Below are 52,055 nucleotides of genomic sequence, written 5' to 3'. Positions count from 1 at the left end.
TTTTGCTTGCCTATAATTTAGTACGTTTAGAAATGATTCATATTGCCGAAGATGCGAATGTAAGTCCAACTCGGGTTAGCTTCACAGCAGCAATAAATTTGATAGATGCCCAGTTGCGCTGGCTAGCGCTCAGCCCCGATGGCACTTTACCTGTTAGGCTCAAACAAATGCGAGAGAGCATCAGCCATTTCATTTTGCCAGATAAAAGAAAGGACCGAACGTTTCCACGTTCAGTCCTCTTTGTTCGGGCCAAATATCCATTTAAATATAAGTGTTAATACTTATCCGAACGGCATTATGACACACATCGTCAGGCTTTAGTTATGAGCGAATATGGCAGCACTATGCCGCCTCACGCTCGTCTTCAGTGGACCACAGCCCCATAAGACCGAACTTAGTCAGAGCCACCATAAAGACACCGATTGTCATTACCATAGTGCCCATAGCAATGTGCTCTGGTATCGCTGGTAAAATAAAGAAAATCATCTTTGGTATAAAGACACACATAACCAACACTAAAAAGTCCATCATTAAATGAAAGGGTGTCGATACCTTAATTCCTTTATTAATCAAAGATAATAAATTTACGCTCATTGTTTGTGACTCCAATACTTCTCATATCGTCAGAGAAGCATATCCTGTGCCACTGAGATAGCGGTCCGATTAATTTTGATATTAGTCATAAAGTTATGAAAGGAGCTAACGGCATAATGATTGGTTTGCCAAAAAATCGACGCTGATAACAGTCATTAAATTGCCGCTTTTTCTAATCTGTCGATTTGTCCATCTTTAAGGTTAAATGACATAGAGCAGTACTCCCTCAAGCATTCATTTTAACTACAGCCTTTCAACCTCAACGTTTACATAAGGCAATGCATCAAAAGTATTGTTTACTTCCCAGTCCGACAAGTTATCAAGAGATCGCCTTACACGATTTGAACTTTCGAGATCTTCTGTCTCGCCGTAATAGACATCAGCTCCGTAAACGCTCTGCAAAGAAAGATCACCACCCACTTCTGTCACTATCGGCCGTTCAATAGCATCAATAACCGCTTGTGAATAAGGCAAACCAAATGAATTAATAACCCACGGCCAATCCCATGTATGGTCTTGAAGTGGTAGGTTTCGATTTTCAAACTGTTCACCGAGGTTATTACCACCTGAAGTTTTCCTTCCTATCTCCCACTGGTAGTATTTGTGGGGCCGATTGATTGGGTGCTCAATATCAGCATTGCCTGAGTAAGAAAGGAATCCATACAAACCAAGATCATAGCTGACCCTTGCTTGCCCCTTATATGGGTATACTTTTGACGTTTTGTATATGGTCATCAGTACTTCTTGTCTGCGCTTGGGTGGGACATTAACCACTATGGTGTCAGTGACCAGTTCACTTGCAGCGCCTGAGTTTTCCTCTCCCCAACTTTGCCCTGCAGAAAAAGACACCTCAACTTCACTCTCTCCAATAAATGGCAATGTAAAGTCACTTTTAACCGATACCGCTTGCTCAAAGTTGATCGAACTTTTGAACTTCCAGCTGGTTTGTTTTTTATAGGAAAACGTCACTCGATATTGTTGATTTATATCCGATTCATTAGTGACTGTGGCCCGCCTCACCCCCAATATTTCTTGGGCTTCGTCTGTGCTATCTCTTTGAGCTACAGTACTAGGTAAAAGCTGATAACTGAGATTAGTGATGTCGATGATTAATCTATCATCACAGCGATAGCCGTAACACGGCATTCCAAACCCAATCGCATCAGATTTAATTTGGTACACTCCTCTATCATAAACAGAAGTGACCATATCCTCTCCACTTTGCCTTCCATCGACTCCACCACTCCAGGCATAACCAAGTAGGTTAGCAAGCTCGGCTAATGGCTCGTAAAATTCTTTTGAATTCACCATAAGCCATTCTAGTTTCTGTCTGTTCGGTGCTTTTAGTGTCAAGGGTAAAGATACGTCAGCTTGGTAGGTATTTTTCTTATCCGATTCGATACACCAGCTTGTATAAGCCAGCCGGTTAGCAATTTTGATATTTCCTTTATGACCAGGCCCCATGATGATCAAGCCATTTTCAATATTTGTCAGCTGCCACTCCCCCATTTTTGCAGCCAACCTTTGTTGATACATCATCGCCGTGCTTAAACTTATTGGTTCATAGCCGCTCTGGCATGGTTTCCTTTGCAGCTTAATATCTTCTAGTTCTATATACCGACTAGGTGTGTTAGCCAAAGCATTATGATGGGTAAAGAAAGTTAACCCTATCACACACAAGAACACTCTCAATGAATAGTCACTCATAAATTATATTCCATTGAAGCCGTTACGAGACCATGCCAGATGCGGCGTTACTTAATCTAAGCTCGTAACACTATAGAGGTGAACAAAAGCAGGTACCAAATCCATCACAAAAGGAGAATTCACCATCAGGGCAAAGACCAGCAGCAGTCGAAGTGGCAGAAGAGAAAAGAATAGCAAGAGATAAAATTAGCTTTTTAGACATTGTATGACCTTATATATAAAGCGTCACGATAGGTTGGAGTTTTATAAATCATAACCCATCGTTAACACCTTGTTAACTAGATGTCAAAAATCTAAAGGATTATGCAACAAGCTGAAACCATGAAAAACATAAAGTTAGATTTACATCCCAAATACGATTATTCACTCAGGTTCATTTTGGGTGCTTATCACAATAACAAACACCCAACACATTATTATGAAACATCACTGATAGTGCGTTAAACGATAATTCACAGCTATATAGTTTGGCATCCAGTCTATAAGTATTACTTATTCCATTATTAATAATTTTATCTTTAATCAGATTTAAATCAGAGATATACATGGTGCAAGGCCCTATGGCAAAACAGTTCAAATAAGGCGACTCGACCTTAACACTGAAACTTAATGTGGAAGAGATGATGACTAAAAAGCTAACTACTGCTGCAGGCTGCCCTGTCAGCAATAACCAAAATGTAATGACAGCTGGGCCCCGGGGTCCACAACTACTTCAGGATGTATGGTTTCTTGAAAAATTGGCTCACTTTGATCGCGAAGTAATACCCGAAAGACGTATGCATGCCAAAGGCTCTGGCGCTTATGGTACTTTTACCGTTACTCATGATATTACAAAATACACCCGGGCAAAGATCTTCTCAGAAATCGGCAAAAAGACCGAGTTATTTGCTCGATTTACCACAGTTGCGGGTGAGCGAGGCGCTGCAGATGCAGAGCGCGACATTAGAGGCTTTGCACTCAAATTTTATACCGAGGAAGGAAACTGGGATTTAGTTGGTAATAACACACCCATATTTTTTCTGCGCGATCCACTAAAGTTCCCTGACCTAAACCATGCGGTGAAACGAGACCCTCGCACCAATATGCGAAGTGCCATCAACAACTGGGATTTTTGGACATCACTTCCTGAAGCATTTCACCAAGTCACTATTGTTATGAGTGATCGCGGTATTCCTGCATCTTACCGTCACATGCATGGTTTTGGCAGTCACACCTTTAGCTTCATCAATGCCGATAAAGAGCGCTATTGGGTTAAGTTTCATTTCAAAACTCAACAAGGTATTAAGAACCTGACTGACCAAGAGGCCGCTGAAATAATAGGCAGCGATCGGGAAAGCCACCATAGAGATCTCTATAAAGCTATTGAAAATAAGGACTTTCCTAAATGGAAGATGTATGTACAGATAATGCCGGAACTCGAGGCAGATAAGGTTAACTTTAATCCATTTGACTTAACTAAAATATGGTCACAAACGGATTACCCGCTGATACCTGTCGGTGAGTTTGAGCTAAACCGCAACCCAGAAAACTTCCATGCAGAAGTTGAGCAATCTGCCTTTAATCCGGCAGCCGTCGTCCCAGGTATTAGTTTCTCACCAGACAAGATGTTACAAGGACGCTTGTTTTCCTATGGCGATGCGCAGCGCTATCGTCTTGGCGTCAATCACCACCAAATCCCTGTCAATGCACCTAAATGTCCAGTTCACAGCTATCACCGTGATGGGGCAATGCGAGTGGATGGTAACTATGGGTCTACTATCGGTTATCAACCAAACTCAAAACAAGAGTGGGCTGAACAGCCTGATTTTTCAGAGCCACCACTGCGTATAAAAGGAGACGCAGATCATTATGATCATAGAGTCGATGAAGATTACTTTAGCCAAGCTGGTGATTTATTCCGCCTAATGAATAACGAACAACGCCAAGCTTTGTTTGATAATACGGCTCGCGCCATGCAAGGGGTGCCAAAGGACATTCAAGAACGCCACATCAATCACGCTTTCCAAGCTGACGAAGATTATGGGAAAGGACTCAGAGCCGCATTAGGCCTAGAGTAAAACTGTGCCAGATAAATAGTAAATTCCTATAAAACGTTCGCTTGCTGGTATAGGCAAGCGAACGTCGAACAAAGAGGTCTAATAAAGAACTACTTATTTTGCGCCTTTGCTTTTTCTTGTGCCTTTTGCATGATTAATTTCATTTGTTCTTGTTGCTTCTTACGGCGTTCAGCTAGAGTGTTTTTCTGCTCAGTAGTGAGCACCTGATACATATCATGCTCTGCTTTGATTTTCATCACCTGAATATCAAGTTGCTTTTCGTTGTAACCACGAAGGATTTGCTTTACTTGTTCTTCATCAAACTTCTCGTTTTGCACCAACTTGGTCCACTGCTCTACTTCCTTGGCCATTTTCTCCTGACTCGGGTTTAAAGCTTGAGTTTTAGTTTGCATATCAATCTGTATCTGTCTAATTTTGCTTTCTTGTTCTGGCGTAATACTCTCTAAACCAAAAGGCTTTGGTGGTGCAACTTTCGCTGTTTTCACAGTCTGATTCACTTGCTGGCTTAACTTAACAGTATCAGGTTGATTATTATCAGCAAAAGTGGGTAAGCTCGCAAAGGTCAAAACCGCAGCAATTAAATAACGTTTCATATGTCCTCACAAATAAATAAAAAAGATAAATAGATATGGCAAATAAAAATAAGCCTACCTAGTTAAAATAATACTATAAACTCTCTAGACAATGCATTCATAGTAAAAGTTCCTATCTATATTAAAAATTTACCTAGTTACTACACTTCTATACTCATCAAGTGCTTTTAAAAACATAAATTTGACAAAATATCCTTAGCAGTTCTGTATGTTTATTTTAGATAGATTACCGGATCAAGTGTTAAATTTACCTATGATTTAAACATTGAAATATATCATTTAGTTTTATTATGGTTTAAAACCATAAGTAAATAATCGTTAATCGGATTTTAAAAGTTTTTTTAAAAAAATGTAGATAAAATCAATCCGCATAAACATCACTTATAAATAATAGAGAGGCTATTATTATAATTTCAAATGAAAAGGTAATATTGATACCGGCATATAACCCAAGTGATGCCATTATACACCTGGTTTCGGAAATAAAAACACTATGTCGCTGTTCTATTGTGGTGGTAAATGACGGATCAAGTGATAAATGTAACTATATATTCAAACAGTTAAAAAGCCTTAGCCAGCTCGTTATCCTTAACCACAAGTCAAACTTGGGTAAAGGCCAAGCGCTAAAAACTGGTTTCTCCTACATTATTAATACAATGCCAGACGTCACTGGCATCATCACCGCAGATGCAGACGGACAACATTCATCACAAGACATCATACGAACTTTAAACGAGTCAAGATACCAATGTGGTCAAAGCACTAGTCTATTACTCGGTGCTCGTGCTTTTAATGGCAAAGTGCCATTTAGAAGTAGAATAGGTAATGCGATCACGGAAAAAATCTTCCAACTCGTGACCAAAATTCCTATTACCGACACTCAAACAGGACTTAGATACCTATCAACTGATCTTGCCAATAAGTGTTTGTCGATTGAATCTAATGGTTACGAGTTTGAGACAGAAATGCTGCTCTTGGCTACTCGTGAGAGATGCATGATAAAACAAATCGATATCGAGACTATATATATTGATGATAATAGCTCATCACACTTTAATCCATTCAGAGACTCAATAAAAATTTACTGGACCTTTTTGCGTTTTACTGGCATTTCAATATCAAGTGCATTGATAGACTACCTACTTTTTTACCTCATCTTATTGTCTACTGACTCAACGATGAAATCTTTTATTTTCGCAAGAATGTGTTCTGCTTTTTACAACTACACAATGTCAAAACGGATTGTTTTTAAATCAGATGGTGAAGGTTATCATTCAATAGTAAAGTACGTTTTTCTAGCGATTATACTCCTAATTTCATCCATGGTATTAACACAATCACTCATAGGGTGTGGCATTTCAACCATGTATGCGAAACTCATAGCAGAATGCTTACTGTTTATTTCCAGCTTCTTTATTCAGAGGTGTTTTGTGTTTAGTAAAGATTAACTACCCATATAATAATGCAAGTATCCATAAACTATCCTGCCTATTATGAGGCAGGATATAATTTATATAAACCGAAATTTAACTTATAAGAAATTAAAAGATACTGTCATTGACACTGTATCAATATCATTATTACCAACTGAGTAGTTCATATAGTTCGCACCCAGAGATACAGGACCAAATATGGCGTAGTCAGCACCGACTCCCCACATAAAGTCTAAATCGTCTTCATCTTTGTAGCTAACGGTACTTGAATCTTGCTCCCAATAGTGAGCTCCTGCTTTTGCATATACCTGTATAGGGCCAAAGTTAATACTCGGCTTGAGCGCAGCGTAAAATGATGACGCTTCAACCTTACCATTACCAAAATCAAACTCACCAAAATTGTTGTAACCCGCTTCAACACCGATAAAAGGTAAGATTCCAGTCCCTACATGAACTGAGTATGTGGTGGTATCTTCCGAGTTAAGGTCAGATTGACCAATAGATGCCCCTCCGTATAACCAAGAGTCGGCAGAAGCAGACGCCGATACACCGATTAACGCTAGCGCTATAATTGTCTTTTTCATTTAACACCTTTAGTGGACTTTCTTACATTGCTTAAGAATAAAAATGTCAAAATACTATATGTATAGCGCGTTGTACATATGTCAAATAAAAGTAATATATTAAAACATAAGGATTTTTAAGTAAAATGCATGAAGGATAAACCTATAAATATGGTTAATATTTTAACCTCCTTTACCATACTATGAGTACAAATATCCCTCAATCATAGCTCTCAGGTGCAATATCAGATATACCACCTATCTTGAAGTGCCTAAGTCAACAGCACTATCCCATGCATCAAAATAACGCTGGATGTTAGCCTTGTCCGCATATCAAAATAACCGTCTGGCCCTGCACTCTGGTTTTCTGTACGCATTAACTTTTCAGCCCGCCAAACAGCAACATATCCAATAAGTAAAATTGGTAAACTGACTAACTCATTGCTTTCTCCAACCAAGACAGACAACCAAGCTGCTAATACGATCACATTACTCAAAACTAATGCTTTATTGCTCCATGGATTTTCAAAGTTTTCAATGCCACTGCCCCATAAGATGCCCGACAAAAAACTTAAAATCACAACACTGTAGGTGATAAAAAGTGCTTCACCACTGAGCCCAAACAGTGTGCTACCTGTCAGAGATACAAACAACCCAGCCAAAAAAGGGATCAGACCCATATAGCCAAGCTTGGTCATGGTCTCTCTAGTGTGAGTACTTACTACATCATCAGACTTCATAATTGCTGCTCGATAGCATTTTTAAGAGTCGAGCTCACCGGCGATGTAGAACTAGGGAAGGTCGCCACCACGTTGCCCTGTTTATTAATAAGGAATTTATAGAAGTTCCATTTGGGCTTCACTCCAGCTTGAGATTGTATTTGTGTGAAGACCGGATTGGCACTACTGCCTGTTAAAGAAGAACGCGCCATCATCGGAAACGTGACACCGTAATCGAGATAACATACCTTAGCAGATTGTTCTTCGCTTCCCCTCTCTTGGCGAAAATCATTGCTTGGAAAACCAATGACTGTAAAGCCCTGATCTTTGTATGTCTGATATAACTCTTCAAGCTCTTCAAACTGAGAGGTATAACCACATTGACTTGCCGTATTGACCACCAACAGCGTTTTACCTTGAAACGCTTCGCACAACTCGATGTTTTCAGTCGAGTTCAGCAGGCGTTGTTTACTATTCAATATCTCTGGACATGTGGCGGCAGAGGAAGCAAAAGCCATCAAACTGCCAAGTAAACTAATACAACAAAGGATAGGATATTTCATAGGGTTAACTTATGTGATGATTTTAATACTACTACTATAGCGCCAAATAAAACGATCACTTCGACTCGCATCATTGCTCATTCTGATAGCGAGATCTGCAAATACAAATCGGTTGAAAACGAAACCTATCAATTACCGATTGGTCTTAATAACATGGTCTACTTAGCTATAATGTAAGATAATTCGATATCAACAGAGTCTGAAATGGTACAGAGGAAGCGTAAATATTCATCACTGTGTCTTGTACTTACCTTAACACTATCTCCAAGTGCTTCTTCTCTAATCGTCAAGGGGGTTCAAGATGAATGGCCACCTTATTTTCACAAAGATACGATGAACAAAGGCAAGCTACACCGGCAAGTTGATGAAATTTTTTGCGCAGCACAGATGGAACTCGCGGTGGAAATATTACCTTGGAATCGCGCCTACAAGATGGCAAAGTCAGGTGAGGTTGATGTGATACTAGGCGCTTGGAAAACATCGCAAAGAGAAAAAGATTTCTACTTTAGCGAGCCCTACTACACCAATCAGATAAAGCTCATCAGCTTGAAAAGCTCGCCAGTCCAATATCAAGATTTACAACAAGAGCGCACAATTAGCATAGCGGTTGTCTCCGGTTATGCATACGGGCGAAACATTAGCAACAAACATGTGAACTTTTTTCAGACCAAGTCTGCTAACGAGAATATTGAATTTTTGCTGAAAAATCGTGTTGACGCTGTGCTCATGGATGAAGAGGTTTTTAATTGGAACATAGAACAGCAATCGTTCGACGGAAACCTGTTTCACGTTTCAGAACAGGCGGTCGATGTTTTACCACTGTACCTTGCTTTGAGTAAAAACAATGCGCTCTCAAAATCAATCATGGCAAATTTTAATCATGCTCTAATATCCAACAAACCCTGCAAGACTGCCAAGCCATAAATTAAAAACTAATCGCTTCTGTTTTTTCAATATATTTTTATGTGATCCAATATATTAATATATGAAATGTTAATTTTAATCATTACACATTATAGATTATTTACTCACAAACAAGAGTTATAAATATTGTTTAAGTAATAAATATAAATAATTATTCTTCCTCCTATAAATAAGGTATCTATTATGAAAATTATTAACTTATCTTTATTACTTGCAGCATGTTCATTCTCTGCACAAGCAAGCTTTGCCCCAACTAATGTTTATCTTGATGGCAAAGCTTATCCCGTGGTTGAGCTGGAATCAGACGTCGTCACCAAAAGCTCTGTCGAAATAGATCTTAACAAAGAAGAACGCCAGAAGATGGATAGCAAAGGATTCGCAGAGCTTTCAAAATCTTTTAACTTCTTGTGTCGACTTACCCTGTCGAATAAATTTTACTTCACTGAGTTAAAGCCTGGCGATTCAACCATGCTGTACTCGTTTGATCAAACTTGCGCTTACAAACGTGCATCTGGCTCACTAACAAACTTATCCAACGCTTGGCTCAGCTTACAACTTGTTGATGGCAGTGGCTCTGTCGTAGGTGGACCAAGTCGCTCTGTCTATGCTAACCCCGGCAAAGGCACATATTATTGGGTAGTCATCAACCGCTCTACCGGCAGTCGTGGAGATGGTTTCATCAAAACTACGGAAATTCACTAATCCGAAAGTAGGTTAGGCATAAAGCCTCACCAATTTTATTTAAAGCCAAGGCAACCACATAAATTAAACCAAGCGATGACACTTTGTACCACCTTATACGAGTCATGCATGTGAATAAAAAATCCCCACTAAAACTAAGTGGGGAACGCTTTCACGTGGATGTCCTAAAGCTGGACCATATCAACAATTGGCTATATAAAGGTTTAAGGGTTCTAAAACCGGGTTGATATAAGGAAAAAAGAAAGACTTATATCTAATGCTTATCATGATTTTCCGAGTAGGGACAAATCAAGTTAAGCGCAGGTATACAATATACAATCTGGTATCATTTAACATACGGGGAAAACCCGTATGTTTTTCTACTCTGTACTTTGCAATAATCATTGGTTCCATCTTTATTCAGAGCAAAATCAATTAATTGATTTCAATGGATTATCTTTCCATGAATACTTTTATTCAAAAAAAACATCTACTAGCTGAAATAAGAAATGGCGATTTCACCCACCCAAAAGACAGAGAAGCGGTTCACTTTGCCACTAGCAAAATCGACTTTGCATCAAAGCAACGCGTATTAGACGTGGGGTCCGGCTTAGGCGGTACTGTAGACATGCTTAACCAAACGGTAACAACTATTGGGCTAGACAAAGATATCCAAGCGATACATTACGCCAGAAATCAATACAAGGATTGCAAATTTCTCCATGGCGATGTGTTAGATATCGATCAACTCACTGACGAAACCTTTGATCTTTTTACACTATTTTCCTCCTTCTATGCATTTGAAGACCAAAACAAAGCGTGTAATGCATTAATGGGAAGAGCAAGGGAAAAGGCAGATTTACTCGTTTTTGAGTACTGCTCAAAAACACCATTTAAAGGCAATCTTTTCGATGATGACCACTCCCCTTTCAACCCAATTGCCTTAGATAGACTCGATACTATTTTCTCGCCTTGGTCCATCGTTGAGATACACGACTTATCGGAGATGTTTTTTGAAAGCTACCAAAGTGTACTTAATACCATGCGAGAACATAAATCACCCCTTTGCCACCATCATGGCAAAGAGGCATTCGATAGAGTCTATGACTCTTTTACTAAACTTGCTGTTAATCTTGATACTGGAGTTCTAGGTGGTTGTCTAGTTCACGCTCAAACTTAACAATCACACATAAACTTAACATCAATACCACTCCAATCATCAATGCTGGGACCATAAGTACCCCAGTTTGATCGATTAACCAAGTCGCGATAAGTGGAGAAAAGCCGCCAAAGAACACCGCAGGCAATGTAAATGTTATGTTCATTCCAATTCCCCGAATACTCGACTTAAATAACCCGCCTAAAAATCCAAGCGCAATAGCATCGATAACCCCAATTAAAATCGAGAAAACCACACTAATGCATGCCAATGTCACATAGCTTTGATCATGGGTAAGCCAATAGAAGGCGCCAATCACCGCAAGAACTTCAATATAAAGAAAATGAAATAGCAGGTTCTTTCCTTCAAAACGAATTAAAGCCAAGCCTGTCAATATGACTGTGATCACCATGATAAAAAGACTCATGGTATTAAACGCGGACGCAGTAAGCTTTGGCACGCCAAGGAACAGATTTAAGTAGCTCGGGAACCAGATAAACATCAGATAAAAAGAGATTTGCAAAGAGGCAATGACTGAGAAGCCGACCAGAAAAGCGTGCCTATGTTGATAAATTTGCGCTAGATAGCCCGTCTCTTTTTGGTCCTCTGACGCTTTTTTTGCTGTGGAATCGAGTAAAAATAAATCCTTTCGTAACCAAAATAGGAAAAATATTAGCGGAATAGAAAGATAAAATGGATATTTCCATGCGCCCGCTATAATTTGTTCTTGGGTAAGAAACGTGTTCATTAGGGTAATGGTCAACGATGAGAGCAAAACACCAATCAAAGAACTGCAATTAACCAAGGCACAGGCAAAACGTTTAAATTTTGTCTCAGTATGGTTATAGGCAAAGGTCGCCGTTACAGGCAGCTCACCACCAGCAGCAAAGCCTTGCACTAAACGCGCGGCCACCAAAGCGATAGGCGCTGCAATACCAATACTGGCATAGCCAGGTATCAACACGATAATAATCGGCGGTATTGCCATCATCATCATAGAAATTCTAGCCGCTTTCGATATGGAATCACTGTCTGACAACCAGCCAAAGAACATACTACCAAATGGCCTTGCCAGATAGCTGAGTGCAAACACACCAAATGTTTCGATAGCCGCAGAAATAGGATTCGATGAAGAGAAAAAATACTGACCAATCGAAGCGTATAAATAGGCAAAAATAATGTATTCATACCATTCAAAAACATTGGATACAGTAGTAATTTGTATAACTTTACTTAATTTTAAGGTTTCGGCGTTCATTTCTTATTAATTCCAAAAGTACAGACCATAGGTATTCATTGGCAAGCTTGATTTGCTTAATTTTTCGAATGTTCTCTTCCACTGTTCTTGTCGAGATCCCCATCTGAGTTGATACAGATTTTTGATTACCCAAAGCAGCAGTGCGCAATATGGTTTCCATTTCTCGAAGCGACGGCGTCTTAATAAATAATGATTCAACGCAAAGATACTTGAGGAAATAGCGAACCGCGACAAGGTGGGAAGAATAAAAGTCGACATAAAGTCTGAGTAAAGACAGCCTATCTATCTCATCGGTTAAGTTTTCACTGAAGGTAAAAATAGACGTGACTTTGTCTGATAGTTGGCTAACCATCGGCTTTTTGATCATGTTCTGAACACGCAACGTGCCGTCTTGGCAAGGAATTGCTCTCATATTATCGCGGCCCGACATGCGCTTTTTCACCACAAACGAGTCTAAATCTGAAATGGCACGTTCAAATGAGTCATGCCAACGGTGAGTCACTTTCCCTTTGAGCTCTTTCGAGTTCAGACCCACTATTTCATTTTGGTGGCTTAAGCCAAATAAAGAGATACTTGATTGATTCGCATACAAATATCGCCCCCTACTGTCTTTTAACATAACAGGGTTAGACATCTGGTCCGCTAAATCTACCACATCGTCGATAACATAAGAGTTAAGCGCTAACTTATTGTCCAAATCGGGTAGCACAACTATATATCCTTGAGTGCACTGCACTCTATCACATATTTATCTGCCCATTAAAGTGAATCCCTTTACTAAGAAGAAAATCGAATAAGAGGTACACCCATTTAACTCAAATTTCACGGTGGCCCAGAGGCAAAAGGTTATTCTCTATTGACAAATGAATTGATAAAATGAGTCATAAAATCAAAAAATCATAGAGACATGAAGATGAATATAGTGGAAGTAAACGATAGTAATGCCCATGTTTATGCCAACCTTTACCAAGGTTATGGTGCAGAGTTTTCCCAAATCATCGATGATAAACCCAATGAGAATGGGTCGTTTGAGATTTACCCAGAGCTCAAAGGTAACATTACTGGTTACTTGCTCTACATAGATGGTGTTCCAGCAGCGCTTACCGCGATTGATGAAAAGTCATATAAAACCTATGAGATCTGTGATTTCTACGTACTACCTTGTTTTCGTAGAAATAAAGTCGGAAAGCAATTCATTTCCAATTTATTCGAGCTCCTCAGTGGCTCTTGGGAAATCAAACAAGTTGCGGGCGCTGACCATGCGGTTAGCTTTTGGCGTAACGTGGTGAGTGATTATACATCCAACAACTATGTCGAAGATATGTACCAAGACCACAAATGGGGATTAGTGACTAGGCAATGTTTCTCACACAGAAACATTCCTCAAAAGTAATTGTCATGCATTCGGCTATTAAATAAGGCCATTGTAGTGGCACAATAAATCTGCCGCTCGAAAAGGACTAAATCATACTTATTTGGTCCTTTTGGTGTATGTCCTGAGTTCTCTATTCAAAAAAAGAGCCGCATCGGCGGCTCTTAATCGCAATTAAAGCATGTTCCCAACCTGATGACCTGCCTCATCAAGAGCGCTATTCACAATTTTCGAAATCGCTGGATAGCCATTCTCTTCATCATCCCACTCAATACCTTCTGGAACTTCGATTTCAACAAGAATAGGGTTTCTCATTTGAATTTTATTATCACTTAGGCGAACGATAGTAACCTCTCCATTCACATAACCACGTGGGTCGCTAAGGGGAATAAAACCGTAGTAATCGCGAATAGTTCCTGCATTTCTTACCTGAATAACCAGTAAATGAGAAGCATCATGTTTTTCTCTTAATTTAGAAACGTCAAAGTTAAAGTAACCGTCTTTTTGCTCTGCTTCAGGCAATTCATTAGCATCACTAACATCGAAATACTTTTGAAGAACGATGACGTCTTTCGCACCTTTTGCTTTTAATATTTCAGCAATGCGAGGCTGATGCCCCTCAAGCGTTTCATAACTTAACGTTTCGATATGATTTTCAACAGAGTCTGTAATCGCCTCATTGATGGCAATGTCGAGTAATCCCTGTACTCCACTGCGTGAGGCACTCATTTGAGGCTGTTTAACAAATGCAACAACAACAGTTTCAACCGACTCTTTTTCCCAGTAATTATCGGGCATTTCTACAACTCTTGACGCACAACCACTTAACACTGCAAGGCTCAGCATAGCAGCAAATAACTTTATATTTTTCATTATATTTTCCGTAGAATTTCAAAGCGACCAGAGGCTAACAATATTAACCATATCAATCAATAGCTCATTTAAACATTCAAATATAAAATCAATTATTTTTCATACAATAAGTGTTGGCATTAATACTGGTGAATGTAAAAGATACAGAGATTCTAAAATTCGAGACAGCTTGTTTGATGTCTATATTTAGGCAAATAGCCATAGAACAGTATTATTAGAAAACCTATGGACTTATAATGATACTGGTTAACAAATAGCCATTCGTTACATAAGCCTATCGTAAAAATAACAGGATAAATTGTTAATGAAAAAAACACTAATTACCTGCGCTACCAGTCATATAGGGTTTGAACTGTCCAAAAGGCTTGCGCCTAAACATGAGTTAATTTTGACAGGTAGAAATGAGGGGAAGTTAAGTGACTTAGAGAAAGCGAGCGATAATATCCAATGCCATACAATGGATTTTTTTGACTCTGAAAGTATTTATAACGTCGCCAATAAACTCGAACAGCTAGATAATGTCGTGTTTATCATTCCAAGAATTCCTCCATCAAATAAAGTTTTCCCTAGTGATGAGGAGTGGCGCATGCTCTACGCGCACTACTTTATTAAGCCACTGAGTTTATTGAAGTACATCATAGAGAACCAAGTGTTATCAGCGCATGGAAAAATCGTTTTTCTCTCGGGCCTTAGCACTAAGTCAGCGTTATCCAATTACTCGGCAAGTAACTGCATAAGAAACGCATGGTTAGGCCAAGCAAAAACAATGGCACTATCTTTGGGCAATAAGAGTATTTCCGTCAATACACTTTCAATTGGAGGCGCGCTCACTGAAACCTATGTCAATAAGATGAAGTCAAAAGCTGAGTCAAACAACTTACCTTACGAGCAGCTCATGGAAAACGAAGTAGAGAACATTCCTCTTGGTAAATATGCCTCAGTTGAAGATATTGTTGACTCCTTAGAAGCCCTATTGGGCAATTTAACCAACCATATGACAGGGCAAAACATATTGCTTGATGGCGGTTTCTTTAAAGGTTACTAATCGTGGTTATATCATAGCTCCTTAACCTCTATGTATAAAAGGTCGCCTATGTGAAGCTAGCGCAATAAGTATAGTGCGCTAGCTAACACCTATGATTTCAGTTCAGATTAGATGACGCCCAACCAATTTTAGTAGTTTGAGTTAATCAGAACTTCTTCACCGTATTTACCTGCATGAGGTAGCGGAGTATAAGTAGTCTGCGCGCCTCTTAGGAAACGAATCGCTTTAACACCAGCCTCACGAGAACTGGTAATGTCTTCGTCTGAATCGCCATAGTATTGAGCAATTTTTGCCATTTTGAGTTGCTGAACTTTATCTAACGAGCCTGCGAAAATGACGGGTTTAATTTGCTTCTCGTACTCTTTAGGGAAAATATTGCGAAGAGTTTCAGTGACTGTCTCTTGCCCCTCTGGAGCGGTGCGACCAGTAATGAAGTAAACGGTATCACCATGTTTGAGGTGCATGGAGACTAATTCAATCGCTGATTTTTTGGGGATAGAAAAACGATCAAGCCCCGTTGAAGCTTCATTCCAAAAATCTTGGTTTTTTAGGTAATCAAAGGAATCCGGAGAGTACTTTTGTTTACCGTAGTAAAAAACCGGACTTGAGAACAGCATGGTGTCATCAATATCTAAACCCACATTAATAGGATGCTTCGGAAGCTCTGATGCAATTTTATCAACCGTGGTCCAAGTGATATCTGGGTACTGCGTTGATGCCTGAGCCGAAAGAGTGTGCATATCAAGGGTTGCAGGAATATTGGCAAGTACTGATACCGAAAAAAGTGAGCTAAGTGCAATGATGGTAGACGTCTTCATTTTTCATCCTAGTTAGAGTTCATACGCTTAAACCTTGCGATCTTACACCTTTTATAATGCTATTCATTCGAGCAAAATTAGTTTTTATTAATGATGTTTTTGGGTAAGTTTAATTACTAAGTGCTACTATGAAAAGTTTAAATTCAGCATTATCAATTAATCTTTTATAACTCTTATCTTTAACAAAAGAATTAGGCCTATTCCCATGATTATTGAAGTGAGCAGGAATGAGGCTTTATATGAGCCTGTTGAATTAGACAAATAGCCAGTAATGACAGGTCCTAGTATTTGAGAAATACCATATCCAAGTGTTATTTTTGCCATTGCTTTTGCTGGTTTTTCGGGGAACCTTCTACCAACCGTTGTTAGCGTAATACTGACTATTCCTACAAAAGTAAGACCAAATAGGATTGCTGATAATATATTTGTAACAAGAGAATTCGAAATTACAGGTAGTATGATTGAAACCAACTGCACAAGATATGCAAAAAATAATGATGTTATATTTCCAATTTTATTGGACAATGAATCCCACAAGAATGATGATGGGATTGCCGACAGACCAACCAGAATCCAAACCAATCCACCTCTTCCACTAAGAAGAGGCGATGATTCTAAGAATGAAACAATAAATGTGGATCCAATTACGAAGCCCAGTCCAGCGCAAGCATAAGACATCATCATTAATGTCATCCATTTGTTATTTGACAAGCTGGATTTTCTTATCGGGTACTCAATGTGGCTTTTTGACTCGGAGATCGTGGGTTTTGGAATGAATAACCATGATGGTAATAAGAATAAGAGTCCGAATAGCCCTATCTCAATCCACTGTCCACTCCAGTCGGACGTGTTACTGGCAAGAATCACAAGCGCTCCGGATATTACTATCCCTATACCCAACCCAGAAAAGTGAACCCCTAAACCATGATCTAGGTTATTGACCTTGAACCAGTTTAATATCAATGCAGAGGCCAATAACAATCCACCAACACTAGAAATACCAGATACGAACCTAAGTACGCCCCAACCGTATTCATTGCTCGTTACACCCATAAGTGTCGTGCTTAAAACAGCTAAAAATAAAAATAATTGATGCAGGTTATATTTATTTCTTAGATTATGCATAGATGAGATTAACAAGGTACCGACCATATATCCGGCATAATTTAACGTTGCTAGCCAGCCCCCTTGTATAGTTGTTAACCCGGAGTGTTTTAACATTATCGGTAACATTGGTGTGTATGAAAATCTAGCTAAGCCAACCGTTAGTATCAGAGAGCAGATTCCTCCAAACGTTACTTTAGCAATATCGAGAGAATTAGGTTGTGAAGTTTCTGCCGTCATTTTTTCCTCTTTGAAGTGATTTTTTCGTTTATTGTTAAACTTAAGCATATTATTTTTAAAAAAAATAAGAAGATGATATTATTAATATTTTAAATGAGAATCATATTCATTATAAAAATACAGTATAGGGTTCACAGAGATTAAATCTTTCGACAGTATGACTAATAGTTACTATTATTAGCCATATTTTGGCTTTGAATGTTGAGTTTAAATATGGACAAGAAAGTACCCTCTATTGGAAGCATTGACTGTGGGGTAATGTTAAGATCTGAAGACCTTCTACCTAGAGAGAGGTTTCCAGAACATAGCCACGCTTGGTACCAATTCGTTTATGCAACAAAAGGAGATCTAATCGTCACCATAGATTCATCGAAATACTTAATCACATCTTCTCACGGAATACTGATTCCACCGGGTATGAATCACTCAACATCAACCAAGTACGGTGCAACCTTTCGCAGCCTTTATGTAGATGAGATTGAATCTGTACAAAAGTCATATATTTATAAGATCAATGATATGATGAAAAGCCTGATATGTGAGCTGGATAGAGCTATTCTGGATGGCGAGCATACTGGTTATTTATCTAAGATAAAGTCATTGATATCAGACCAGTTTGAAAGACTATATTCTGAAACTGTCTATATCCCCTGGCCAAGGGATGAGAAAATACAAAAGATTTGTGATTATATCTATTCAAATATCGGTGATAATAGTTGTATTGATAAACTTCCAGAGATCTTCTTTTTGTCAAAAAGAACCATACTTAGAAAGTTTGAGTCAGAGTTAGGCATGAGTATTAGAGACTGGAGGCAAAAAGCAAAATTGTTTATTGCTCTTCAACTGCTAAATTCTGATCAAAGTATCACCTCCATTGCGCTTGATTTAGGTTACGCTAATGTGTCAGCCTTCACTTATATGTTTACAAATGAAATGGGTACAACACCGTCACTATGGAGAAAAACACATAAACACTAGTCTTTACAATTTGTCTTTTAGGTCAAGCGCACCTATCGAAACAAGGTACGCCATTTATTAAAAACCTACCTTCAATATCAATGATTCACGACTCCTCGGCACGATGACCAAAAACCTATGTGTATAAAGAACGCGAGAAGATCGCATTAGTACCCGGGTCCTATCACTCTGAATAAACCAACACACATAAGTACTAGACACGCAATGACAACTCGTATTTTCTGCGAGGGTTCCATCTTATAAACCGCTCCTTGACGCTTTAGATAAACCTCACCACTTAAGACTAAGATTAATGTTAACGGCATAAACAGAAGCATAGTCACACAAAGAAACCAACGACGGCGATACCAAGGTGTTTGATCATAAGTAATATCTAATTGTCCAAATGGGTCTTCAGGCGATGATGTTTCCCTTGTACTTTCTGTCATATTTTTTCCTTATATTTGATATGTTTTAACTGCATTCCACGTTGACTTAAAACGTATGCTTTGCATATAGCTCTGGTAACTCATGCTCTCTTGCAAGAATCGCGGCCAACCTGCTATCAAAGTCTTTCGGTTTTTTGTCTTGGTACAAATATGTTTTCGGCTGCGGGCGATAAAAACTCTCACCTGTGATGACCGCTTTTTTGCCTTTATCCATAAAAGCAAAAAGTTGAGCCATGAGAAAGGTATTGTCATCTTCACTGTTCATATGCGCCTTACCCGTTGGCTGCAAGCCAAACAGTGTTGGCCAATAACCGCTTTGATGCTTTTTGCTTTCGCCGTATAAAAACAGGGTCAACCCTATCTTATCTTCTCTAAGCCCAAGGTTTTCAAATCGGCACGCGGCTATTTTTCCAAAGCGCCATGTATAAACAATACCTCTCTTCCGATCAAAATAAATATCTGCAAGGCGAGGGAAACGAATCAATAGAAAAGTAAAAAGGATAGTAACGAAAGCAAGAACACCAAGGATTATTAGCTGTTGGATAAGATATTTTTTATCACTTTCGTCACCATATTTCATAATAGCCTGAACATAGGTCGCCCAAGTCACTTTCCCCTCTTCGCCAAGCATCGATACATGAAGGTTGTATTCATTTGAATCAACAGTACGCCCTCCCTCGTCAATAATTGCGATTCGATGCACGGCATAGTTTGTCTCGGTTTTACCTGGTTTTATATCATTAAAAATCCAGATAAAACACAACCACAGTCCAATTACCCATGGTAGAAAGTAGATTAATCGGATATTATGTGCCGCATTACGAATTGACAAAACATTATCATCAACTGACATTATCGGCTCACCAGGGTCTGCGTATGCATCAAGCTCGATCGTGTCTTTAAACTTTTGCCGCCAGTTAGTTAACCGCTGAGCATGACGCCTTTTCCACCATGGCGTTGTTTGATCGGTTCTTTGCATTTTTAGTCCTAGACGGTAGATAGCCCGAGCAGATCCTGCTAACTATATCGCATGCCCTTTTGGTCTGTGGGTTTGGTAGTGATGAACCAAATCTCCTTCGGCTTTAAGCGCGGCGTTGACGCGTTGCTCCAAGTTGTCTGGTTTAGGATCGATGCGCCAGAAAAACTTGGCGGGTTTACGCTTAAAAGAAGAGCCAGTGATCACTGCGCTTTTGCCATGGTCCATAAAGGCGAGGATTTGCGCGAGTGGATACGTGGTATCGGCTTCAGAGTGAAAGGTCAGCTTGCCAGTATCAATACCAACAATCGCCATTGGGCTGTAACCCTGTTGTTTTTTGTTTTCAAACTGCAACACAAGGTTAATGCCAAGGTGGTTTTCAATTAAACCCATTTTATCAAAGTAGGCCGCGCCCACTCTGCCATGGCGCCAGCTATAAACAATTTGCCGTTGGCGGTCAAAATAGATTTCAGCATCTCTGGGTTTGAGAAGGAAAAGTAGCCACATAGCCACAGTTATCATCCACATTAAACCTAGCAAAACCACACCCTCTATAAAGTGGCCTAAGTCTCCCCTAACAGATTGCGCTTCCATATAAGTAAAAAAGTTTGCCCTTCCATCTTCATTGAGCATTGCTTGGTGATAAGCTTCCATCTTATCAATATCATAAAAAGGTCTATCTCCTGTTCTTCGATATTCTTGCATAAGTGCTATGGTTTCATGAGCATCTTCGGCTAGAGAGGGGAAATTCGGCCATGAGTCATAGGAAAAGTAGGTCGCCATACAAGTTAACGCCAACATAAGCGGAACTATTATGGCATTACGTAAACTGTGATAACCGGTTCTTATAGTTATCACCTTATCATCAACAGAGACGATAGGGTCAAGAGGGTCTTCCATTGGGATTACAGCCACCTCTGCGCGAAACTCCTGCCACCATTTGGAAAAAGGCTGAGCTTTGGTGGTGAATATGCCCCAAAATCTGCGTTTCATTTATTTATATGGTCTTAAATTAAATTTAAAACAAATGCTTGGCATAGAGATCTGGTAGCTCACTATCTCTTTTTAGAATTTCTTCTACTCTATGGTCAAAGTTGTCTGGTTTTTTATCAACAAATAAGTAGGATTTAGGGTAAGCGCGCTCAAATCGCTCCCCTGTAATAACCGCCTTTTTTCCTTTATCCATAAAAGCAAAAACTTGTGCGATAAACTCGGTGTTATCATTCTCAGTGTTTAAGTGTGGCCTGCCAGTTGGTTGAACAGTAAAGTTCGCTGGCCAGTATTGGCGCTTTTTGTTTTCACTCATGAGTAACAAATTAAGACCATTCGCGGTTTCACGAAAACCAAGGTTATCAAAGTGACAGGCAGCCACCTTACCCAAACGCCACGTGTAAACAATTCTTCTACGGCGGTCAAAATAGATATCGGCCATACGAGGGAACCGAAGTAGAGCCAAAGTACTCGTCAGCGATATAACAAAAAGAACGCATATAATGACAATGTCTGTATAAACCCTCTTGATATAAAGCTTTCCACCGTATTTGCTTACGGCATTTAGGTATTCACCCAAAGAGCTTTTACCATCATCACCCACAAGCATTTCATAGTAAACATAGTCCCTTGGATCGTACGACTCGCCTCTAATATCTAACTCTCGTTTAGCTTGAACCATAGCATTGGCAGATGATATTTCACCTGTATTAGGGCCAAAGTCACTAACCATCAAAAATAACAAAATCCAGAATGCTACGACCCAAGGAATAAAAAAAGCTAATCGAAAGTTATTATATGGCGTGCTTATAGATAAAAAATTATCATCAACGTACATAATGGAATTAAGAGGGTCTTGATAAGCGTCAAGTGTGACTTTTTCACTAAACCAAGTGCGCAACTCATTAAATGGCCGAGCATGCTCTAACTTCCAAAATGGTTTAAATTTTCCACGTCTCATTGTCTCTTTTTCCTATAGGAATTTATCGTCTTTCATTCCAATAAATGCTTGCTTGGCAAGACCATCGTAGGTGAGCATGCGCTTTGGAACCATAACACTTGGTTCTGGTTGGTAATACCAATACAAATATGAGTCTTTAGGTTGCTCAACTTCTACAGTCAAATGTAACATACCATCTTCAAGTTTATGTTTACTAGGATCTTTTAGTGCCAGACTTAGGGCATTTGAGAAAGCTTGAGTTGCGTTTTCATCCAACTCTACTTGACCCATACTCTGAATAGGCTGTCTAATATCTACTTTTAGCTTCTGTATAGAACCAAAAACTTCAGATACCCTATCTACATAAGCTGGTAGCTTGAATTGGTATACAGCGTTTTGGTTCGGACTAAGAAAATCACCTTCCTTCTGAACTTCAACCGAAGGATGTAGTAAAAGGTTCGCAAATTCCTGAACCTCTATAGCAAAAGCAGTTTGGATGTCTTTCCGCTTAGAAATAGTACTGGCTACATTAATTCTTGTAGCAATATCCAAACTACCTCCTTTTTCAAAATACCAAAATGAGTACAATTCATCTTTACCCCAAAAACAACTAGCAAGTAAATTTTCAATCTGACTTCGACTGTAAAACCATGTGATTAGGCCACCCAATGCTAGGAGGGCAAAGCCAATACCAGTACATATGGCTATCCCAGTTGTTGATATACCCAAGATAGAGCCAGCCGCCCCAACACCAAATGATACCGCTGAAGCAGAAAAAGCCGCGTTACCAATAGCTCCCCCAATATTACCTTTCTGCCAATCATTTCTGCTATCTAACCCTGATATAACGGCCATGGCTAAATTAGCTCCAATAATTAGGCTTGCAGTAAGCTTCGCAGCCAGAAACGTTCCTAGCCTCAACTGACCAGTGCTAATTTTCGGCAATACTTTGGCAGCCAGTGCATCGCTACCCAATGCTTTAGTCACTCGAGCAGAAATATCCAGTGCCGTCTTACCAACGGATGCTGAGTCAACAGTAATTGCAGCCAACGCAGAAATTAGGTTAAAGGTATCATAGGCTAATTTAGACCTTACAAGTGGATCAGCAGATTGATGATCACTTTGTGCAAGAACTGAGTAGAGAGTATGTTGGTTTACGAACCATGACAGAGCAGTCGTGGCGCCGCCTCCAACAACCCCTAACCAATCAGAAACAGGTCCAACTTTAGGCTTACCATTCAATAAAGGTACAAGCTCTACTGATATTTCTGGTAGTCTGAACACTTTGGATTGGTAATTTGCTTGTTTCGCATTCACCGATTTTGTTAGCTTTTTAGCCCAAGTTAAGTGCTTTTGAGCAATAGATATATTAAGTGTACTTTTCCCACCAGAATCAATGTGACTTGCAAGAATTTCTGCAAGCTTCTCTTGCGTAACATTAACCGAGTTACCCGTAATAGTGATACCTGCGACTTTGTGGTAAAAAGTAGGCAACAAGGAGTCAGCTATTTCATTTATCGCTTTAGCAGAAAGCTTGGTTCTAAACTCTTTTGCCAACTGCTTGCCATATATTTTTGTGGCACGAGCATTGGCCCAAAGGTTACCAAACACCTCTGGAGTACGCTGAATAACTTCACTCCATTCTGTGCCAACTCTACATTGAGTAAGGGTCTTCTTAAGCTGCTCTATAAGTAAATAGAAAGTGTTGTTTGAGTTTTGCAAATCTTCGTCATTTTCATACGCAGCATCAATCATTTCAACTAATAGTTCTTGTCCTTCTTTTGAAGAACTCACACCTTCAAAAATGCTCTCTGTTAAACCCGCAATTTTCATTGCTTCCACTTCAGGGTGTGAAAGCGCATCAGATTTAATGTCAAAATACATTTTCAAGTAAGTATCTAAAGACCCTAAACCTCCGTCTGATAATTCTTGATAAGCGTAGCTTGCGTATAGATCCACTACCTTAGCCCTAAATTCGCTAAAAGCCGTTTGTAGTTCTGTCGTTTCTTTGTTGAAAGCATTCAAAGCTTCCACATTAAGATGCTCTAGCGCGGCTTCTCTCACTTCAGGGTGCGCTTTTTCATTCAGGAATGATTGGTTAAGAAATTTAGCAATCTCTCTAGGATAACGTTTGTTTGATCGATCTTTTTCTTCCCAAACCGTCATCACTGTTAATGCAAATGCTATATCCGCCTGCCGCCCGACAGGATCAAACAAGGCGATAAGAGTACCGTCTTTTTGTTCACTGTGGCTTTTTTGCATGGTTTCAACCAGCTCATCAGCAGCAAGGTAGTAGTTTTTAGCCGTGGTGAACACATCCAAGCCGTATTTACTGGGCTTGTCTTTGCTTTTATCCGCTAACCATTTCACATCATGGCTGCGGTAATCTTCCACCAAACTACTTAAGGTATCTTGAGTGGCGGTGTCGCTAAAGTCATCGCTGGCGCTCATGTCGGCTTGCTGCATGGCTTTGGTGCGCCATTCTTGGTCGCTGTTCATCTTGTCTATGATGTCAGCGGCCCATTCGTGCTCTGAGTAAGCAATCGAGATTTTTTGTGTGCCATTGGTGACAAAAGCAAATGGATAGAAAGTCGCGCCGGATGAGATATCGAGCGTTAAGCCGTCTTGGGCGTTTTCTTCGTTGGTGAAATAGTATTTCTCAAACTTTTCAATCACACCAGTCGCGGTTTCGGTTTGCGCGTAGCGGAAGATATGGATCTGCTGATTATCGGCTTTGCCCTCTTCTTCTTTGATGTAAATCCAGCCTTCACGTAAAAGGCGCAAGATATAACCGCCAGTTTCATTAAGGCCGGAAGCGCTGGCCATTTCTGGCAGAGTGGGCGGCGCTTGGGCAGGCATAATGGTGTCAAAGAAGTTGGCATAGCCATAGCGCACTGGGTAAATCGGCAACACATCGGCAATTTTGCCCGCCACTTCGTTCATAAAGGGCTCGACCAAATCGAGTGTTTCGGTGGTATTGACTACGGCTTCAATTACCCCAGCTTCAGCAGAATAGACGTTGTCAGCGGCTTTAATTACCTTAACATTAGCGGTATTGCTCATTAACGTAGACACCCTAAGCTGCATTTTGGCAAACACGCCTGCGATAAGCTCAGTTAACCCCTTGCCGTAGGTCTTAATGGTGTTGATGTGCTTGTTAAAGAGCTCATCGGATAAATAGGCGTATTTAAGTTTGCTGGCTTGATCGCGCAAAAACTCCAACCTAGATTGAAGCTTTTTCAGCAAACTGTCGAAGCTTTCATTCACGGCTTTCTTCGCTGCCGCCCAATCATAATCGTTAAGGTAAGATTGCGGGTTCCCCTCACCACGGGCGCGTATGAAAGCCAGCAGACGATCTGTGGTTTCATAAGGCGCAAGACGAAGTATGGCCGAGAGTATTTCACCCTCTTCCAGTATCATCGGCATGGTATAGGCGAGCATGGCTTCTGTGGTGTGTGGCAGTGGCATATTTAGATTGCCAACCAAAGTCTCACAGGATTTTTCTAAGCTGAACTCGGTTGCTGGGTGCAAGTGGGTAAAATGCAGGCGTGTTTCTAGCCCAACAATATCTTGAAAGTAACGGTCGGTGGTAAGCTCATGGCCAATCGCGCCCCATGGTGCCAGCCCCGTTTCTACCCTTGTCGGTTGCCAAAAGCCTTGATTACGTTTTCGCGCCTTATCGAAAAAATCGTCGTCACTGATTTCTTCAATGCAATGCGGATTGGTGCGCCGAACTGGAGAAAGACAAAAAGCATCTTGGCTCTCTTGCATCACCAATTTGACTTTACCTGGCATTAAACTAGAAACAAAAGACTTACCTGAACCATCTAACGCGCCAGCACCAAGTGGCGTAATCCCTTCATCGGTTAATGCGTAAGGGGCATTGGTCAGACGCTTACCGTTGGGATAACGCACACATATCTCGCACGTTGAGGGAATATCAAGCTCAGGGGCAACCGTCACACTTGGGTTTTGTACACCGCTACAAATGGTGTTGCCCTTGTTCATGGTCATTTGGTCGCTTAGGCGTGCTACGCCTTTACCTTCCATAAGCACATTGGCTGAAGCAGAAGTAAATTCGGCTTCATCTTCAATCGTTCCCGACGATACCCCTTTTTGGTCACCATCAGCATCACCAGTACTGACCGCAAATTTACTGCCTTTGAGCGCAATGCTATTGCCACCATCAGCGCTCACTGTCGCCGTGCCCTCGACAAGGTCGGCGGACTTGGCGTTGTTACCGTAGGGAATACGCACAACCGCCGGTCCAACGGTCGTTAAACACACATCCGGAGAAGAAGCGTTAGCTTCACCGCCTGACCCTTTGTGAACGATACTTAATCCATTAGCATTGATAGTGACTGGCATACTCTATTCTCGTCGTGGGAGCGATTGATTGGTTCGTGTTTTAATGGCGAAAAAGGCTAGTTAAGGTCAATTTTTCTGGCTTTAATTTTTTGCGTCTTTTCGGCCTGTGAGGTGATGTACTGAGCTTTGGTCGTCACTCGGCCGCTGCGACCATCATAATGCGTTGAGGCCTTATTACTTTGCAAGGTGACGGATTTTGTGCCTTCCAACACCACCTTTTCTGCTTTGATCACTAGCTCTCTTTTATCAAGACAAGAGAAATAAATGTCTCGCAAAATAGGCAATGACGGATCGCTGTTCATAAACTCAATCTTGCATTCGAGCTGATTATCGATCGCCAAATTAATCTGCGCGCGGCTAAATGGTCGGCCAATCGAGGCCCAAATAGGTTCACCTGCTGGGTTGTCTTCAAAATCAACGTTGACTTGTTGGCTGTCAGGGTGGATCTGTTTGATCTGTCCGAAACGTGCGCAGCGAAAAGCTTGATCAGAACCCAGAATAGTCGCGCTCATGGCCATCATACTCATAAAATAATCAAATGTGAGGGCGAATCTACCACCACACGTGCCAAATGAAAAGTGTCCAAATGACAGCCAAAATAGTGATTTTCACTAGTAAAACCTTCAATTTAAAACCAAGATTTACGCCGCCACTCGTTGATAGACCACAAACCAGCCAGACAAAAAGCATTTTTAGACTATGAAATTAATTTAAAATACCGTACTAGTTCACATATTTTTTGAACTTGATTTGACAGCCAACAGATTTCTTCGAGCCATCCACCATCGTCAAATCCCCTTCACAGGCCATAAGCCTCACGCTTCACTCTTCTACACAGTACCAAGGCCTGTTTTTCGGCTTAATCAAACAAAGCCACAGGTCGCCTCAATCGATTGGGGCAATCCTACTAGGAAGCTTTGCAAAGACAGCAGGAAATAGCGGAATACTTAAATGGGAAAAACCACTTCCGCAACCGCCTGATTTTAGAAGCAAAGTGCTGATTTATAAAGATTTAATAGCTGGCACTTGTCTTGCAAAACTCCTAGTTTCGAATTGTGTAAATCAATGGATCAAGTCTGGTGTATCCCCAAAAGGCGGAGCGCAAACAGCAAAGGAGTATTCAAATGAGTTCAATCGTTCCAACCAACATGGCAAAACAACTAGCGACCTTTGATGTGCAGCCATTTAAGCAGCGTTATACCAAGCAAGCCTCTCAGTACCAATCAAAGCTTGATGCACTGGGTAAAGTGGAATCAGCGCTACGTGAGTTTCGCACCGCCGTCAACGAGATGAACAATAGCAGCTCTGGGATCATCAAAAACAGCGCCAAGGTGTCAAGCGAAGGCGTGTTAACCGCCAGCGCTGAATCGAATGCACTGACAGGAAGCTACCAAATTTTTGTCCAAAGGGTGGCAACCTCTCATCAAGTTTCAGTTGGAATGCCTGAGAAATTAGAGCCAAGCACCCAAGTACCGCTAACGGGCACACTGACATTAGAAGTCGATGGAAAAGAGTTGCTGCTTGATTTATCCGGCTTAGACAGTGATGGCGATGGCCAAGCCAGCATTGCTGACCTCGCTTCTGCGATTAACCACCATGAAGATAACCCCGGCGTAAACGCAACCTTGGTGCGCTCTGGTGGTAAAACCCACTTTATGCTCTCTAGTGAAGAAACGGGCGAAAAGAACACCGTTAAGGTTTCTGCCTCTGGCACAGGTGAAAGCTGGTTTGAAGATGCATTTACCAGTCTCAAGACGCTCAGCCCAGCTAAGAATGCCATCATTTGGCTTGGAGAACAGGGCTCTGGGCTCAAGCTTGAAAATAGCAGCAATACTTTTAATGATGCGATCGATGGCGTTGAGCTCACTGTCACCAAAGCACAAGGTGCAGGCGACGCGCCGCTCACCATGAATGTTAAAGGTGATAAAGAAGGCACTAAGGAGCAAGTCACCCAGTTTATTGATGCCTACAACGCTTTGATGTCAACGCTCGATAAATACAGCAAAGTCGATGTCGAAACCAATACTCGCGCCGCATTGGCAAGCGACCCTACTCTACGGTCAATTGAAAGCCAAGTGAAATCAGCCATTCGCGGCGAGTTTGCTGGTATGAGGCTTAGCCAAATCGGCATAGAAATTGGTCGAGATGGCAAAATGAAACTCGACACCGACAGCTTCGAGAAAGCGCAAACCAACAACAGCGCGGCGCTTGAAGATATGTTCAACGGCGATGATAACTTGCTCGACTCGCTTGATACCTTAATTAAGCCCTACCTGCAATTTTCCGATGGCTTGTTTAAATCACGTAAAAACGCACTCAAGCAAAACATTGATCGGATTGAAGACAAAAAGGTCTCGCTCGATCGCAAGTACGACATGTCATACGACCGCTACCTCAAACAGTTTACCCAAATGAACGCCATCATGACCCAAATGAATCAAACCAAATCATTGTTTGGGCAACCACTTTAGGAGATTTTTATGTTAATGGATTCAGGTTACAGCTCTTATCAACAGGTTGATCTCGACGCACAAGCTGCTGCAGCTAACCCTCATCAATTGGTGGTTATGCTGATCGATGGTTTACTCAACGAAGTTGAACGCGTGCGCGGACACATTACCTCAGGCCGATTGGCAGAAAAAGGCGCAGGCATCAATAAGTGTATGAATATTTTGGTTGGTCTTGATAGCGCACTAGATAGTGATAACGGTGGTGAAATCGCGCAAAGCCTTCACCAGCTTTATGACTTTTGCCAAATCGAGCTTTACCACGCCAGCGTCGATAACAATATCGACAAACTGACTAGCGTTGAGCATGTGATGAACAACATACGTGAAGGATGGATGAGTTTTGGTCAGCAAGCATAAAGTCTCCCCCGAGCGATTTCGCCATCTTGCTCAATTGATTCACATTGCAACCAAGACTCAAGACTGGCACTCGCTAAAACGTTATGACCTGCAGTTAAGGGAGCTGCTCAAGGTTCATAAACCCTATCTTAAAGAACCCAACTTTGTGGGAGTAATTGCCGATGTCAAAGCCGAGCATAAGGCCGCGATTGAGGCACTTGAAAAAGCCATGGGTGAGCTGCAAACCGACATGAATGTGGTGAACGCTCAACACGAAAGAGCGCAAGCCTATCATTTGGCCATGAATCTGGAGTATTAGCTATGCAAACGCTATCACTTGACGCCCCGCAGGCGGCAAAAGCCCCCAATGCGCAAGGCTTGGTTAAAAAGGCCAATCCAGCCAGCGCTGACAAAACGCCCAGTGACTCGTTTTCGCTCAAAGCGGCCAATTCGAGTAAGTCCCGACATTCTGTCAAATCCGCTCATGCTACCCAAGAGAGTACCAAAGAAGCGACAAACCAAGCGGACGCTGCGCAGCTTTTGGTAGACATGCCCAATGCACCAGACATTCATTCAGTACTCGCCTTAGCTCATGCGCAAGATGTAAAAGGGCACAATGAGCCAGTTACTCTCAAAAGTTTAGGCTGTAACAAACCTATGACTGCGGCAGGACCAACCATCACTGCCCTGCAAGAAGGGATTCATCAGTCTGTACAGACTAACTCGGCTCAGGCCAGCAATCATCTCACTGCTTCAAGCAAAGTCGCTTCTGTCACTAGTGTACCTGTGGATAGCCCCTCATCTTTAACTATGACGAACCTAACCACTGGGTTAAACGCTGCGCCAAGTGCTCCAGCCGCTCCGGCGCAGGTCAGTATAGGCGTTGAAAGTGCAGCACCTACAGCACAATGGGCCGCAATCAAGGTAGATACAAATTCAGCGAAATGGGGCGAGCAAATGATACAAGTGCTGCATGACAGAGTCTCGGTTCAAGCTCAGCAAAACATGCAGCAAGCACAAATACGCCTCGACCCACCTGACCTTGGCAAGATGGACTTATTGGTACGCGTTGAAGGCGACAAGCTAAGCGTGCAAATTAATGCCAGTACTACAGCAACGCGGGAAGCTCTGATGCAAGTCTCAGACAGGCTTAGAGCCGAGCTACAAAATCACAATTTTTTGCATGTCGATGTCAATGTAGGCTCTGGGGATACCCCGCGGGATTCATCCAATCATCCCAACGAGCAACAGGCAATGATTATTGACAGCAATGAGCATTCAGACCACCAACTTTCTCTTAGCCCATCGGAGCATTGGCTCAGTACTCACGCTTAATTAGGAATAGCGCAATGACTATGACAAAAAAACAACTGATCGCGGTATTTACCGCCATGATCCTCACCAGTGCTCTGGTTTCTGCTGCTACCGTCTTTGGCGGTATTTGGTTGGTAAAGCAATCTCATGAGCAAGCCAACGCCGACTCTTGGGTGGAGGATTCACCACTCGCTTTTTTAACTGACGATCCTGACCAAGCGTTTCAGCCCAGTTTTCATCCATTAGAAAAAGTGGTGCTGAGTATCAAAGGCAAGCGCCAGTCGCACTTTGTGATGTTGGGTTTAGCCGTGGAAACCCGTCGGCCACAACGCATCGCCAACATCAATGATTACATGCCTGTGGTACGTCACGCGCTGCTTAAACTCTTTAGCGATAAAACGTATGAAGATTTACGCCAAGATGGAGCCATTGAACAACTGCAAAATGAAATCAAACAAACTGTGTTACTTGCCTTTCAAAAAACCGACATAGTGCGCGATATCGATGATGTGCTGCTGACCAAATATGTCGTGCAGTAAGGAGTTACGTCATGTTGGATATGAACGTTGAACAAGACTATGTCATGCAAAGCCAATCGCTTGCTGATCACAGCTCAATCGATGAAGCAGCGCTACTGAAAAAGCATACTGTACTGGTGAACCGGATCGTCAATCAGCTTAGGGTTCATGTCAGTCCACATTGCAGTGTGGAGGACATGCAGCAAATCGGATTAATTGGTCTGCTTGAAGCTGGAAGACGCTATGGTGATGTTGACGATGACCACTTCCCAGCCTTTGCCGTTTGCCGGATTCGAGGCTCTATTCTAGATGAGTTGCGCCGCCTTGATTGGCGCTCTCGCCAAACCCGTCAGCAAGCCCATGAACTCAATGATGTGACAAGGGATTTAATGCGCCGGCTTGGGCGCCAACCCTCGGACGCAGAAATCATTCAAGCGCTCGGCACAGACAAAAAGGATTTACTGACAAGGCAAAACGCTGCACTAGCGGGTGAAATGCAAAGTCTAGATCAGCTGATTGAAAACGGCGTCGATACTCAGTCCAATGCCATTTACGACGGCATGGCTCATGAGCATACGCGCCGCAGCCTTGAAGCTGCATTAGCCAAATTGCCCCAGCGCGACCAGCTTTTGATGACCTTGTTTTATCAGCACGAACTCAATCTTAATGAAATCGCTTTGGTGCTGGATTTAACGCCACCAAGAATTTGTCAGCTACATAAAAAAGCACTCAAACAACTCAATTATTACTTATCCTCCTAGGAGTCACACATGCAAAAGTTTTTTGGAGCAATCACCGTCTTACTCTGTGTCTTTGGCGGATATATGTGGGCAGGCGGCCAGCTTGGCGCCATTTGGCAGCCTGCTGAATTTTTAATTATTATCGGCGCCGCAGCAGGCTCGCTGATCATCGGAAACCCACCTCAGGTATTAAAAGAAATGCGTCACCAAGTCAAAGCGACCATGTCAGCGCCAAAAGAGGAATACCAGTATTATATGGAGCTTATAGCGCTGCTTAACCATTTGCTTGAAATCGGACGCAGCCGAGGGTTTAAATTCCTCGATTCGCACATCGAAGCGCCTCACCACAGTTCAATTTTTCTCGCCTACCCCAAAGTGGGAGAAGATTATCGGCTGATTTCTTTTATTACCGACAATTTGCGCTTAATGGCAATGGGACAAATGTCGCCTCATGAATTAGAAGGCCTTCTAGAGCAAGAAATAGAAGCCATCCAAACCGAAATGCTACTGCCTTCGCGCTCTATGCATCGAACCGCTGAAGCCTTGCCCGGTTTTGGAATTCTTGCCGCCGTTGGAGGCATTATTATCACAATGCAAGCCATCGATGGTTCGATCGCACTGGTCGGCTACCATGTCGCCGCGGCGTTGGTCGGGACTTTTATCGGTATCTTTGGTTGTTACTGCTGCCTTGATCCATTAAGCAATGCGATGGCTCAACGAGTAAGACGTAACATGACAGCGTTTGAGTGTGTCAGAGCAACATTGGTCGCTTATGCGGCGAAAAAGCCTACATTATTGGCTATTGATGCGGGTCGTAAACACATTCAGCTAGACATCAAACCAACATTTAACCAAATGGAGAAGTGGCTCGCTGAGCAGGAGTAAACATGCAAAGACAACAACAGGTTGTGTTCAAGCGAAGCAAGGTGCTCGAGCACGATGACTATCGCGGCGGAGCGTGGAAGGTCGCATTTGCAGACTTTATGATCGCCCTCATGGCCCTATTTTTGGTCCTATGGGTGATGCAAATTGTCGATAAAGAAGATCGCAGAGCAATTATGGCTCACCTTCAAAGCGCAAGCGTGTTTGACAAAAGTAATGGCAATCCATTTGATACTCTTAAGAGTATTTCACCGATTGATTTAGCAACCGATTCTTCGGTGCCAAGTCGACATGACTCCAATCATATTGTCAGCTCCTTTTTTCAAGGTGATGGCGATGGCCCAGAAACCGATTCTCTGATTCCTGGCAAGTTCGACACTCAAGCGCGATTGGCCGCACTGGCCAAGGTAATTGAAGACCTAGTCAAACAAATTAATGCCCAAGGTAATGTTCATATATCGGTGACACCTCAGGGCCTGAGAATCGTTTTGCAAGATGATGAGCGACAATTCATGTTTAGCCGCGGCGCATCAAAACTGACGCCATTTTTTCAAGATCTGTTGTTGGCTTTAGCGCCTGTGTTTAAAAAAGTTGAAAACCCGATTATCATCAGTGGCCACACAGATTCGACACGTTACATTGGGCACTTAGATCGTCGCTCAAACTGGGACTTATCGGCCTCGCGAGCCAATGTAGCTAGACATACTCTGGTCGCCGGCGGCATGCCAGACGAGCGCGTATTGCAAGTGACGGGAATGTCGGACAAAGCTTTGCTCAATGAAGCCGAGCCTGAATCGAGCGAAAATCGCCGCATTGAACTCTTTGTGCTAACCACACCTGCAGCGAAAGTCTTAGAAACGCTTTTTTCTAATAGACCGAATAATCCAATCGAACAGGCAAAGCAACAAGCTAAAGAGAACCAACCTGTGGTTCGTCAAAAGGTGATTGATGCACGCCAAGCACCTTCGAAAGCTACACCACCGCCTCTTCAACAACTTTAACCTCAACAGGCGCCCTAGGCGCCTGATAACTCAAGCGTAATTATCCACATGCCTCAATTTGTTCATCAGCCCGTGAAAAAAGATCCACTGCGTAAAGCCTTCTTATGGCTTATCGTTATCGACTATGGATTGTTGTCTTTATTTCTCTTCCAGTTGTACGAACTGACACTGAACGGTGGCACAGCCATCAGTACCTTACTGGTCATCTATAACGTGCTGCTGAGCTTTTTGTGCTTTCAGCGTACCGATCAGCGTGACGCCTATATTATTTATCCTACCTTGTCGGCTACCTTATTAGCCTTTGTCTGCTTCCTGTATTTTTTCTTTCTTGTCTAATATTTAAAACCATTCTTGGGGCTTCCTTCTGCTTAGGATTTCCCGCACTCTGTAAAATTTAGTTACTTAATTGTCATTATTTTCTATACATAACGATTCTTTTCTGATACAAAATAAATTGCACACAATTAAATTGCCCAAAACAGGAATAGAATTATGTTGAATAAAGTTGCCTTAGCCACAAGCCTAGCGATTATGAGCACACCAAACTTAGCTCAAGAACAAAGAAGCCCAGCGCAAAATCTGGATACATTTGAAAAACTGTTTGGCGTTACCGAAGGAAAACGCAGAAATCACACCAAAGGTTTTTGCTTTGAAGGTGAGTTCACACCAACCGATAGCGCTGTGAGCCAGTTGTCCAACAGCCCAATCTTTTCTGGCACCTCCAAAGTGTATGGCCGTGTCTCTCACAAAGGTGGAAAAGCGAACCCTGCTGATAATCAACCTAGTCACTACGGTCTAGCATTTCAAATCACCACCGCTGATAACCAGACCCATATGATGAGTATGAATACGGAACATTTCTTTCCAACCTCAACCGTGGCTGACTTTATGGCCTTTCTTGCAGCCCAAGCAGAGGGCCCAGAAGCAACCAAAGCATTTGTGAAAGCTCATCCAGAAATTCAAGAATATAAAAAATATCACTCAGTGTTGAGTAATGAGCTGCATCCCTATGAAGGGGCAACCTACAACAGTATTAACACCTTTTACTTAGTGAGCGAGCAAGGAAAGAAAACTCCTGTGCGTTGGTCATTTGTCCCTTCTGGAGAACATGGCATAGTCAAAACACCGCAAGCAGATTTCTTCTTGGACAATATGCAAGCCAATATCAAAAATGGTCGCGTATCTTGGGATATGGTGTTGACTATCGCCAATCAAGATGACGATATCTTAAATCCGCATATCAAATGGAGTGATGACAACCAGCAAATTACCGTTGCAAGTTTGACGGTAAATAAAGCGGTTGCTGAAAGCGAGGGAACTTGCGCCAATATGAACTTTGATCCTATGGCGATCAGTCAAGGCTTTGCTCCATCAGAAGACCCTATGCTGGCAGCGCGCTCTGCAGTCTATGCCGTTGGGCTTGGAAGAAGGCTTTCTGAGCAGTAATGGAAGGGAGGGATCTCCCTCCCTCAATCAAACCAAGTGTCAATTTCTTTGAGAATCCCATCACCATATTCAATCATTATTTATAGCAAATAAGTCAATAAACCTGCTAATATACAGACTTTTAATCATTGATATGGATTATACTTTCACGTTTCGTTACTTTAGTTTTATTTAAAGTAAGGTAAAAGGCTAAATAACCCTCCATTCAAACTCGTGCAGAACATCTCAATCGATCGGAAAGTTAACAAAAGCACAAAAACAACATCAAAATTAACAAAAATTAAACATATATTTCAATCTATTTTATAAATGAATTACCCTGAAACATATATTAAAGAAATGTTACAATATTCCCCTTCCTTAGGTATTGGTATTACAAATCCACGCTATTAACATCATTGTTAGTAGTTATTTAACTATTCTTCCGAATGTTCGGATGCCTATTACTAAAGAGAAATATATGAAAAAGACCATCACTATTGCTGCACTGCTTAGCGCTGCAGCTATCAATGCCCAAGCGGCCGATCACACTATCAGCCTAGGTTATGCTCAAACTGACATCGAGCATGTCAATGAAGAACTGCGTGGCCTAACGCTGAAGTACCGTTATGAAGGCAACGGCCCAGTAGGCTTTATTGCAAGCCTTACCGGAACGGCTAATACTGACAATCAGCTTCGAGTCGATCCAGGACCAACTGTGACTACGGTTTCAGAATCAACACGCTCTTATGGAAGCTTCCATATCGGCCCAACATACCGTATTAATGAAGTAGTCAGCGCTTATGCAACCGTTGGTTATGCTCGCTTTGAAGTAGAAAACAAGCAATTAGGCCGTACAACATCAAAACTTGAAGATGAAAGTTTTGCCGCAGGGGGTGGTTTTGAATTCAACCTTTCGAGAAGCTTTGCCATCAACACGGGCGTGGAGTTCAGTGAGCACCTAGTTGATTCTAGAGCACTGACTTATTCTGTCTCTCTTGGCTACCGTTTCTAATTGTTTAGAATGAGTGTCATGGCAAGCTAAGTTGGTCATCAACCAGATGAACAGTATTAGTAAGCAACAAAAAATCCGATATCAAACCTTTGGTATCGGATTTTTATTCGGTTTAGATGCCATATAGAGCATCAATAATTGATAACATCATTCGTAACGACTGACAATTTCATTCAGCTTTCCTGAGTCTGCTAACTGTTTTAGACCTCGGTTGATAATTTCAGCATAATCTTTAGATGTGTCTCTATTTGGCGATAAAGCAATAAACAGTCCTTCACCAGGAAGGCATCCTACACTTTTAAACTCAGCCTCCCATTGGGAGTCCGAATTTTTTTTATACGTCGCTACGTTATAGGGGAATACTCGCCAATCCTCCAACACAGTATCAATTTGGTTACTCTTAAGCTGCTCAACTCGTGTCTTGGTAATATCCATCCCTGAGATTTGCACAATCGACTTGTCCCCTTGATTGTGGTTTTTCACGATATAGTCATCAAAGTACTCACCATATGAATACGCATTAACGACAGATATTTTGCGATCTTTTAAGGTGTCCTTACCAAAATATTTCCATGGATCGTCTTTTTTGACAAAAAAGCACATTTTAGAAATTTGAATCGGCTCGGTGTGGAAAACAAAATCTGGCGCATCGCTTATGTATGCACCAACTATGCCGTCATACTTTCCACTGCGTGTCATCTTAATTGCCCTAGCCCAATTCACTAGCTGATAATCAAGTTGATGACCAGATTGTTGTAAAATACTGTCAATCGCATCGACCAAAATACCTTTATCGTCTGCGGATGGTTCGCAAGTATATGGGCACCACAAATCAGCACTTAAGATCACTTGGTTGCCCTTTACGGGTCCTGTTGCCACGAAAAGAAATAGAATCAAGCTCAAGACCTTTGGCATCATGCCTTCCCCTTTGTCTTCAATAAATGCTTTGAGTAAAGTCTAGTCTAAAAATCAGATTCAGAGCATCACACCAGCTAAAGCTTAGGTTTTAACATCATGAATCATTTGAAGTTGTGTTACATAAACTCACGCCCTAACCACTGAGTTAACCTAAGTGAAATTAGAAAGACCTTTTAGGAAAAATCACTTGAAAAAGCCAATACCGTGGCGCATCACTCACTTTGGTCATAATCTGCAAGATATGATGGCAGTATCGATAGTTAGCGATTGGAGAAGTGATGGATCCATTAACACAAGGTTTACTTGGCGCCTCGTTGCCACAAGCAGCCAGTAAAAAACAGCACTTAGTTGTCGCTGGGCTACTAGGATTACTCTCTGGCATGGCTCCCGATCTAGATACGCTTATTCGGTCATCACAAGACGCCTTGTTGTATTTAGAATTTCACCGTCAGTTTACCCATTCACTGCTGTTTATTCCCATAGGGAGCCTTATTTGTGCACTGGTTTTACATCCGATTATTGCTAGAAAGCGCGGACTATCATTTCAACAAACTTGGCTGTATTGCGCATTAGGCTACGGCACACATGGCTTACTTGATTTCTGCACGTCTTACGGTACTCAACTTTTCTGGCCATTATCTAACGAGCGTTATGCTTGGAATACCATCTCTATTATCGATCCTACGTTCACATTACCTATCCTTGCCTTGCTTATACTCACCTTAGTCAAGACAAACTCATGGTTTGCCCGACTCGCTGTTTTTTGGGCTCTGCTTTATCCGGTATTTGGCTTAATGCAAAAAGAAAGGGCTGAAGACGTAGGCTGGCACGTTGCAAAGCAGAGAGGGCATGAGCCATTGAGATTGGAAGCAAAGCCCAGTTTTGCCAATATCCTTGTATGGAAGATCGTTTATGAAACCAGTGAAGAGTATTTTGTCGATGCGGTTCGAGTTGGTAAATCAACGCAAGTGTACCCCGGCGAGTCAACGCTTAAGCTCAACATAGAAAGAGACTTTCCTTGGCTTAGCCTCCAATCCCAACAGGCTAAAGATATTGAACGCTTCCGTTGGTTCTCACAAGGGTTTATCGCGCAAGATCCCAACAACCCGCTGAGGATCATCGACGTACGTTATTCTATACTGCCTAACCAGCTAAAAGCGCTGTGGAGTATAAAATTATCACCCTCAGCCAGTGTTGACGAACATGTTAAGTTCAATACTCACAGGGACAGTGATCCTAGCACCAGAAAAGCCTTCCTTAAGATGTTATTGGGCAGCTAGTTTCGCAGCAGCGCCACCACAGAGTGACGCTTAACATTAGCTTGTGCGCTGAGCGCCATCAAGGCTGAAGAAAAACTGCCACTTTGTAAATCAAGAGCTTTGAATTTATCTTCGACTTGATTGGCCGAAATCACCGAGGCTTGCTGGTGTAAAGTCTGTATTTGACCATTGAGTTCAGCTTTGATCGAATTTGCCTGTTCCAGCCCTGTGCGTGTTTGCCATAAAAGCTTGTTCACCTTCGCAATACTGCGTTTAAGACCCTCACGAGATCCAAGGTCAAAATTCAGCTCAGCAATACCCTCTGGCTCAGCTTGTAAAGTCATCACATTCGATTGCCCTGCGGGGAAACGATGGCCTTGACCCGCGACTCTTACCTGCTTTTGCATCTGGCCGTATGCTTTTTCAGGAGCTTCAAAGATAATGCTTCCTTGTTCAGAAAGAGACGCGCGTAATCCAAGTGGAATCAAACTGCGGTCGAGCATTTTAACCACTTGTTCACCATTGGCTTGGCCATCAAAGTCAACCATTACAGACTGCCCATGAGGAAAATCCAATCGAATCTGCTCAGCTTTGCCACTTAAACGATTGACATCGAGCCCCGGAATGGAAAACCGGCGTATATCCGCCCGATTCAATTTTAACTCTAATTGATTATCAATCACTTTTTGACCATCAAACCGAGAAGCATCTAGGGTTTGCTCAATGATTTTCTTCGCACCTGATAGGCCTTGCTGCAAAGATGATGATTGCGCATGACCCATTTGCATGGCACGTGTCAGACCTTGCTTTATTTTGCTAAGTTCAACACCTATTACCTGATAAGAACGTGTAGCGATTTGCACCGAGGTTGCGTTTTGCTGCCCTTGAGTCAGCATCATGCCTGAGACCGAATACGATGCTGGCATATATTGATGAGCTAACGCCTGAGGACGACTTAGGTCACTACTGGGCTGTGACGAGCGCGGAGGTGAAATCGAGGTTCTATCATGTGTAGCCAAGGCCACATTGTGAGGACGAACCTCTACTGTACTCATTACCATCTTGGTGCTCTCGTTAGATACGATCAAATAGATTCAAACCATCGATTTTTACATAGCTGGCTTGAGTGGCCTGTAACGCCGTCATATAACGGCTCAAACGCACCGACGCTTCACCATAATCAAGCATAGACAAATCCCCCTTCACCTTATCGACAAACAACTGATTTTCACCATGCGCACTATTCATCAAATCAAGATTATTATGACGGCCACCTATTTCCGTGATCGCAGCTAAAACCTGACTTGACGTGTTTTCAATCGTGGTTAATGCGTCCTCAACCGCTCCTCGAAATGCGGTACTTGGTGACTTAAATTCTGCAATCACAGTATCCAGTTGGTTAAGCACGTGATTACCACCAAGATCGAGGATTTCTGCGGCTGTCATATTCGCTTCCATCGTCACCCCTTTGGCCACTGTCACCACCCGCTTATCACTATTGCCCTGTATGGCATAGCTTCCACCAATGTCGGTTAACGCAGGGATACCCGTCTTGGTACCAGAGAAAAGGTAACGTCCTTCTTCATCTTGGGCATTAAAAGAAGAGATAACCGACGCACGCAAGCTTTCTAATTCAGTGATCATCCCGGTACGCTCAGTGTCCGACAGCGTACCATTTGCTCCCCAGAGGACAAGCTCGTTCATTCTCTTTAGGCTCTCATTCACCGACTCCAAATGAACTTCCTGACTGGTCAGCGCCGTTTTCACATTGGCAATATTGCTTTTGTACTGACTAATCGCAGATCCTTCACGATCGAGGTTAAGCAATTTAACCGATGCCATGGGATCATCAGACAACTTAGTTAAGCGCTCGCTGGTTGACATTTGCTGCATTACTTTGCCCAAACCGGCATTATTCAGTTGCAGACTTTGCAACATCATCTGGCTAAATTGAGTATCACTGATTCGCATCTTAATTCCCTGCAATTAAAATATGTTGAGGATTGAGTCAAACAACTGATTCGCTGTACTGATCACTTTCATATTGGCTTGGTGAACATGAGAAAATGTCATCAAGTTTGCCGCTTCTTCATCGCTGTTGACTGCACTGACGTTATCACGCGCAGCGACAGCTTGTTGTTTCATCGCCAGTTTAGCTTGCTCGTCTGCATTCGCCTGACGAGCTTGAATAGCGGTTTCGCCGACTATGGCAGAAAATGCATCATTAAGACTGACAGAGCCAAAGCCACTGATCGCCACGCTTTTATTATTCACAGCAATAAGCTTGTCGAGCACATCTGCATTACCTGGGTTTCCGTCAGCAGACAGTGCAAGCTGCTCTGGTTTGAGATCGGTGATGTTTAAGCTTGCCGCTGGATTTGCTGGATCATAAGTAAATAAATGCTGTCCATTATCTCGATTAAGATCCTTGCCCGTGACAAGCAAATCGTTAAATTCGTCAGCCAAAGACCTAGCCATATCGTCAATCGCACCAAGATAGGGTTTAAGAACTTGAGTTTGATAATCAGACAGCGCACCGATTTGACCACCTAAAGACCCTGTCGTGGCAAAACTTTGCTCGCCAAACTCAACTTGGACTGCAGCTAAGTAAGAGTCACTAGGATTAGGGATGGCTTTAAGCTGCGCGGCATCTGCGCCCATAACCAAAGGCTGACCAGATGACAAAGTCACTTGAAGGCTACCATCGGCCTGATTGGTGGTTTTTATCGTGACCACCTTAGACAACTCGCCAATGAGATTATCGCGAGTATCCAGAAGTTGCGCTGGGTTTCCTCCCGTACCCTTGGTTTCAACTATTTGTTTGTTGATATCAGCAATATTACTCATCAAGCTATTAGCATGAGCTATAGCCGCATTGCGCTGATCATTCATGTCTTTATGCTGATGAGACAAAGATTCTGTTAGCGTGTTAAAACGTCTTGCTAACGCTTCGGCTTCATTAATGATTTGCTGACGATAAGGAACAGATTCGGGTTTGACCGTGGCATCGTTAAGTGCGGAAAACAAGGTATCTAATCCCGCCGAAAGATTAAAGCCATCAGCGCCCAGAGTGTTTTCTAACTGGCTCATATTAGTGCTATAACGGGAAGCATAAGCCGACTGACTTTGGGTCGCCCAAGTCTGTTTGATAAGAAACTCATCCGTTACACGGCGAATACTAGTGACTTCAACTCCCTGACCTGCACTGAAATTATCATGCTTTGAACCCGCTACCGATGCCATCAGCGCTTGCTGGCGACTGTATCCGGGCGTATTTATATTGGAGACGTTTTGTGCTGTAACATCCAATGCTACCCGATTGGAATTCAGACCAGACATGGCAATATTGACCAAGTTCATTTACAGTTCTCCCATGCGATTGAGTGGCTGAGCAAATGCTGTCGTCACACTAGCTTCACTCAAGACTTGTCTTACTGAGGCGACCGACTCTCCAATAGAGTGAAATGATTGTGATGGCTGGGGGTCTGATTGATGTCTATGCTGTGACCTATCTTCCAAACCTAGCACTTTGTCATTTGCTGGTGCTTGAACTGCCGAGAGTTTAAATTCGACTTCCGACATAGAAGGACTCAGCTGTTTTACCAACATATCTGCAATCCCAGAACCTTGTTTCTTTGCCATTTCTATCGCCAATTGGCCATCATACATATCACAAAACACACCTTGCTGTTGGCTAGAAAAAGGACTGTCTTCATCAGCCAGTACATCACTACTCGAACGCATCTGGCGAAGCACCATTTGCAAAAACATGGCTTCAAATTGGCCAGCCACTTTTTCTAACGCTTGCTGGGAATGGGGGTTTTGCTTTATCTGGTCGAGGGCACTGTTATCGTGATAAAGCACAGAGCTCACTGATGATTTTTGGCTTAATTCGTCTAATTTCATCACTCCCCCTTAAATCACCACTAATTCAGCGTTTAACGCACCCGCTTCATGCAGTGCCTGTAGAATAGACATAAGATCGGTCGGCGTAGCGCCCAAGCTGTTCACGGCATTGACTATGGTATTTAGCTCTGTGCCAGGTGGCCAAATCACCATTTGCGCGCGTTCTTCTTTGATATCTAGCTGTGAATTATCAACAACTTGTGTCTCTCCTTGAGCAAAGGCATTGGGCTGACTTACCTGCTGAGACTCAGCAACCGTCACGGTCAAGTTGCCATGGCTAACAGCAGCTTCACCAACTTTGACATTTTTGCCAATTACGACTGTGCCAGTGCGAGAATTAAATACCACCCGAGCAGGCTTACGACCCTGAGCGACACTGATTTCTTCCAGCATCGACATCATAACCACGCGCTGTTGACTATCTTTCGGCGCTTTGACCGAGACTCGAACATTATTTTCGGCCACCGCCACTTCGGGGCCAAAGATATTATTAATTTCTCGGCTAATATTCTTGGCTGTGGTAAAGCTTGGTTTTCTTAGGTTGAGAACCACATTATCGCTATCGGAAAAGTCGCTTGGCACTTCACGCTCAAGGATTGCTCCGCCCGGTATCCGTCCTGACGTAGGTGTATTCACTACCACTTTAGAGCCACTGTTTCCCTCTGCAGACACGCCTCCAACTACAAGGTTGCCTTGCGCCACTGCATAAACCTCACCATCGATACCGCGCAGTGGGGTTAGTAGTAAAGTTCCACCGCGTAAGCTTTTTGCATCACCAATCGACGACACCACAACATTGAGCGCTTGTCCAACCCCAGCCATTGGCTCAACAGTGGCAGTCACACTGACAGAGGCGACATTACGCAGCTTTGGGTTGGTATTATCATCAATCTGGACCCCAAACTGACGTAACATGTTGGTGATAGATTGAGCTGTGAATTTAACTTGGTTGCGATCGCCTTGACCATCAAGCCCCACCACCAGGCCGTAGCCAACGAGCTGATTTTGACGAACGCCCTGAATATCGACCAAATCCATCACTGGGATCTTCACTTCAGCATGTGCAGGGATCATCACCCACCAAAGTGCAACCACTAGAGTGCTTGAGAATGTCATACTCATGCTGAGTAAACTCAAGCGATTAATACATCGAATCATAATTTTTTTCATTACAACGGCATCCATGGACTGTTAAAGAACTGGCTAAGCCATCCAGGGGCATTGCTATCTGATAAAGCTCCCCGCCCTGAATAGGTAATGCGAGCATCACCAATCCGAGCAGAAGACACCTGATTGTTTCGGCTAATATCGTCGACACGCACCATCCCTGTCAGGCGAATAAACTCATCGCCTTGGTTAAGACGAATCCATTTTTCGCCACTGATACGCAGCACACCATTTGGCAACACTTCATGAACGGTTACGGTTATCGCTCCTTCAAGCTTATTGCCTTGAGAACTTGAAGCACTGCCATCAAAGCCGCGATCGGCGTCTAAGCTGGCCGCCAACTCATCAATTGTCTTAGTACCAAACGTAGGTGCTGCAAAACCAACACTGGAGCTCTTGCCATATTTTGTATCAGCTTTCTTGCTTGATTCTGTTTCTTCAAACAGTAAGACAGTGAGCATGTCGCCAACACGATATGCCCTTCTGTCTTGAAACAAGGTCATGGTGTACTGATGACGATAGAGACTTCCCTTACTTGCAGCAGGCAAGGAATAATCCAGCTCTGGAGGAGCATATTTCTCTTCATCGGGTTTAGGAGGAGTGAATTCCTGACGACCAGCACATCCGGCAAGTAGGATGACAAGCGGCAAGAGTCTCAAAAATACCTGCATTCCTTGTTCCTTTTTTTCTTCAATGATCCATTACAAAGACTGAGCAACGAACTTGAGCATATCGTCAGCAGCAGAAACAACTTTGGCGTTCATTTCATAGGCGCGCTGCGTGGTGATCATATCCACCATCTCTTCGACGACCTGCACATTAGCGCCTTCTAATGCCCCTTGCTTAATATGACCAACCCCATCTTCACCCGCGGTTAGCTCATCGGCTTGACCACTCGCAGCTGTCTCTCGGAACAAGTTTCCACCAATGGCTTCAAGTCCTGCTGGGTTGATAAATTTTGCCAAGGTAATTTGACCCAGATCTTCAGGATCATTGCTGTCTGTCGTGGTCGCCGATACCGTGCCGTCCACACCAACGGAAATAGATAGCGCATTTGCAGGGATCTGAATCTGAGGCTCTAGAGGTAAACCTTGGCTATTGACCATCAAACCTTCAGAATTGACATGAAACTGGCCATTACGTGAGTACATGATTTGGCCGTCTGTATTTTCAATCTGAAAGAAACCTTGACCCATCACAGCAAGATCTAGCTCTTGATTAGTATTTTGCGTATTTCCCTGGGTGAAGACCTTTTGTGTTCCCACCACACGGACACCGCTGCCAAGTTGAACCCCCGTTGGCAATTGATTGACTTGATCAACAAGAGATCCTGGTTGACGCTGAATGCTATAAAATAAGTCTTCAAATACCACGCGATCGCGCTTAAAGCCGACCGTATTTACATTGGCTAGGTTATTTGAAATGGCAGTCATTTTGGTATCTTGCGCTGCCATGCCCGTTTTACTAACCCATAACGCTGAATGCATTGTCTACTCCTTGTCTTGCCGCTAACGCGGTGATATTAGTTTGTTTCCAGCCTGAGCAAGTGTCTCGGCGGTTTTCATCATGCGTACCTGCATTTCAAAGTTACGCGTCAATGACATAACATTAAGCAACTCATCAATCGCAGATACATTACTACCTTCAATATGTTCAGAGGCAATTTGTACTGTCTCGTCTTGAGCAAAAGGATTGCCGTCGACGCTGTGAAGTAGGCTATCACTGCGCTTTTCAAGTAGAGCGGTATCTGGATTAACCAGTTTCAAGGTCCCAACTTCAAGCTCAGCACCGCCTCCAGGAGGGATGACTGAAATACGCCCACGCTCGCTAATCTCAACTTTTTGATAATCGGGGAGTAGTAAAGGTCCACCATCACCAATCACGGCAAAACCGTTAATGGTTAATGCACCATCTTGATCCACCCTAATATTGCCAGCCCGAGTGTACGCTTCTTGCCCTTGTGTTGTTTGGACAGTCAAATAACCCTCTCCCATCACAGCGACATCCAGTGCTCGACCGGTTTTAATCACATCACCTGAGTCAAATCGAGTCGATGCAGAGTTGGTTACGGCTAAAGTACGACCATCGAAACCTGAACCTTGCAGGGGAACACTGGCTACGCGTTCCATATCTGCGCGAAAGCCAGCCGTATCTGCGTTGGATAAGTTGTTTGAACGAACATGTTGCGCTTTAAGTACCCGGCTCGCACCTGAGGTGGCAGTAAATAACAAACTGTCCATATTAAACTCCGTTAGACTGCGTTAAATAACGCTTGGGTTAGCTTGTCATTGGTCGAAATTGTCTTTGCATTAGCTTGATAGTTGCGTTGCGCCGTCATCAGATTCACCAGTTCACTGGTTAGATCAACGTTAGATTGCTCAAGAGAGCCTGAAGTTAGACCACCCAGCGTACCAGCACCGGGAACACCAATCACAGGGGCGCCAGAGCTAAAGCTTTGAGTCCAAGCCGTACCACTGAGTTTTGATAGCCCTTGAGGGTTAGCAAAATCTGCCAGCACTAATTGCCCTTGAAGCTGTGATTGACCATTGGTGTAGGTTGCGTAGACCATGCCATTGTCTTCAACGCGCACACCGGCAAGCTCTCCTGAGGTATAACCATTGGGATTATTGGTACTGACGCTAAACTCCGTTCCAAACTGCGTGCTACCCGACAAGTCGATATCGATATTGATAGGATTCGCGCCCGCAGCAGGGAAAGAGACATTGTAGGCGTTGACCGGTGAGACTAAGGAACCATCGGGGTTAAATGTCATAGTAATCGATGATATCGGTGTCTTGTTACCATCTGCCAAGGTATTAACTTCCCATGAGTTATCACTGGTTTTGGTGAAATACTGAGTTACCGTATGTGGCTTGCCCTGAGAATCAAATACCTTAGTGGTATAGGAGGAGTGAAAAGAGTTGGTGTTTTCAGAGTCAAAAGCAATAGCACTCGTATCAATGGCCTCATTGGTCGCATCAAAATTAGCGACAAACTCCATTTTGTTAGTCGCCTGCGCCGCCAGTGATGATGTAGAGATCCTGATATCCCCTGTTACACCCGTGAGCAAGTTGTTGTTGCCATCGACACTGTAACCTTGCAGCTTAGCGCCAGTATTGCTCATCACATAGTTGTCTTTGTCAGTATTGAATACCCCTGAACGTGTATAAAGCGTCTGGCCAGCACTATCTTTGGTGATAAAAAAACCGCCACCGTTTATGGCTAAATCCATCGCTCGACCAGTGCTCGTCACCGAACCATTTGTATCAAAATTCTGCGAAATAGCTGCGACTTCAACGCCGCCTGGTTGCATGCCATTGTAGACAGCAGCAAACTCGGTGCGTGCACCTTTAAATCCATAAGTCGATGCGTTAGCGATATTGTGGCTGATGGTGTTCAGCTCGGTATTTGTCGCATCAAGGCCACTTAGGGCAATATTAAAACTCATAATTAACCTCTGTATTTCCTTTTTTGGTTAAGCACCAAATTGAGTGATTTGATAGAAAGGTACACTGCCAACACCGTGAACATTGACCTGAGCAGAACCGCCAGAGCTGGGGATCCTCACTTGCTCAACCTCACCAGCTAACAAAAAATTCGGTTTAGATTGACCGTCTTGAACTTGGACTGAGACTGTGTATTTACCGGGTTTCAGTCCCAGCTTGTCTGGATCTATCGAGAAATCGACATCTCCTGCGGGGCGTGCTCCTAATGGGAGAGGAGTGACTTGGCCAAATTCATCAGTAATGACCAAATTGACCTGACTTGATGGGTGTTGCAGCTCAATTTTTCCTCTCTGCTGGCCATCAGACAATTCAAACTCATTGGACGAAACATAGACGGTTTGCCCAACCAAGCCTGCGGTAGACAAAACTTGCATATTATCGAGCAATACCATGTTGTTTTTCATCATTGACGCCATATTCTCAGTACTTTGAACTTGAGAAAATTGCGCTAACTGACCGACATATTCCGTCCCATCAAGCGGGTTGAGAGGATCCTGATTTTGGATTTGCGCCACCATCAAACTAATAAATTCATTCTCCAGTGATGCCGCACTGTTGGTGTCCTTGGGATTTCCTGATATACCATTGGTACCTGACGGTTTGCCTATTGGAGTATCAAAAGCGAGCGCATTATTCGGTGCAATTGTCATCAGCGGCCCTGCCCTAGTTTGAGCAGACCTTGCTGCATACTTTTCACATTAGTCAGAACCTCAACATTGGTTTCGAAACTGCGCGTTGCCGACATCATGTCAGCCATCTCAGCGACAACATCAATATCTGGGTAATACACATACCCTTGCTCATTGGCTAATGGGTTAGTTGGTTCAAAACGCTGCTCGGCTTGCCCTGAGCTCTGAACAACATCGACAATGCGTACTTCCGCATTAGGGTACACATCCTTACTGGTACTAAGCTGAGTCTTGTTATAGACAGTTGCGAAGACAGGTTTGAGTGCTTTGTAAGCATCCGCAGCGTTCGCTGAGGCTGCATCGGCATTGGCGAGATTACTGGCAACCGTATTCAACCTCACTGTTTGAGCATTCATTGCCGATCCAGCAATCGAATAAATATCGGTAAATGACATAATTAGCGTCCTTCTATCGCTTTTGCGAGCCCTGAGAATTTCATATTGAGAAACGTCAGGCTGGTCTGAAAATCCATGTTGTTTTGAGCAAATTTGCCTTGCTCTACGCCAAGCTCTACCGTGTTAGCATTTTTGCTGTTTTGGTATGGGATTGAGTACATGGAAGAGACCAATAACTTGGGATTCTTTGTACTTGTGGATGACATGCTGTCCATCACTGTCGTAAAACTAAGATCCCGAGAGAGATATCCCGGCGTATCAACATTTGCTAGGTTGCTGGCCAGTACTTTGGTACGCTGAACTCGAAAGTTCAGAGCGTCAGGATGAACACCTAACGCGTTATCAAATGAAATAGCCATGTCTGTTTCCTTATGCTGTCGGCTCAGATAGACTTAACTAAAACAAAATGTATGCCATAAAAATAAGTATTAAATAACAATGAGTTATAGAAAAGAAGGGAAGTGCCACTTCCGGATTACGGAAGGGTTAAAAAGCAGAGGAAATAGGATTGTTTCCCCTCTATCATTAATTGTTTGGCTAGGTTTATCACTGTTATCTAATAGCGCTTCTGCGACTGAAAACAGCTTAAATTACCAAGCCATTTATCAAGCAATTGAAGCGAACTTCAAAACCCAAGTCAATAATCAAGCCCATACTCGCCAGTGGGGTAAACACACTGTTAACTATCAAATTCGAATACCGGCCTCAGCGGATCACTTACCGCTATGCCCTGCGCCACTCATTATTGAAGGTTCAGATAGCAAAACGCTCCCTGTAGGCACTCTTAAACGCTCGGTGAGTTGTCAATCAAATTCTGCTGACTGGCGAATCAATGTCACCATCAAATCAGAACTCGGCCTCTATGTGGTAGTGACCAAGACAGGAATTGGTCGCAAGCAAACCCTCGCGGCGAACGATTTAAAGCTTGAATGGCGAACACTGACCAAAGAGCAAGACTTTTTAACTCAGATAGAACAAGCGTCAGGTAAGATGACGCTCCGGCGCATACGCTCTGGACAAGTGTTAGATTCTCGGCAATTAAAATCCCCGCCATTGGTCGAAAAAGGCAATCAGGTGATCATTAGTGCTGCCAAAGACGGCTTTATGGCAACAACAAAAGGGCTGGCGCAGGAGGAAGGAGCCCTAGGACAGCAAATCGAAGTCAAAAATATCTCTTCAGGAAAGTTGATTAAAGCGGTAGTCGTTGGACTTAACCAAGTAGAAACTCAGTTTTAATTTTGGGCTGGGCTTATCATTTTTTGAGTTTTCTTATCGCCAAATGTCCTGATTTAGGTAGTTATAAAAAAGTACCAATCAGGCTTAATTGTCAACGCACTATGGTCGCAGTGTACCTGTAACCATGACAAATAAGGATTCAATTGATGAAAATTGACAAAGTTTCTGGGGGACACGTCACCCAAAGCCGCTTAGATCAAGCGCCAAAAAAAGCGCTTGAGTCAAACAAAGCCAAGACAAATGCTCAACCTCAATTAGACATCAACGCAACAGCCATTGAACAAGCTCAGGCAGAAATGCAGTCACTGGCCGACGTAGATATGGTCAAAGTCGAAAAAGTGCGTGATGCGCTGGCAAAGGGAGAGTTAATCCTAGACACTCAGGCTCTTTCTAAAGCCGTACTTCAGTTCCATACTGGCCACGATTAACAACGATTGAGGAAAGGGCAATGTCATCAAAAACTTCGCACTTAATCCAAAGCTTTTTCAATACATTAGTCCAAGATATTAAGTCGTACCAAAAACTCGAAATACTGCTCAAACAGCAAAAGGCTTTATACCTTCACTTTGATGCAGACCAGCTTGAATCTAATATTGCTCAGCAACAGCCTTTACTCATCCTGCTGCGCCAGAATGCCCATCAGCGCAGCCAAATCATGGCCACTTTCCAGCTAAAAATGGACAAACAAGGAGTAGAGCGATTTTTCTCTGCGCTTCCTCCTGTTGCGGCAGAAAAAATCAAATCTCTTTGGCATCAGCTCGAAACATTAATCAAACATTGCCAAGTACTCAACCAAGAAAATGGTCAAACCAGTGCCAGTTTTCACGAGCTGATAGCGTCTTTGACAAGGCCCCAACAGCATACTTATACCGAACAACCCATAGGGTAGCTCATACATGAGCAGAGTTAGCAATACCTTGCTTGCTATATTGCTGGTGATAAGTTGCTTTACTCCGACTCACACCATGGCCTCGCCATTGACATCAGACATTGCGGCTCAGTCGCAAGTATTATTGCCCTACAGAACTCAAATAGAAGGTCGTCTCAAAAGCAATCAAGATCTGATACATCGCATTGCTAAAAAATTAGTGCAAAGCTCACTCCCCACAGAGTTTATCCTCATTCCAATGCTTGAGTCTTCCTACGATCCATCGGCAGTGTCTCATGCTAATGCTGCGGGGCTTTGGCAACTGATGCCTCAAACGGCAGAGCGCTTTGGACTTCACGTCAGCAATTCAAACGATCAGAGATTTGATGTCGAGGCGAGTACAAACGCTGCGATTTCTTACCTACAGTTTCTTTATCTTAAATTTAATGATTTAGCCCTTACACTGGCAGCCTATAATTCAGGAGAAGGACGCGTCGCAAGAGCGATTAGCAAGGCTAAGAGTAGAGAATTCTCCAAACTTAGGTTACCCGAGGAAACCCGTCACTACGTACATCGATTTTATGCACTGCAAAAGCTCATATCGACGGAAAAATTATTGCAAAACTCTAAGCGCTTTTATTTGTTTGGCCACCAAAGCACTTTACCTTTGATTGACCTTACCCCTCTTCCACCACTGGTGAAACTCTAGGCTTAACTAACCTAATTACAGTGACCTTTTTATATTCTCTACAGCTATAAATATAGAGTTTTGAGATCCTTTCGTTCTTTCAAAAAAGAGATTCGGACCAAGTAGAGGCTATTCACCTTGAATTTGCCACCAAAACCACCAAGATCCCGTATAATTTTTATTCAACAATACAAAACCCTAGCTTTACTTGGTTGTTATTAACTCAGCAAAGCAGGATAATATCGGGATCGGAATCTCTTAAAATATAATTATGACCGAATATGTTTTGTTGTTGGTCGGCACTGTGCTGGTTAACAATTTTGTACTGGTAAAGTTTTTGGGGCTGTGTCCTTTTATGGGCGTCTCAAAGAAACTGGAAACTGCAATAGGCATGGGGTTAGCGACAACGTTTGTCTTAACCTTGGCCTCGGTGTGTTCGTATCTCGTTGAAAGCTATATTCTTATGCCTTTAGGTATTGAGTACCTTCGTACTATGAGCTTTATTTTAGTCATCGCGGTTGTAGTGCAATTTACCGAAATGGTAGTGCACAAAACCAGTCCGACACTCTATCGCTTGCTTGGCATTTTCCTGCCGCTCATTACCACCAACTGTGCGGTACTGGGTGTTGCTCTTCTCAACATCAACGAAAATCATAATTTCATCGAGTCCATTATCTATGGATTTGGCGCTGCAGTTGGCTTTTCATTGGTCCTGATACTGTTTGCCTCTATGCGTGAACGTATTACGGCGGCTGACGTTCCAGTGCCGTTTAAAGGTGCGTCTATTGCCATGATCACCGCAGGCCTTATGTCCCTTGCTTTTATGGGCTTCACTGGATTGGTGAAACTATAATGAGTGCTATTATGATTGCTGTGTTAGTACTTGCAGCACTCGCCGCAGTTTTTGGTGCTATATTGGGCTTTGCTTCCATCCGCTTTAAGGTGGATGCTGACCCTATTGTTGATCAAATCGATGAGATACTCCCTCAAACTCAATGTGGTCAGTGCGGCTACCCGGGTTGTCGTCCATACGCTGAAGCCATTGCAGGCGGCGATGCGATTAACAAATGTCCGCCGGGAGGACAGGCTACAATTGAAAAGTTGGCGGATTTGATGGGAGTCGAAGCCACAGATTCTGCCCATGATTTAGAAGACAATGTTAAGACGGTCGCCTTTATCCATGAAGACATGTGTATTGGCTGTACTAAGTGCATTCAAGCTTGCCCTGTTGATGCCATCGTTGGAGGAACGAAAGCCCTGCATACCGTCATAAAAGACGAGTGTACTGGGTGTGATCTT

General features: G+C 42.7%; 57 protein-coding genes and 1 pseudogene (1 of these 58 only partly in view). 27 read left to right on the top strand and 31 right to left on the bottom strand.

The window, feature by feature from the left end; translation table 11 throughout:
• A pseudogene (locus DPF90_RS13800) lies at positions 1–278 on the top strand (IS4 family transposase); the annotation flags it as partial.
• 64 nt (positions 279–342) lie between these two features.
• Here the strand turns inward: DPF90_RS13800 and DPF90_RS13795 are convergent.
• From DPF90_RS13795 to DPF90_RS20530, 3 genes are all read right to left on the bottom strand, one after another.
• Positions 343–594, bottom strand: a complete 252-nt coding sequence (locus DPF90_RS13795) for a hypothetical protein (RefSeq protein WP_114786915.1) — start codon at positions 592–594, stop codon at positions 343–345.
• Positions 595–837: 243 nt separating this feature from the next.
• Positions 838–2,301, bottom strand: a complete 1,464-nt coding sequence (locus DPF90_RS13790) for an aerolysin family beta-barrel pore-forming toxin (protein ID WP_114786914.1) — start codon at positions 2,299–2,301, stop codon at positions 838–840.
• 70 nt (positions 2,302–2,371) lie between these two features.
• The gene (locus DPF90_RS20530) at positions 2,372–2,503 is read right to left on the bottom strand and encodes a hypothetical protein (protein WP_257791845.1); all 132 of its coding nucleotides are present in this window, start codon (positions 2,501–2,503) and stop codon (positions 2,372–2,374) included.
• Positions 2,504–2,921: 418 nt separating this feature from the next.
• Between DPF90_RS20530 and katE2 the strand changes: the two genes are divergently transcribed.
• Positions 2,922–4,358, top strand: coding sequence for a catalase KatE2 (katE2, locus tag DPF90_RS13785; protein ID WP_114786913.1), 1,437 nt, complete (start codon positions 2,922–2,924; stop codon positions 4,356–4,358).
• An 89-nt stretch (positions 4,359–4,447) separates the two neighbouring features.
• Here katE2 and DPF90_RS13780 read toward each other — a convergent pair whose 3' ends face one another.
• On the bottom strand, positions 4,448–4,951 hold the full coding sequence (locus DPF90_RS13780; RefSeq protein ID WP_114786912.1) for a Spy/CpxP family protein refolding chaperone: 504 nt from the start codon (positions 4,949–4,951) through the stop codon (positions 4,448–4,450).
• 431 nt (positions 4,952–5,382) lie between these two features.
• Between DPF90_RS13780 and DPF90_RS13775 the strand changes: the two genes are divergently transcribed.
• Positions 5,383–6,399 (top strand): bifunctional glycosyltransferase family 2/GtrA family protein, encoded by a 1,017-nt coding sequence (locus DPF90_RS13775; protein WP_114786911.1) that lies wholly within the window; start codon positions 5,383–5,385, stop codon positions 6,397–6,399.
• Positions 6,400–6,482: 83 nt separating this feature from the next.
• On the opposite strand, the gene DPF90_RS13770 is transcribed toward DPF90_RS13775, so the two are convergent.
• From DPF90_RS13770 to DPF90_RS13760, 3 genes are all read right to left on the bottom strand, one after another.
• Positions 6,483–6,968: an outer membrane beta-barrel protein gene (locus DPF90_RS13770; protein ID WP_114786910.1), complete on the bottom strand. Its 486-nt coding sequence runs from the start codon at positions 6,966–6,968 to the stop codon at positions 6,483–6,485.
• 251 nt (positions 6,969–7,219) lie between these two features.
• Complete coding sequence (locus DPF90_RS13765; protein ID WP_114786909.1) at positions 7,220–7,687, bottom strand: DUF3429 domain-containing protein; 468 nt, start codon at positions 7,685–7,687, stop codon at positions 7,220–7,222.
• Entirely contained in the window at positions 7,684–8,229 is a 546-nt protein-coding gene (locus DPF90_RS13760) for a glutathione peroxidase (protein ID WP_114786908.1), read from the bottom strand. Before DPF90_RS13760 ends, DPF90_RS13765 begins: the two co-directional genes overlap by 4 nt.
• Before the next feature lie 204 nt (positions 8,230–8,433).
• On the opposite strand from DPF90_RS13760, the gene DPF90_RS13755 reads away from it, so the two are divergent.
• From DPF90_RS13755 to DPF90_RS13745, 3 genes are all read left to right on the top strand, one after another.
• Positions 8,434–9,153, top strand: coding sequence for a substrate-binding periplasmic protein (locus tag DPF90_RS13755; protein ID WP_114786907.1), 720 nt, complete (start codon positions 8,434–8,436; stop codon positions 9,151–9,153).
• A gap of 183 nt (positions 9,154–9,336) precedes the next feature.
• On the top strand, positions 9,337–9,855 hold the full coding sequence (locus tag DPF90_RS13750; protein WP_114786906.1) for a hypothetical protein: 519 nt from the start codon (positions 9,337–9,339) through the stop codon (positions 9,853–9,855).
• A 442-nt stretch (positions 9,856–10,297) separates the two neighbouring features.
• Positions 10,298–11,014, top strand: a complete 717-nt coding sequence (locus tag DPF90_RS13745; protein ID WP_162814033.1) for a class I SAM-dependent methyltransferase — start codon at positions 10,298–10,300, stop codon at positions 11,012–11,014.
• Here DPF90_RS13745 and DPF90_RS13740 read toward each other — a convergent pair.
• Entirely contained in the window at positions 10,962–12,251 is a 1,290-nt protein-coding gene (locus tag DPF90_RS13740; protein WP_114786904.1) for an MFS transporter, read from the bottom strand. The genes DPF90_RS13745 and DPF90_RS13740 overlap by 53 nt on opposite strands.
• Entirely contained in the window at positions 12,223–12,960 is a 738-nt protein-coding gene (locus tag DPF90_RS13735; protein ID WP_114786903.1) for a PAS domain-containing protein, read from the bottom strand. Before DPF90_RS13735 ends, DPF90_RS13740 begins: the two co-directional genes overlap by 29 nt.
• Positions 12,961–13,164: 204 nt before the next feature.
• On the opposite strand from DPF90_RS13735, the gene DPF90_RS13730 reads away from it, so the two are divergent.
• Positions 13,165–13,644, top strand: coding sequence for a GNAT family N-acetyltransferase (locus tag DPF90_RS13730; RefSeq protein ID WP_114786902.1), 480 nt, complete (start codon positions 13,165–13,167; stop codon positions 13,642–13,644).
• A 153-nt stretch (positions 13,645–13,797) separates the two neighbouring features.
• Here the strand turns inward: DPF90_RS13730 and DPF90_RS13725 are convergent, their stop codons facing one another.
• Positions 13,798–14,496, bottom strand: a complete 699-nt coding sequence (locus tag DPF90_RS13725) for a cytidine deaminase (protein WP_114786901.1) — start codon at positions 14,494–14,496, stop codon at positions 13,798–13,800.
• A gap of 304 nt (positions 14,497–14,800) precedes the next feature.
• On the opposite strand from DPF90_RS13725, the gene DPF90_RS13720 reads away from it, so the two are divergent.
• Positions 14,801–15,541 (top strand): SDR family oxidoreductase, encoded by a 741-nt coding sequence (locus DPF90_RS13720; RefSeq protein ID WP_114786900.1) that lies wholly within the window; start codon positions 14,801–14,803, stop codon positions 15,539–15,541.
• A gap of 128 nt (positions 15,542–15,669) precedes the next feature.
• Here the strand turns inward: DPF90_RS13720 and aphA are convergent, their stop codons facing one another.
• Both aphA and DPF90_RS13710 read right to left on the bottom strand, forming a co-directional pair.
• Positions 15,670–16,359 carry an acid phosphatase AphA gene (gene aphA / locus DPF90_RS13715; RefSeq protein WP_114786899.1) on the bottom strand — a complete coding sequence of 230 codons (690 nt, stop codon included), beginning with the start codon at positions 16,357–16,359 and terminating at the stop codon, positions 15,670–15,672.
• 156 nt (positions 16,360–16,515) lie between these two features.
• Positions 16,516–17,703 (bottom strand): YbfB/YjiJ family MFS transporter, encoded by a 1,188-nt coding sequence (locus tag DPF90_RS13710; RefSeq protein WP_114786898.1) that lies wholly within the window; start codon positions 17,701–17,703, stop codon positions 16,516–16,518.
• A 213-nt stretch (positions 17,704–17,916) separates the two neighbouring features.
• On the opposite strand from DPF90_RS13710, the gene DPF90_RS13705 reads away from it, so the two are divergent.
• Positions 17,917–18,681 carry an AraC family transcriptional regulator gene (locus DPF90_RS13705; protein WP_162814032.1) on the top strand — a complete coding sequence of 255 codons (765 nt, stop codon included), beginning with the start codon at positions 17,917–17,919 and terminating at the stop codon, positions 18,679–18,681.
• Between the two features lie 146 nt (positions 18,682–18,827).
• On the opposite strand, the gene DPF90_RS13700 is transcribed toward DPF90_RS13705, so the two are convergent.
• The 6 genes from DPF90_RS13700 to DPF90_RS13675 are packed head-to-tail and all read right to left on the bottom strand — an operon-like array spanning position 18,828 to position 26,895.
• Positions 18,828–19,109: a hypothetical protein gene (locus DPF90_RS13700; RefSeq protein ID WP_114786896.1), complete on the bottom strand. Its 282-nt coding sequence runs from the start codon at positions 19,107–19,109 to the stop codon at positions 18,828–18,830.
• Positions 19,110–19,155: 46 nt separating this feature from the next.
• Complete coding sequence (locus tag DPF90_RS13695; protein WP_114786895.1) at positions 19,156–20,088, bottom strand: hypothetical protein; 933 nt, start codon at positions 20,086–20,088, stop codon at positions 19,156–19,158.
• A gap of 42 nt (positions 20,089–20,130) precedes the next feature.
• Positions 20,131–21,078, bottom strand: a complete 948-nt coding sequence (locus DPF90_RS13690) for a hypothetical protein (protein ID WP_114786894.1) — start codon at positions 21,076–21,078, stop codon at positions 20,131–20,133.
• A gap of 25 nt (positions 21,079–21,103) precedes the next feature.
• Entirely contained in the window at positions 21,104–22,036 is a 933-nt protein-coding gene (locus tag DPF90_RS13685) for a hypothetical protein (protein WP_114786893.1), read from the bottom strand.
• A gap of 12 nt (positions 22,037–22,048) precedes the next feature.
• The gene (locus tag DPF90_RS13680) at positions 22,049–26,383 is read right to left on the bottom strand and encodes a PAAR-like domain-containing protein (RefSeq protein ID WP_114786892.1); all 4,335 of its coding nucleotides are present in this window, start codon (positions 26,381–26,383) and stop codon (positions 22,049–22,051) included.
• Positions 26,384–26,439: 56 nt separating this feature from the next.
• The gene (locus DPF90_RS13675; RefSeq protein ID WP_114786925.1) at positions 26,440–26,895 is read right to left on the bottom strand and encodes a hypothetical protein; all 456 of its coding nucleotides are present in this window, start codon (positions 26,893–26,895) and stop codon (positions 26,440–26,442) included.
• 612 nt (positions 26,896–27,507) lie between these two features.
• On the opposite strand from DPF90_RS13675, the gene fliD reads away from it, so the two are divergent.
• From fliD to DPF90_RS13620, 11 genes are all read left to right on the top strand, one after another.
• Complete coding sequence (gene fliD / locus DPF90_RS13670) at positions 27,508–28,854, top strand: flagellar filament capping protein FliD (protein WP_114786891.1); 1,347 nt, start codon at positions 27,508–27,510, stop codon at positions 28,852–28,854.
• A 9-nt stretch (positions 28,855–28,863) separates the two neighbouring features.
• Complete coding sequence (fliS, locus tag DPF90_RS13665) at positions 28,864–29,250, top strand: flagellar export chaperone FliS (protein ID WP_114786890.1); 387 nt, start codon at positions 28,864–28,866, stop codon at positions 29,248–29,250.
• Positions 29,234–29,548: a LafD gene (locus DPF90_RS13660; RefSeq protein ID WP_114786889.1), complete on the top strand. Its 315-nt coding sequence runs from the start codon at positions 29,234–29,236 to the stop codon at positions 29,546–29,548. Before fliS ends, DPF90_RS13660 begins: the two co-directional genes overlap by 17 nt.
• Before the next feature lie 2 nt (positions 29,549–29,550).
• Positions 29,551–30,564: a flagellar hook-length control protein FliK gene (locus DPF90_RS13655; RefSeq protein ID WP_114786888.1), complete on the top strand. Its 1,014-nt coding sequence runs from the start codon at positions 29,551–29,553 to the stop codon at positions 30,562–30,564.
• A 20-nt stretch (positions 30,565–30,584) separates the two neighbouring features.
• Positions 30,585–31,082: a flagellar basal body-associated FliL family protein gene (locus DPF90_RS13650; protein ID WP_114786924.1), complete on the top strand. Its 498-nt coding sequence runs from the start codon at positions 30,585–30,587 to the stop codon at positions 31,080–31,082.
• A gap of 11 nt (positions 31,083–31,093) precedes the next feature.
• Positions 31,094–31,822 (top strand): FliA/WhiG family RNA polymerase sigma factor, encoded by a 729-nt coding sequence (locus tag DPF90_RS13645; RefSeq protein ID WP_114786887.1) that lies wholly within the window; start codon positions 31,094–31,096, stop codon positions 31,820–31,822.
• Between the two features lie 9 nt (positions 31,823–31,831).
• On the top strand, positions 31,832–32,686 hold the full coding sequence (gene motA / locus DPF90_RS13640) for a flagellar motor stator protein MotA (protein ID WP_114786886.1): 855 nt from the start codon (positions 31,832–31,834) through the stop codon (positions 32,684–32,686).
• A gap of 2 nt (positions 32,687–32,688) precedes the next feature.
• On the top strand, positions 32,689–33,684 hold the full coding sequence (locus tag DPF90_RS13635; RefSeq protein ID WP_114786885.1) for a flagellar motor protein MotB: 996 nt from the start codon (positions 32,689–32,691) through the stop codon (positions 33,682–33,684).
• Between the two features lie 48 nt (positions 33,685–33,732).
• A complete protein-coding gene (locus DPF90_RS13630; protein WP_114786884.1) occupies positions 33,733–34,020 on the top strand; it encodes a hypothetical protein in 288 nt (95 codons plus the stop codon).
• A 156-nt stretch (positions 34,021–34,176) separates the two neighbouring features.
• The gene (locus DPF90_RS13625) at positions 34,177–35,130 is read left to right on the top strand and encodes a catalase (protein ID WP_240314520.1); all 954 of its coding nucleotides are present in this window, start codon (positions 34,177–34,179) and stop codon (positions 35,128–35,130) included.
• 460 nt (positions 35,131–35,590) lie between these two features.
• Entirely contained in the window at positions 35,591–36,124 is a 534-nt protein-coding gene (locus DPF90_RS13620; protein WP_114786882.1) for an Ail/Lom family outer membrane beta-barrel protein, read from the top strand.
• Positions 36,125–36,271: 147 nt separating this feature from the next.
• On the opposite strand, the gene DPF90_RS13615 is transcribed toward DPF90_RS13620, so the two are convergent.
• A complete protein-coding gene (locus DPF90_RS13615; protein WP_114786881.1) occupies positions 36,272–37,042 on the bottom strand; it encodes a substrate-binding periplasmic protein in 771 nt (256 codons plus the stop codon).
• Positions 37,043–37,320: 278 nt separating this feature from the next.
• On the opposite strand from DPF90_RS13615, the gene DPF90_RS13610 reads away from it, so the two are divergent.
• Complete coding sequence (locus DPF90_RS13610; protein ID WP_114786880.1) at positions 37,321–38,322, top strand: metal-dependent hydrolase; 1,002 nt, start codon at positions 37,321–37,323, stop codon at positions 38,320–38,322.
• Here the strand turns inward: DPF90_RS13610 and DPF90_RS13605 are convergent.
• The 12 genes from DPF90_RS13605 to flgB are packed head-to-tail and all read right to left on the bottom strand — an operon-like array spanning position 38,319 to position 48,323.
• On the bottom strand, positions 38,319–39,362 hold the full coding sequence (locus DPF90_RS13605) for a flagellin (RefSeq protein WP_114786879.1): 1,044 nt from the start codon (positions 39,360–39,362) through the stop codon (positions 38,319–38,321). The two genes, DPF90_RS13610 and DPF90_RS13605, sit on opposite strands and share 4 nt — an antisense overlap.
• A 13-nt stretch (positions 39,363–39,375) precedes the next feature.
• A complete protein-coding gene (flgL, locus tag DPF90_RS13600; RefSeq protein ID WP_114786878.1) occupies positions 39,376–40,272 on the bottom strand; it encodes a flagellar hook-associated protein FlgL in 897 nt (298 codons plus the stop codon).
• A 15-nt stretch (positions 40,273–40,287) separates the two neighbouring features.
• Positions 40,288–41,661, bottom strand: a complete 1,374-nt coding sequence (gene flgK / locus DPF90_RS13595) for a flagellar hook-associated protein FlgK (protein WP_114786877.1) — start codon at positions 41,659–41,661, stop codon at positions 40,288–40,290.
• On the bottom strand, positions 41,662–42,207 hold the full coding sequence (locus DPF90_RS13590) for a rod-binding protein (protein WP_114786876.1): 546 nt from the start codon (positions 42,205–42,207) through the stop codon (positions 41,662–41,664).
• Positions 42,208–42,216: 9 nt separating this feature from the next.
• A complete protein-coding gene (locus tag DPF90_RS13585) occupies positions 42,217–43,323 on the bottom strand; it encodes a flagellar basal body P-ring protein FlgI (protein ID WP_420855764.1) in 1,107 nt (368 codons plus the stop codon).
• 53 nt (positions 43,324–43,376) lie between these two features.
• Positions 43,377–44,045 (bottom strand): flagellar basal body L-ring protein FlgH, encoded by a 669-nt coding sequence (gene flgH, locus DPF90_RS13580; protein WP_114786875.1) that lies wholly within the window; start codon positions 44,043–44,045, stop codon positions 43,377–43,379.
• A 30-nt stretch (positions 44,046–44,075) separates the two neighbouring features.
• Positions 44,076–44,861 (bottom strand): flagellar basal-body rod protein FlgG, encoded by a 786-nt coding sequence (gene flgG, locus DPF90_RS13575; RefSeq protein WP_114786874.1) that lies wholly within the window; start codon positions 44,859–44,861, stop codon positions 44,076–44,078.
• Between the two features lie 21 nt (positions 44,862–44,882).
• Positions 44,883–45,614 (bottom strand): flagellar basal body rod protein FlgF, encoded by a 732-nt coding sequence (locus DPF90_RS13570; RefSeq protein WP_114786873.1) that lies wholly within the window; start codon positions 45,612–45,614, stop codon positions 44,883–44,885.
• Between the two features lie 11 nt (positions 45,615–45,625).
• A complete protein-coding gene (gene flgE, locus DPF90_RS13565) occupies positions 45,626–46,822 on the bottom strand; it encodes a flagellar hook protein FlgE (RefSeq protein ID WP_114786872.1) in 1,197 nt (398 codons plus the stop codon).
• A gap of 27 nt (positions 46,823–46,849) precedes the next feature.
• Positions 46,850–47,530 carry a flagellar hook assembly protein FlgD gene (gene flgD / locus DPF90_RS13560; RefSeq protein ID WP_114786871.1) on the bottom strand — a complete coding sequence of 227 codons (681 nt, stop codon included), beginning with the start codon at positions 47,528–47,530 and terminating at the stop codon, positions 46,850–46,852.
• Positions 47,530–47,964 (bottom strand): flagellar basal body rod protein FlgC, encoded by a 435-nt coding sequence (gene flgC / locus DPF90_RS13555; RefSeq protein ID WP_114786870.1) that lies wholly within the window; start codon positions 47,962–47,964, stop codon positions 47,530–47,532. Before flgC ends, flgD begins: the two co-directional genes overlap by 1 nt.
• A 2-nt stretch (positions 47,965–47,966) precedes the next feature.
• Positions 47,967–48,323, bottom strand: coding sequence for a flagellar basal body rod protein FlgB (gene flgB, locus DPF90_RS13550; RefSeq protein ID WP_114786869.1), 357 nt, complete (start codon positions 48,321–48,323; stop codon positions 47,967–47,969).
• Positions 48,324–48,402: 79 nt separating this feature from the next.
• Between flgB and flgA the strand changes: the two genes are divergently transcribed.
• The 6 genes from flgA to rsxB form a co-directional block, all read left to right on the top strand.
• On the top strand, positions 48,403–49,200 hold the full coding sequence (gene flgA, locus DPF90_RS13545; RefSeq protein ID WP_114786868.1) for a flagellar basal body P-ring formation chaperone FlgA: 798 nt from the start codon (positions 48,403–48,405) through the stop codon (positions 49,198–49,200).
• A gap of 146 nt (positions 49,201–49,346) precedes the next feature.
• On the top strand, positions 49,347–49,628 hold the full coding sequence (gene flgM / locus DPF90_RS13540; protein WP_114786867.1) for a flagellar biosynthesis anti-sigma factor FlgM: 282 nt from the start codon (positions 49,347–49,349) through the stop codon (positions 49,626–49,628).
• 20 nt (positions 49,629–49,648) lie between these two features.
• On the top strand, positions 49,649–50,089 hold the full coding sequence (flgN, locus tag DPF90_RS13535; RefSeq protein ID WP_114786866.1) for a flagellar protein FlgN: 441 nt from the start codon (positions 49,649–49,651) through the stop codon (positions 50,087–50,089).
• 7 nt (positions 50,090–50,096) lie between these two features.
• Positions 50,097–50,777, top strand: coding sequence for a lytic transglycosylase domain-containing protein (locus DPF90_RS13530; RefSeq protein WP_420855761.1), 681 nt, complete (start codon positions 50,097–50,099; stop codon positions 50,775–50,777).
• Between the two features lie 250 nt (positions 50,778–51,027).
• Positions 51,028–51,609: an electron transport complex subunit RsxA gene (rsxA, locus tag DPF90_RS13525; RefSeq protein ID WP_114786865.1), complete on the top strand. Its 582-nt coding sequence runs from the start codon at positions 51,028–51,030 to the stop codon at positions 51,607–51,609.
• Positions 51,609–52,055, top strand: partial view of an electron transport complex subunit RsxB gene (gene rsxB / locus DPF90_RS13520; protein ID WP_114786864.1) — the 5' portion only. 138 nt of this gene lie beyond the right edge of the window; only the first 447 of its 585 coding nucleotides appear in the window; the start codon lies at positions 51,609–51,611; its stop codon lies off the right edge, out of view. The genes rsxA and rsxB overlap by 1 nt, the downstream gene beginning before the upstream one ends.

Source organism: Vibrio tetraodonis, assembly GCF_003350295.1.
Lineage (GTDB): Bacteria > Pseudomonadota > Gammaproteobacteria > Enterobacterales > Vibrionaceae > Vibrio > Vibrio tetraodonis.
This window is presented reverse-complemented; position numbering and strand designations above follow the sequence as displayed.

What these genes read in the sequence shown, in the direction of transcription:
- DPF90_RS13795 (WP_114786915.1), bottom strand. Translation starts at nt 594, where the DNA reads ATGAGCGTAAATTTATTATCTTTGATTAATAAAGGAATTAAGGTATCG.
- DPF90_RS13790 (WP_114786914.1), bottom strand. Translation starts at nt 2,301, where the DNA reads ATGAGTGACTATTCATTGAGAGTGTTCTTGTGTGTGATAGGGTTAACT.
- DPF90_RS20530 (WP_257791845.1), bottom strand. Translation starts at nt 2,503, where the DNA reads ATGTCTAAAAAGCTAATTTTATCTCTTGCTATTCTTTTCTCTTCTGCC.
- katE2 (WP_114786913.1), top strand. Translation starts at nt 2,922, where the DNA reads ATGATGACTAAAAAGCTAACTACTGCTGCAGGCTGCCCTGTCAGCAAT.
- DPF90_RS13780 (WP_114786912.1), bottom strand. Translation starts at nt 4,951, where the DNA reads ATGAAACGTTATTTAATTGCTGCGGTTTTGACCTTTGCGAGCTTACCC.
- DPF90_RS13770 (WP_114786910.1), bottom strand. Translation starts at nt 6,968, where the DNA reads ATGAAAAAGACAATTATAGCGCTAGCGTTAATCGGTGTATCGGCGTCT.
- DPF90_RS13765 (WP_114786909.1), bottom strand. Translation starts at nt 7,687, where the DNA reads ATGAAGTCTGATGATGTAGTAAGTACTCACACTAGAGAGACCATGACC.
- DPF90_RS13760 (WP_114786908.1), bottom strand. Translation starts at nt 8,229, where the DNA reads ATGAAATATCCTATCCTTTGTTGTATTAGTTTACTTGGCAGTTTGATG.
- DPF90_RS13755 (WP_114786907.1), top strand. Translation starts at nt 8,434, where the DNA reads ATGGTACAGAGGAAGCGTAAATATTCATCACTGTGTCTTGTACTTACC.
- DPF90_RS13750 (WP_114786906.1), top strand. Translation starts at nt 9,337, where the DNA reads ATGAAAATTATTAACTTATCTTTATTACTTGCAGCATGTTCATTCTCT.
- DPF90_RS13745 (WP_162814033.1), top strand. Translation starts at nt 10,298, where the DNA reads ATGAATACTTTTATTCAAAAAAAACATCTACTAGCTGAAATAAGAAAT.
- DPF90_RS13740 (WP_114786904.1), bottom strand. Translation starts at nt 12,251, where the DNA reads ATGAACGCCGAAACCTTAAAATTAAGTAAAGTTATACAAATTACTACT.
- DPF90_RS13730 (WP_114786902.1), top strand. Translation starts at nt 13,165, where the DNA reads ATGAATATAGTGGAAGTAAACGATAGTAATGCCCATGTTTATGCCAAC.
- DPF90_RS13725 (WP_114786901.1), bottom strand. Translation starts at nt 14,496, where the DNA reads ATGAAAAATATAAAGTTATTTGCTGCTATGCTGAGCCTTGCAGTGTTA.
- DPF90_RS13720 (WP_114786900.1), top strand. Translation starts at nt 14,801, where the DNA reads ATGAAAAAAACACTAATTACCTGCGCTACCAGTCATATAGGGTTTGAA.
- aphA (WP_114786899.1), bottom strand. Translation starts at nt 16,359, where the DNA reads ATGAAGACGTCTACCATCATTGCACTTAGCTCACTTTTTTCGGTATCA.
- DPF90_RS13710 (WP_114786898.1), bottom strand. Translation starts at nt 17,703, where the DNA reads ATGACGGCAGAAACTTCACAACCTAATTCTCTCGATATTGCTAAAGTA.
- DPF90_RS13705 (WP_162814032.1), top strand. Translation starts at nt 17,917, where the DNA reads ATGGACAAGAAAGTACCCTCTATTGGAAGCATTGACTGTGGGGTAATG.
- DPF90_RS13700 (WP_114786896.1), bottom strand. Translation starts at nt 19,109, where the DNA reads ATGACAGAAAGTACAAGGGAAACATCATCGCCTGAAGACCCATTTGGA.
- DPF90_RS13695 (WP_114786895.1), bottom strand. Translation starts at nt 20,088, where the DNA reads ATGCAAAGAACCGATCAAACAACGCCATGGTGGAAAAGGCGTCATGCT.
- DPF90_RS13690 (WP_114786894.1), bottom strand. Translation starts at nt 21,078, where the DNA reads ATGAAACGCAGATTTTGGGGCATATTCACCACCAAAGCTCAGCCTTTT.
- DPF90_RS13685 (WP_114786893.1), bottom strand. Translation starts at nt 22,036, where the DNA reads ATGAGACGTGGAAAATTTAAACCATTTTGGAAGTTAGAGCATGCTCGG.
- DPF90_RS13680 (WP_114786892.1), bottom strand. Translation starts at nt 26,383, where the DNA reads ATGCCAGTCACTATCAATGCTAATGGATTAAGTATCGTTCACAAAGGG.
- DPF90_RS13675 (WP_114786925.1), bottom strand. Translation starts at nt 26,895, where the DNA reads ATGAGCGCGACTATTCTGGGTTCTGATCAAGCTTTTCGCTGCGCACGT.
- fliD (WP_114786891.1), top strand. Translation starts at nt 27,508, where the DNA reads ATGAGTTCAATCGTTCCAACCAACATGGCAAAACAACTAGCGACCTTT.
- fliS (WP_114786890.1), top strand. Translation starts at nt 28,864, where the DNA reads ATGTTAATGGATTCAGGTTACAGCTCTTATCAACAGGTTGATCTCGAC.
- DPF90_RS13655 (WP_114786888.1), top strand. Translation starts at nt 29,551, where the DNA reads ATGCAAACGCTATCACTTGACGCCCCGCAGGCGGCAAAAGCCCCCAAT.
- DPF90_RS13650 (WP_114786924.1), top strand. Translation starts at nt 30,585, where the DNA reads ATGACAAAAAAACAACTGATCGCGGTATTTACCGCCATGATCCTCACC.
- DPF90_RS13645 (WP_114786887.1), top strand. Translation starts at nt 31,094, where the DNA reads ATGTTGGATATGAACGTTGAACAAGACTATGTCATGCAAAGCCAATCG.
- motA (WP_114786886.1), top strand. Translation starts at nt 31,832, where the DNA reads ATGCAAAAGTTTTTTGGAGCAATCACCGTCTTACTCTGTGTCTTTGGC.
- DPF90_RS13635 (WP_114786885.1), top strand. Translation starts at nt 32,689, where the DNA reads ATGCAAAGACAACAACAGGTTGTGTTCAAGCGAAGCAAGGTGCTCGAG.
- DPF90_RS13630 (WP_114786884.1), top strand. Translation starts at nt 33,733, where the DNA reads ATGCCTCAATTTGTTCATCAGCCCGTGAAAAAAGATCCACTGCGTAAA.
- DPF90_RS13625 (WP_240314520.1), top strand. Translation starts at nt 34,177, where the DNA reads ATGTTGAATAAAGTTGCCTTAGCCACAAGCCTAGCGATTATGAGCACA.
- DPF90_RS13620 (WP_114786882.1), top strand. Translation starts at nt 35,591, where the DNA reads ATGAAAAAGACCATCACTATTGCTGCACTGCTTAGCGCTGCAGCTATC.
- DPF90_RS13615 (WP_114786881.1), bottom strand. Translation starts at nt 37,042, where the DNA reads ATGATGCCAAAGGTCTTGAGCTTGATTCTATTTCTTTTCGTGGCAACA.
- DPF90_RS13610 (WP_114786880.1), top strand. Translation starts at nt 37,321, where the DNA reads ATGGATCCATTAACACAAGGTTTACTTGGCGCCTCGTTGCCACAAGCA.
- DPF90_RS13605 (WP_114786879.1), bottom strand. Translation starts at nt 39,362, where the DNA reads ATGGTAATGAGTACAGTAGAGGTTCGTCCTCACAATGTGGCCTTGGCT.
- flgL (WP_114786878.1), bottom strand. Translation starts at nt 40,272, where the DNA reads ATGCGAATCAGTGATACTCAATTTAGCCAGATGATGTTGCAAAGTCTG.
- flgK (WP_114786877.1), bottom strand. Translation starts at nt 41,661, where the DNA reads ATGAACTTGGTCAATATTGCCATGTCTGGTCTGAATTCCAATCGGGTA.
- DPF90_RS13590 (WP_114786876.1), bottom strand. Translation starts at nt 42,207, where the DNA reads ATGAAATTAGACGAATTAAGCCAAAAATCATCAGTGAGCTCTGTGCTT.
- DPF90_RS13585 (WP_420855764.1), bottom strand. Translation starts at nt 43,323, where the DNA reads ATGACATTCTCAAGCACTCTAGTGGTTGCACTTTGGTGGGTGATGATC.
- flgH (WP_114786875.1), bottom strand. Translation starts at nt 44,045, where the DNA reads ATGCAGGTATTTTTGAGACTCTTGCCGCTTGTCATCCTACTTGCCGGA.
- flgG (WP_114786874.1), bottom strand. Translation starts at nt 44,861, where the DNA reads ATGCATTCAGCGTTATGGGTTAGTAAAACGGGCATGGCAGCGCAAGAT.
- DPF90_RS13570 (WP_114786873.1), bottom strand. Translation starts at nt 45,614, where the DNA reads ATGGACAGTTTGTTATTTACTGCCACCTCAGGTGCGAGCCGGGTACTT.
- flgE (WP_114786872.1), bottom strand. Translation starts at nt 46,822, where the DNA reads ATGAGTTTTAATATTGCCCTAAGTGGCCTTGATGCGACAAATACCGAG.
- flgD (WP_114786871.1), bottom strand. Translation starts at nt 47,530, where the DNA reads ATGACAATTGCACCGAATAATGCGCTCGCTTTTGATACTCCAATAGGC.
- flgC (WP_114786870.1), bottom strand. Translation starts at nt 47,964, where the DNA reads ATGTCATTTACCGATATTTATTCGATTGCTGGATCGGCAATGAATGCT.
- flgB (WP_114786869.1), bottom strand. Translation starts at nt 48,323, where the DNA reads ATGGCTATTTCATTTGATAACGCGTTAGGTGTTCATCCTGACGCTCTG.
- flgA (WP_114786868.1), top strand. Translation starts at nt 48,403, where the DNA reads ATGAGTTATAGAAAAGAAGGGAAGTGCCACTTCCGGATTACGGAAGGG.
- flgM (WP_114786867.1), top strand. Translation starts at nt 49,347, where the DNA reads ATGAAAATTGACAAAGTTTCTGGGGGACACGTCACCCAAAGCCGCTTA.
- flgN (WP_114786866.1), top strand. Translation starts at nt 49,649, where the DNA reads ATGTCATCAAAAACTTCGCACTTAATCCAAAGCTTTTTCAATACATTA.
- DPF90_RS13530 (WP_420855761.1), top strand. Translation starts at nt 50,097, where the DNA reads ATGAGCAGAGTTAGCAATACCTTGCTTGCTATATTGCTGGTGATAAGT.
- rsxA (WP_114786865.1), top strand. Translation starts at nt 51,028, where the DNA reads ATGACCGAATATGTTTTGTTGTTGGTCGGCACTGTGCTGGTTAACAAT.